This window comes from Campylobacter sp. 107 (assembly GCF_002383835.1).
GTDB lineage: Bacteria > Campylobacterota > Campylobacteria > Campylobacterales > Campylobacteraceae > Campylobacter_D > Campylobacter_D jejuni.
This window is the reverse complement of the sequence record NZ_NXBA01000029.1, coordinates 1-57,212: the sequence shown is the minus strand read 5'-3', so window position 1 is coordinate 57,212 and position 57,212 is coordinate 1. Positions and strand designations below refer to the sequence as shown.

Annotated in this window: 56 protein-coding genes, 3 tRNA genes and 5 pseudogenes (1 of these 64 running past the window's edge); 41 read left to right on the top strand and 23 right to left on the bottom strand. The window is 29.8% G+C overall.

Annotation, left to right across the window (positions count from 1 at the left end; all coding sequences use genetic code 11):
• Positions 1-1,170 carry the 3' portion of an AAA family ATPase gene (locus BGS40_RS05505; protein WP_096738479.1) on the top strand. The gene continues 447 nt to the left of window position 1, outside the view, so 1,170 of the gene's 1,617 nt are visible here — the last part of the coding sequence; its start codon lies off the left edge, out of view; the stop codon is at positions 1,168-1,170.
• 8 nt (positions 1,171-1,178) lie between these two features.
• On the opposite strand, the gene BGS40_RS05500 is transcribed toward BGS40_RS05505, so the two are convergent.
• Positions 1,179-1,595 (bottom strand): PepSY-like domain-containing protein, encoded by a 417-nt coding sequence (locus tag BGS40_RS05500; protein ID WP_002899792.1) that lies wholly within the window; start codon positions 1,593-1,595, stop codon positions 1,179-1,181.
• 97 nt (positions 1,596-1,692) lie between these two features.
• Between BGS40_RS05500 and BGS40_RS05495 the strand changes: the two genes are divergently transcribed.
• Positions 1,693-2,211, top strand: a complete 519-nt coding sequence (locus BGS40_RS05495) for a rhomboid family intramembrane serine protease (RefSeq protein ID WP_002853517.1) — start codon at positions 1,693-1,695, stop codon at positions 2,209-2,211.
• A complete protein-coding gene (locus BGS40_RS05490) occupies positions 2,208-2,720 on the top strand; it encodes a SixA phosphatase family protein (protein ID WP_002852934.1) in 513 nt (170 codons plus the stop codon). The genes BGS40_RS05495 and BGS40_RS05490 overlap by 4 nt, the downstream gene beginning before the upstream one ends.
• Positions 2,721-2,735: 15 nt before the next feature.
• Here BGS40_RS05490 and rpoD read toward each other — a convergent pair whose 3' ends face one another.
• The gene (gene rpoD / locus BGS40_RS05485) at positions 2,736-4,604 is read right to left on the bottom strand and encodes an RNA polymerase sigma factor RpoD (RefSeq protein WP_002853451.1); all 1,869 of its coding nucleotides are present in this window, start codon (positions 4,602-4,604) and stop codon (positions 2,736-2,738) included.
• A gap of 79 nt (positions 4,605-4,683) precedes the next feature.
• The gene (locus BGS40_RS05480) at positions 4,684-5,565 is read right to left on the bottom strand and encodes a LysR family transcriptional regulator (RefSeq protein WP_002893222.1); all 882 of its coding nucleotides are present in this window, start codon (positions 5,563-5,565) and stop codon (positions 4,684-4,686) included.
• Positions 5,566-5,677: 112 nt separating this feature from the next.
• Here BGS40_RS05480 and BGS40_RS05475 point away from each other — a divergent pair, with 112 nt between their 5' ends.
• Positions 5,678-6,775 (top strand): YeiH family protein, encoded by a 1,098-nt coding sequence (locus BGS40_RS05475; RefSeq protein WP_087692206.1) that lies wholly within the window; start codon positions 5,678-5,680, stop codon positions 6,773-6,775.
• Positions 6,776-6,864: 89 nt separating this feature from the next.
• Positions 6,865-7,437 (top strand): hypothetical protein, encoded by a 573-nt coding sequence (locus tag BGS40_RS05470; RefSeq protein WP_096738478.1) that lies wholly within the window; start codon positions 6,865-6,867, stop codon positions 7,435-7,437.
• Between the two features lie 15 nt (positions 7,438-7,452).
• Here BGS40_RS05470 and rsmG read toward each other — a convergent pair whose 3' ends face one another.
• Both rsmG and ribA read right to left on the bottom strand, forming a co-directional pair.
• Entirely contained in the window at positions 7,453-8,019 is a 567-nt protein-coding gene (gene rsmG / locus BGS40_RS05465) for a 16S rRNA (guanine(527)-N(7))-methyltransferase RsmG (protein WP_052774014.1), read from the bottom strand.
• Positions 8,020-8,580: a GTP cyclohydrolase II gene (gene ribA, locus BGS40_RS05460; protein ID WP_087704527.1), complete on the bottom strand. Its 561-nt coding sequence runs from the start codon at positions 8,578-8,580 to the stop codon at positions 8,020-8,022.
• 57 nt (positions 8,581-8,637) lie between these two features.
• Here ribA and hemB point away from each other — a divergent pair, with 57 nt between their 5' ends.
• Genes hemB through BGS40_RS05430 form a run of 6 tightly spaced genes read left to right on the top strand, consistent with a single transcriptional unit; the run spans position 8,638 to position 14,393 of the window.
• Positions 8,638-9,621 carry a porphobilinogen synthase gene (hemB, locus tag BGS40_RS05455; RefSeq protein WP_096738477.1) on the top strand — a complete coding sequence of 328 codons (984 nt, stop codon included), beginning with the start codon at positions 8,638-8,640 and terminating at the stop codon, positions 9,619-9,621.
• On the top strand, positions 9,618-10,538 hold the full coding sequence (gene argF, locus BGS40_RS05450; RefSeq protein WP_058000685.1) for an ornithine carbamoyltransferase: 921 nt from the start codon (positions 9,618-9,620) through the stop codon (positions 10,536-10,538). Before hemB ends, argF begins: the two co-directional genes overlap by 4 nt.
• Positions 10,535-11,026, top strand: a complete 492-nt coding sequence (locus BGS40_RS05445; RefSeq protein WP_002873198.1) for a DUF2603 domain-containing protein — start codon at positions 10,535-10,537, stop codon at positions 11,024-11,026. Before argF ends, BGS40_RS05445 begins: the two co-directional genes overlap by 4 nt.
• Positions 11,013-12,368 (top strand): oxygen-independent coproporphyrinogen III oxidase, encoded by a 1,356-nt coding sequence (hemN, locus tag BGS40_RS05440; RefSeq protein ID WP_057096235.1) that lies wholly within the window; start codon positions 11,013-11,015, stop codon positions 12,366-12,368. Before BGS40_RS05445 ends, hemN begins: the two co-directional genes overlap by 14 nt.
• A gap of 1 nt (position 12,369) precedes the next feature.
• Entirely contained in the window at positions 12,370-13,635 is a 1,266-nt protein-coding gene (locus BGS40_RS05435; RefSeq protein WP_087692205.1) for a (Fe-S)-binding protein, read from the top strand.
• Positions 13,632-14,393, top strand: coding sequence for a DUF5416 family protein (locus BGS40_RS05430; protein ID WP_079460553.1), 762 nt, complete (start codon positions 13,632-13,634; stop codon positions 14,391-14,393). The genes BGS40_RS05435 and BGS40_RS05430 overlap by 4 nt, the downstream gene beginning before the upstream one ends.
• A gap of 2 nt (positions 14,394-14,395) precedes the next feature.
• Here BGS40_RS05430 and BGS40_RS05425 read toward each other — a convergent pair whose 3' ends face one another.
• Positions 14,396-14,602: a membrane protein gene (locus BGS40_RS05425; protein WP_002853356.1), complete on the bottom strand. Its 207-nt coding sequence runs from the start codon at positions 14,600-14,602 to the stop codon at positions 14,396-14,398.
• Between the two features lie 233 nt (positions 14,603-14,835).
• Between BGS40_RS05425 and BGS40_RS05415 the strand changes: the two genes are divergently transcribed.
• Positions 14,836-16,056: an MFS transporter gene (locus tag BGS40_RS05415; protein WP_052775988.1), complete on the top strand. Its 1,221-nt coding sequence runs from the start codon at positions 14,836-14,838 to the stop codon at positions 16,054-16,056.
• Position 16,057: 1 nt separating this feature from the next.
• Positions 16,058-17,209, top strand: coding sequence for a M20 aminoacylase family protein (locus BGS40_RS05410; RefSeq protein ID WP_087692202.1), 1,152 nt, complete (start codon positions 16,058-16,060; stop codon positions 17,207-17,209).
• Between the two features lie 3 nt (positions 17,210-17,212).
• On the opposite strand, the gene BGS40_RS05405 is transcribed toward BGS40_RS05410, so the two are convergent.
• Complete coding sequence (locus BGS40_RS05405; RefSeq protein WP_096738476.1) at positions 17,213-17,953, bottom strand: YaaA family protein; 741 nt, start codon at positions 17,951-17,953, stop codon at positions 17,213-17,215.
• A gap of 91 nt (positions 17,954-18,044) precedes the next feature.
• Positions 18,045-19,163 (bottom strand): lipoprotein adhesin JlpA, encoded by a 1,119-nt coding sequence (jlpA, locus tag BGS40_RS05400; protein WP_096738475.1) that lies wholly within the window; start codon positions 19,161-19,163, stop codon positions 18,045-18,047.
• Between the two features lie 218 nt (positions 19,164-19,381).
• Here jlpA and BGS40_RS05395 point away from each other — a divergent pair, with 218 nt between their 5' ends.
• Together BGS40_RS05395 and BGS40_RS05390 are read left to right on the top strand one after the other, a co-directional pair.
• A complete protein-coding gene (locus BGS40_RS05395; protein ID WP_096738474.1) occupies positions 19,382-20,221 on the top strand; it encodes a cysteine ABC transporter substrate-binding protein in 840 nt (279 codons plus the stop codon).
• 39 nt (positions 20,222-20,260) lie between these two features.
• A complete protein-coding gene (locus tag BGS40_RS05390) occupies positions 20,261-21,508 on the top strand; it encodes an MFS transporter (protein WP_087692198.1) in 1,248 nt (415 codons plus the stop codon).
• On the opposite strand, the gene BGS40_RS05385 is transcribed toward BGS40_RS05390, so the two are convergent.
• Complete coding sequence (locus BGS40_RS05385) at positions 21,491-22,759, bottom strand: M20/M25/M40 family metallo-hydrolase (RefSeq protein ID WP_096738473.1); 1,269 nt, start codon at positions 22,757-22,759, stop codon at positions 21,491-21,493. The genes BGS40_RS05390 and BGS40_RS05385 overlap by 18 nt on opposite strands.
• 67 nt (positions 22,760-22,826) lie before the next feature.
• Here BGS40_RS05385 and BGS40_RS05380 point away from each other — a divergent pair, with 67 nt between their 5' ends.
• Together BGS40_RS05380 and BGS40_RS05375 are read left to right on the top strand one after the other, a co-directional pair.
• Positions 22,827-23,354, top strand: coding sequence for a thermonuclease family protein (locus BGS40_RS05380; protein ID WP_052801633.1), 528 nt, complete (start codon positions 22,827-22,829; stop codon positions 23,352-23,354).
• Positions 23,355-23,362: 8 nt separating this feature from the next.
• A complete protein-coding gene (locus tag BGS40_RS05375; protein ID WP_002853638.1) occupies positions 23,363-23,536 on the top strand; it encodes a hypothetical protein in 174 nt (57 codons plus the stop codon).
• On the opposite strand, the gene BGS40_RS05370 is transcribed toward BGS40_RS05375, so the two are convergent.
• The 9 genes and pseudogenes from BGS40_RS05370 to BGS40_RS05330 form a co-directional block, all read right to left on the bottom strand.
• On the bottom strand, positions 23,537-24,115 hold the full coding sequence (locus BGS40_RS05370) for a hypothetical protein (RefSeq protein WP_002866027.1): 579 nt from the start codon (positions 24,113-24,115) through the stop codon (positions 23,537-23,539).
• Positions 24,116-24,187: 72 nt separating this feature from the next.
• Complete coding sequence (cmoB, locus tag BGS40_RS05365) at positions 24,188-25,063, bottom strand: tRNA 5-methoxyuridine(34)/uridine 5-oxyacetic acid(34) synthase CmoB (protein WP_058000676.1); 876 nt, start codon at positions 25,061-25,063, stop codon at positions 24,188-24,190.
• A gap of 97 nt (positions 25,064-25,160) precedes the next feature.
• Positions 25,161-26,861 (bottom strand): annotated as a pseudogene (locus BGS40_RS05360) (ShlB/FhaC/HecB family hemolysin secretion/activation protein).
• Between the two features lie 58 nt (positions 26,862-26,919).
• Positions 26,920-27,060: pseudogene (locus BGS40_RS05355) on the bottom strand (hypothetical protein).
• Between the two features lie 262 nt (positions 27,061-27,322).
• A pseudogene (locus tag BGS40_RS09575) lies at positions 27,323-27,647 on the bottom strand (hypothetical protein).
• Position 27,648: 1 nt separating this feature from the next.
• The gene (locus BGS40_RS09570; protein WP_257841704.1) at positions 27,649-28,044 is read right to left on the bottom strand and encodes a hemagglutinin; all 396 of its coding nucleotides are present in this window, start codon (positions 28,042-28,044) and stop codon (positions 27,649-27,651) included.
• Positions 28,044-28,346 (bottom strand): hypothetical protein, encoded by a 303-nt coding sequence (locus tag BGS40_RS09565; protein WP_096738472.1) that lies wholly within the window; start codon positions 28,344-28,346, stop codon positions 28,044-28,046. Before BGS40_RS09565 ends, BGS40_RS09570 begins: the two co-directional genes overlap by 1 nt.
• A gap of 99 nt (positions 28,347-28,445) precedes the next feature.
• Complete coding sequence (locus BGS40_RS09560; protein ID WP_087692194.1) at positions 28,446-28,688, bottom strand: hemagglutination domain protein; 243 nt, start codon at positions 28,686-28,688, stop codon at positions 28,446-28,448.
• Positions 28,689-29,056: 368 nt separating this feature from the next.
• A pseudogene (locus tag BGS40_RS05330) lies at positions 29,057-31,283 on the bottom strand (hypothetical protein).
• A 140-nt stretch (positions 31,284-31,423) separates the two neighbouring features.
• On the opposite strand from BGS40_RS05330, the gene BGS40_RS05325 reads away from it, so the two are divergent.
• Complete coding sequence (locus BGS40_RS05325) at positions 31,424-31,798, top strand: YbgC/FadM family acyl-CoA thioesterase (protein ID WP_052793819.1); 375 nt, start codon at positions 31,424-31,426, stop codon at positions 31,796-31,798.
• On the opposite strand, the gene BGS40_RS05320 is transcribed toward BGS40_RS05325, so the two are convergent.
• The 3 genes from BGS40_RS05320 to BGS40_RS05310 are packed head-to-tail and all read right to left on the bottom strand — an operon-like array spanning position 31,790 to position 34,061.
• Positions 31,790-32,980: a hypothetical protein gene (locus BGS40_RS05320; protein ID WP_002865964.1), complete on the bottom strand. Its 1,191-nt coding sequence runs from the start codon at positions 32,978-32,980 to the stop codon at positions 31,790-31,792. The two genes, BGS40_RS05325 and BGS40_RS05320, sit on opposite strands and share 9 nt — an antisense overlap.
• Complete coding sequence (locus tag BGS40_RS05315; protein ID WP_096738471.1) at positions 32,977-33,585, bottom strand: uracil-DNA glycosylase family protein; 609 nt, start codon at positions 33,583-33,585, stop codon at positions 32,977-32,979. Before BGS40_RS05315 ends, BGS40_RS05320 begins: the two co-directional genes overlap by 4 nt.
• Positions 33,582-34,061 (bottom strand): GNAT family N-acetyltransferase, encoded by a 480-nt coding sequence (locus BGS40_RS05310; RefSeq protein WP_002853404.1) that lies wholly within the window; start codon positions 34,059-34,061, stop codon positions 33,582-33,584. The genes BGS40_RS05315 and BGS40_RS05310 overlap by 4 nt, the downstream gene beginning before the upstream one ends.
• Before the next feature lie 130 nt (positions 34,062-34,191).
• On the opposite strand from BGS40_RS05310, the gene rpmH reads away from it, so the two are divergent.
• From rpmH to BGS40_RS05235, 15 genes and pseudogenes are all read left to right on the top strand, one after another.
• Positions 34,192-34,326, top strand: coding sequence for a 50S ribosomal protein L34 (gene rpmH / locus BGS40_RS05305; RefSeq protein ID WP_002776864.1), 135 nt, complete (start codon positions 34,192-34,194; stop codon positions 34,324-34,326).
• A complete protein-coding gene (gene rnpA, locus BGS40_RS05300) occupies positions 34,323-34,649 on the top strand; it encodes a ribonuclease P protein component (protein WP_096738470.1) in 327 nt (108 codons plus the stop codon). Before rpmH ends, rnpA begins: the two co-directional genes overlap by 4 nt.
• Positions 34,646-34,987 carry a membrane protein insertion efficiency factor YidD gene (gene yidD, locus BGS40_RS05295; protein WP_002853395.1) on the top strand — a complete coding sequence of 114 codons (342 nt, stop codon included), beginning with the start codon at positions 34,646-34,648 and terminating at the stop codon, positions 34,985-34,987. The genes rnpA and yidD overlap by 4 nt, the downstream gene beginning before the upstream one ends.
• On the top strand, positions 34,984-36,576 hold the full coding sequence (gene yidC / locus BGS40_RS05290) for a membrane protein insertase YidC (protein WP_096738469.1): 1,593 nt from the start codon (positions 34,984-34,986) through the stop codon (positions 36,574-36,576). Before yidD ends, yidC begins: the two co-directional genes overlap by 4 nt.
• A complete protein-coding gene (locus BGS40_RS05285) occupies positions 36,573-37,391 on the top strand; it encodes a Jag N-terminal domain-containing protein (protein WP_052834361.1) in 819 nt (272 codons plus the stop codon). The genes yidC and BGS40_RS05285 overlap by 4 nt, the downstream gene beginning before the upstream one ends.
• A complete protein-coding gene (gene mnmE, locus BGS40_RS05280; RefSeq protein ID WP_096738468.1) occupies positions 37,384-38,712 on the top strand; it encodes a tRNA uridine-5-carboxymethylaminomethyl(34) synthesis GTPase MnmE in 1,329 nt (442 codons plus the stop codon). The genes BGS40_RS05285 and mnmE overlap by 8 nt, the downstream gene beginning before the upstream one ends.
• Before the next feature lie 10 nt (positions 38,713-38,722).
• On the top strand, positions 38,723-40,909 hold the full coding sequence (gene purL / locus BGS40_RS05275) for a phosphoribosylformylglycinamidine synthase subunit PurL (RefSeq protein WP_096738467.1): 2,187 nt from the start codon (positions 38,723-38,725) through the stop codon (positions 40,907-40,909).
• A complete protein-coding gene (locus tag BGS40_RS05270) occupies positions 40,906-41,676 on the top strand; it encodes a DnaJ domain-containing protein (RefSeq protein WP_060810083.1) in 771 nt (256 codons plus the stop codon). The genes purL and BGS40_RS05270 overlap by 4 nt, the downstream gene beginning before the upstream one ends.
• A 2-nt stretch (positions 41,677-41,678) precedes the next feature.
• Entirely contained in the window at positions 41,679-43,211 is a 1,533-nt protein-coding gene (gene purH, locus BGS40_RS05265; protein ID WP_087692191.1) for a bifunctional phosphoribosylaminoimidazolecarboxamide formyltransferase/IMP cyclohydrolase, read from the top strand.
• Between the two features lie 98 nt (positions 43,212-43,309).
• Positions 43,310-43,771, top strand: a complete 462-nt coding sequence (locus BGS40_RS09905) for a hypothetical protein (protein WP_096738466.1) — start codon at positions 43,310-43,312, stop codon at positions 43,769-43,771.
• Positions 43,772-44,281: 510 nt separating this feature from the next.
• A pseudogene (locus BGS40_RS09900) lies at positions 44,282-44,891 on the top strand (methyl-accepting chemotaxis protein).
• Between the two features lie 9 nt (positions 44,892-44,900).
• Positions 44,901-45,335 (top strand): META domain-containing protein, encoded by a 435-nt coding sequence (locus tag BGS40_RS05250; RefSeq protein ID WP_087692190.1) that lies wholly within the window; start codon positions 44,901-44,903, stop codon positions 45,333-45,335.
• Positions 45,336-45,433: 98 nt separating this feature from the next.
• Positions 45,434-46,411: an agmatine deiminase family protein gene (locus tag BGS40_RS05245; RefSeq protein WP_002859225.1), complete on the top strand. Its 978-nt coding sequence runs from the start codon at positions 45,434-45,436 to the stop codon at positions 46,409-46,411.
• Positions 46,408-47,295, top strand: coding sequence for a cation diffusion facilitator family transporter (locus BGS40_RS05240; RefSeq protein ID WP_096738465.1), 888 nt, complete (start codon positions 46,408-46,410; stop codon positions 47,293-47,295). Before BGS40_RS05245 ends, BGS40_RS05240 begins: the two co-directional genes overlap by 4 nt.
• The gene (locus BGS40_RS05235; protein WP_087704654.1) at positions 47,292-48,164 is read left to right on the top strand and encodes an N-carbamoylputrescine amidohydrolase; all 873 of its coding nucleotides are present in this window, start codon (positions 47,292-47,294) and stop codon (positions 48,162-48,164) included. Before BGS40_RS05240 ends, BGS40_RS05235 begins: the two co-directional genes overlap by 4 nt.
• A gap of 11 nt (positions 48,165-48,175) precedes the next feature.
• Here BGS40_RS05235 and BGS40_RS05230 read toward each other — a convergent pair whose 3' ends face one another.
• Positions 48,176-49,522, bottom strand: coding sequence for an SH3 domain-containing C40 family peptidase (locus tag BGS40_RS05230; RefSeq protein WP_096738464.1), 1,347 nt, complete (start codon positions 49,520-49,522; stop codon positions 48,176-48,178).
• Between the two features lie 48 nt (positions 49,523-49,570).
• On the opposite strand from BGS40_RS05230, the gene pif1 reads away from it, so the two are divergent.
• The gene (gene pif1 / locus BGS40_RS05225) at positions 49,571-50,914 is read left to right on the top strand and encodes an ATP-dependent DNA helicase Pif1 (protein ID WP_053871983.1); all 1,344 of its coding nucleotides are present in this window, start codon (positions 49,571-49,573) and stop codon (positions 50,912-50,914) included.
• Positions 50,915-50,923: 9 nt separating this feature from the next.
• Complete coding sequence (locus tag BGS40_RS05220; protein WP_044261870.1) at positions 50,924-51,658, top strand: hypothetical protein; 735 nt, start codon at positions 50,924-50,926, stop codon at positions 51,656-51,658.
• Here BGS40_RS05220 and lolA read toward each other — a convergent pair.
• The gene (lolA, locus tag BGS40_RS05215) at positions 51,655-52,164 is read right to left on the bottom strand and encodes a LolA-like outer membrane lipoprotein chaperone (protein WP_044261872.1); all 510 of its coding nucleotides are present in this window, start codon (positions 52,162-52,164) and stop codon (positions 51,655-51,657) included. The two genes, BGS40_RS05220 and lolA, sit on opposite strands and share 4 nt — an antisense overlap.
• 100 nt (positions 52,165-52,264) lie before the next feature.
• Between lolA and secA the strand changes: the two genes are divergently transcribed.
• The 6 genes from secA to BGS40_RS05185 all read left to right on the top strand — a co-directional run bounded on the left by secA (position 52,265) and on the right by BGS40_RS05185 (position 57,211).
• Complete coding sequence (gene secA, locus BGS40_RS05210; protein WP_096738463.1) at positions 52,265-54,853, top strand: preprotein translocase subunit SecA; 2,589 nt, start codon at positions 52,265-52,267, stop codon at positions 54,851-54,853.
• Positions 54,850-56,055, top strand: coding sequence for an ABC transporter permease (locus tag BGS40_RS05205; protein WP_096738462.1), 1,206 nt, complete (start codon positions 54,850-54,852; stop codon positions 56,053-56,055). Before secA ends, BGS40_RS05205 begins: the two co-directional genes overlap by 4 nt.
• A 22-nt stretch (positions 56,056-56,077) precedes the next feature.
• Positions 56,078-56,863, top strand: a complete 786-nt coding sequence (locus tag BGS40_RS05200) for an amino acid ABC transporter permease (RefSeq protein ID WP_087692185.1) — start codon at positions 56,078-56,080, stop codon at positions 56,861-56,863.
• A gap of 61 nt (positions 56,864-56,924) precedes the next feature.
• Positions 56,925-57,000: transfer RNA gene (locus tag BGS40_RS05195), tRNA-Lys, on the top strand.
• A gap of 7 nt (positions 57,001-57,007) precedes the next feature.
• Positions 57,008-57,083, top strand: a tRNA-Val gene (locus tag BGS40_RS05190).
• A 51-nt stretch (positions 57,084-57,134) separates the two neighbouring features.
• Positions 57,135-57,211 (top strand) — tRNA-Asp (locus tag BGS40_RS05185).
• Position 57,212: the final 1 nt, after the last annotated feature.

Below are 57,212 nucleotides of genomic sequence, written 5' to 3'. Positions count from 1 at the left end.
ACTTTTAATGATGTAGCAGGTGTTGATGAAGTTAAAATGGAGCTAAGCGAACTTGTGGATTTTTTACAAAATCCTAAAAAATATAAAGAATTTGGTGTAAAAATGCCAAAAGGTGTTTTAATGGTAGGCCCACCTGGTGTAGGAAAAACATTGATAGCAAAAGCAGTTGCAGGAGAAGCAGGGGTGCCATTTTTTTATCAAAGTGGTTCAAGTTTTGTTGAAATTTATGTAGGTATGGGTGCAAAAAGAGTTAGAGAGCTTTTTTCAAAAGCTAAAATGATGGCGCCTAGCATAGTTTTTATTGATGAAATAGATGCCGTAGGTAAGGCAAGAGGAGAAATGTCAAATGTTGAAAGAGATAGCACTTTAAATCAACTTTTAACTCAAATGGATGGTTTTGAGGACAATAGCGGGGTTATAGTTATAGCTGCGACAAATAAAATCGAACTTATGGATCCTGCTTTATTGCGTTCGGGGCGTTTTGATAGGAGAATTTTTTTATCTTTGCCTGATTTTAAGGATAGACTTAAAATTTTAGAAATTTATATGAAAGATAAAAACAATAATATCAATTTAAATAAAATCGCTAAAGCAAGCGTAGGTTTTAGTGGAGCAGGGCTTGAAACTTTGGTCAATGAAGCAGCAATTAATGCTTTAAGAAGAAATAGTGCTTTAGTCGAGGAAAGTGATTTTTATGCTGTATTAAATAAAGTTCTTTTAGGTAAGAAAAAGATTTTAAGTTTTAATAATGAAGAGAAGAAAATTCAAGCCACTTATCAAGCTGCAAAAGCTTTGAGTGCGTATTATCTTGACATAGGATTTGATAAAATAACTCTCATTGAAGATCGTTTTAAAGAATATGAGCATAATATAAGATCAAAATCGGAGCTTATCAATCGTATAAAAGTTTATTTGGCTGGTTCTAGAGCTATGAAATTAATTTACAATGAAAGTTATACTAACTCGCAAGATGATTTTTTAAAGATTAAAGAATTGCTTGATTATATGTTGAGTTTTGATATGTTGGAAGAGTCAAATTTAAGTGAACAAAAAAAAGAAATGGATGAATTTTTAAATTCTATGAAGGATAAAATTTTAAAATTATCAGAGCTTTTGCTTGAAAAAGAAAAGATAGAATATGACGATGTTAAAGATATAATGCAGGTTTGATGATATGTTTAATCATCAAATTCTTTATATAAGATAGTTCCATTAAAATCTATAAGAATTTTTATATCGTTATCAAGTTTAATCTTATAATGGTTGATTTTTCTTTCAATTTCTCTAGCTTTTGTATTTGGAAATTCGTTTTTAATGATATTGGCTAAATTTTGAGGTAAAAAATCTAGATCAAAAGGAAAGGCTTTATTTTCAATTTCCTTCCAAGCTCCATCTATGTCAAATTCAAGTTCTGTTCCATCGCTAAGATAGACTTCATAGGAATTCTTGTCTTTTTGAACGATCCCTATAGGTGCTTTGAAATTATGTTGTAAAAATTCTTTAGAAACACTTGGTAAATTATCAGCAGAAATTATTATATCAGCATTTAAGGATAAACTTAAAATAGTAATAATGCTTAAAAATTTAATTTTCAATATTCTTCCTAATTATTTTTTAGTAAAATTGTAAAGAATTTATGTGAATTTTATGTGAATTTTAAGACAATATTATAAAAAATAAAGGTTTTATATTTTGCTTACAATTTTTTTAATTTTTTTAAATATTTTATGTTATTTTTTGATTTCTTATGATTATTACAATATCCTTGGTTTGAATATTTTATTTTTTAATGGAGCTTATTGGCAGCTTTTAAGTTCAATGTTTTTACATGGAAATTTAACTCATCTTATATTAAATATGATAGTTTTGTTTCAATTTGGGCGTATATTAGAAACTTATTTGGGTGCTTTGCGTTTTATTTTTATTTATTTTATTGGCGGATTGTTGTGTTCACTTTTAAGTGTTTTTTATGTGTATTTTGATTTTAAATATTTTGGAGAAAATATAAATGTCATAGGTGCTAGTGGTGCAATTTGTGTTTTAATGGGCTTTTATGCTGTTCTTGATAAAAATAGCACAAAAGGACTTATAGTGGCAATTTTACTTATGAGTTTTGCACCATTGCTTATGGGGGTAAATGTTGCTTGGTATGGTCATATTTTCGGGTTTATGTGTGGTTATATTTTAGCTAAAATAAAAGAGGTAAAATGAAAAAAATTTATATTATAAGACATGCAAAAGCAAGTAAGAGTGAAGACATCGATGATTTTGAAAGAAAACTTACTAAGAGTGGAAAGGAAGATTTAAAAAAACTTTTTAAAAATCTTGCTTCGCATGAAATTCATCCTGATTTGGTGCTATCAAGTCCTGCTGTTAGAACCGCTAAAACAGCGAAAAAAATAGCCAAATTTTATAATTTTGATAAAAATAGAATTTGTTTTGATGAAAGATTGTATCTTTGCAATGTTGAAAATTTGCTAAAAATTCTGCAAGATATTGATGATGAGTTTAATGAAGTATTTTTAGTGGGTCATAATCCTAGTTTAATGGAGCTTGGAGAGTTATTAAGTTCGCTATGTTTAGCTTCTTTTCCAACTTCTTCTATCTTGTGTTTAGAATTTGATATTAAGGAATTTAAAAATTTAAAAAAACATAGCGGAAAATTAGTTTTTTTTGAACATGTACGCAAGTTAAAAGAAGAAAAAGATCTGGGTTTTTAGTAAGGAGATTGACTCTTACTTCCAACCTTCTATATAATTTTTTAGTTTTCTTCCTACTTTAGGGTGTTTGAGTTTTTTTATAGCTGAGCTTTCTATTTGTCTCACTCTTTCTCGAGTGACATTAAGTTCCTTTCCAATTTCCTCTAAAGTTCTATCACTTTCATCATCCATTAAACCAAAACGCATACGAATTACCGCTTTTTCTCTATCGTTTAATTGATCTAAAACTTCATCAATTTGTTCTTTTAAATCATCCTTTAAGATATGATCCATTGGAGAAAGTGAATTTCTATCTTCAACAAAATCTCCAAATTTACCATCATCTTCATTTCCTATTGGAGCTTCAAGAGAAATTGGTTCTTTTGTGATTTTAATAACTTGTTTAACCTTATCTACGCTTAAACCTACTTCTTTAGCTATAACACTGACATCAGGTTCTTTTCCATCTTTTTGTAGATGTTCGCGGATAATTTTGTTAATTTGATTGATGGTTTCTATCATATGGATTGGAATTCTTATGGTTCTTGCTTGATCAGCTATAGCCCTTGAAATAGCTTGCCTGATCCACCAAGTTGCATAAGTGGAAAATTTATAACCCCTTTTGTATTCAAATTTATCCACAGCTTTCATCAAACCTATATTTCCTTCTTGGATAAGGTCTAAGAAAGGCAGACCACGATTTGTGTAGCGTTTAGCTATGCTTACAACAAGGCGCAAGTTTGATTTTGCCATTCTTCCTTTTGCTTCATCAGAGATTTTTTTACCGCGTTTAATTTGCTCCAAAATTTCTTTTAAGCGTGATTTTTCAAGATCAAAGCTTTTTTCACTGGCTTCTTTAGTTTGAAATAGTTTTTTAATTTCCATATAAGTGCTTACCATGGTTGTTTCTAAAGCTCGCTCTGTGATTTCTTCTTTGCTCAATTTTGTAATATCTTTTAAAATATCTGCATGGCGTTTTTTAAGTTCATCAGAAAACATAGGTAAGCGGTATTCTAAACGCTTAAGTTCTTTGTCAAATTCTTCATCACTTTTTAGTGCAGTTTCCATTGATTTTACGATTTCGCTAATAAGTTTTGAAGTAGGGCCTAGATCCATTAATTTTTCTTTTAAAATATTTTTTTTGAACGCGATGCTTAATTTATCTAAAAGCTCATCTCCACTTTCTTTGTCTTTGGATGTTTTTAGCCAATCTTTTTTAGCTTTTTCTAGAGCTTTAAATTTTTCTATAACTTTTAAAGTTCTTTCATCTTCTTTTTTGCTGTTTTTTTTAGTATTTTCTTCGTCTGATTCTAATTCTGTTTCGTTTTCTTCGTCTTCATCTATATCAAGTTCATCAAGTTTATCATCACTTTTTTCTTCATCGTCAAAGCTTTTAAATAGTTCTTTTACCCTTCTTTCTCTGTTTATTAAAGGTTCTTTATAATCTAAAATAAAATCTATCAAATAAGGCACAGAACAAAAAGCATCAATGATAATATCTTCGCCAAGTTCTATTTTTTTGGAAATTTCAATTTCTTCATCTTTGTTTAATAAAGCAATTTGTCCCATTTCTCTTAAATACATACGAACAGGAGAGTCTGATCTACTCCATTCTAATAAATCGTTTTCATTGGCTAAATCAAATTCGTTCTCAAGGCTTGTATCTTGGAGTTTTTGTTTTTCTTCTTGAAGTCTTTTTGCATCTTCTATGTTTTTCATTTGTGCAATTTCAGCTGCTGAAAAAAGTTGCACTTTGTGTTTTTTCATTAATGCTTGCACTTTTTTAGCGGTTGATGCACTTGGTTGTTTTGTAAGATATTTTACCAATTTTTCATATGTGATATAATCTTTTGCATTTTCTTGAAATAATTCTTCTAATTCAGCTTCTTGAGTTTTGGCGTTCATTGATTATCCTTGAAATTTATATAAGCTTTGGATTTTATCTAAAAATTGCTTAACTTTCTATATAAATCGGTTATTATGTTTATGATTTGAATATTTTTTCAAATTTTTCTAAAGCTCTGTTAAAATTATAATTTTTTCTTTTTAAGGTGTAAAATTTACGCTTTAGGTCGATATTTTTTAATTTAATTTCATAAAGTGTTGAATTTTTTAATTCTTTTTCTATGCTTTTTTTGGAAAAAATAGAGATTGCTTTTTTTTGTAAAACAAGTTCTTTAATCGCAGCCATTCTATCAAGTTCAAGAAAAATATTAAGTTTTTTTGAGCTTGCACCAATTTCGTTTAAAAATTTATCCCTTAAGCCTGAGCCTGCTTCTCTTAAAATCCATTTTTGTTCCAAAAGTTCATCGATATAAAATTCTTTTTCATTGAGTTTTTTATCGCTTGTAGCTACTATAAGTTCATCATCTTGCCAAAAATTTATTTCTAAATTTTCATATTCCACTAAAGCTGGATCAAGTTCTGCTTCAATGATTGCAAATTCTATATTTCCGTTTTTTAGTAAATTTAAACATTCTTTTGAATTCTGTGTTTGAGATCGAATTTCTATGTTTTTAAATTCTGCCTTAAAATCAAATAAAATAGGAGCTAAAAAATGTTCAGAAATGCTTTGAGTTGAGGCTATTTTTATTTCCCCTAAGAGCATACTTTCATCGTTTAATTTTTCTAAGCTTTGGTAGTAGGCTTGTATAATTTTTAACCAATTTTTTCCTAGTTCTAAAGCTTTTGGTGTAGGTAAGAGTTTTTTTCCAAGTCTTTCAAATAAAATGCCATCAAATTTATTTTCTAAATTTTTAATTACTATTGAAACATTAGGTTGGGTTATGGAAAAATTGTTGGCTGTATGAGTTGGACTTTGAGTGTTTAAAAGATCTAAAAATATTTCCATATCTTTGATTTTCATGAGTGATTCCTTTATTTAATAAAAAAAATTTATTATAAAAATTAAAATAATATATTTTTATAATTTTAATAAAAAAAATATAATAACACAAAATTTACAAAAAGGAAAATAAATGAAAACAAGTTTTTTAGCACATAGCGTGGCTATAGTGCGTTCAAATTTTAAGGGTTTGCTTTTTACTGCTTGTATAGTGATTTTTGCTATGTATCTTTCTAGTGTTCAAAGTATCAAAGATACCACTCATTTAGCAGCGACTGCTTTTGCTATCATCATAGGAGTATTGCTTTCTCCTTGGTTTTTTAAATACCAACATCATTTTCAAGCTGGAGTGCATTTTAGTGCAAAAAAGCTTTTAAGACTCGGTATTGTTTTATATGGTTTTAATATCACTTTAACTGAGCTTTTAAGTGTAGGGTTGAAAGGGTTTTTACTTTCTGCTATAGTGATATTTTTTGTTTTTATTATTGCTTTATTTGTAGGAATGAAAATTTTTAAACTCGATAAAGAAACTTCTATGCTTGTTGGAGCCGGAAGTGCGATTTGCGGTGCGGCAGCGGTTTTAGCACTAGAGTCAAGTTTAAAAAGTGATCCTTTTAAGGGAATTTTAGCTGTAGGTACGGTGGTGATTTTTGGACTTGTGTTTATGTTTTTGTATCCCATAGCTTTTTCTTTAAATCTTTTTCCTTTTTTTGATCAAAATGCTATGGGTGTTTTTATGGGGGCTACCTTGCATGAAGTGGCAAATGTCGCAGGTGCTGCTGAAATGGCAAAGGATATGGCAGGATTTGAACAAGGTGCTTCTAATGTTGCAGTGATTATAAAAATGATGAGAGTGATTTTACTTGTGCCTTTTTTGCTTATAGTGACTTATTTTTTCGCTAAAAACCAGCATTCAAGCAGTGGAAAAACTGCAAAAAGTATCACTATACCTTATTTTGCTTTTGTATTTTTAGGCATGATAGTTTTAAATACTTATTTAGCAAGTAAAGAAAGTATTTTAGACATTGCTACGAGTGATATTATTTCTTTAGGTAAAACACTTTGTACCTTATGTATCGTTTTTGCTATGGCAGCTTTAGGTTTGCAAATTGACTTTAAAAAATTTTTAAAAAGTGGCTCTAGGGTATTTGGCTTGGCTTTTGTTTTAGGGCTTGTTTTGATTTTTGGAGGATATTTTTTAACCTTAGCTTTTAAAGGTATACTTTGGTAATAAAAATTATTTTTTAGAAAATTTTATTTTATTAATCAACTAAGAATATAATTTAATTCATTAATTAAATTTATTAAAAAGGAATAAAGGTGAAAAAAAATCTTGTAAGTGTTTTAAGTTCTTGCTTGTTAGTTTCGGCTTTAAGTGCTGTATCTTTTAAAGAAGATAGTTTAAAGGTTTCTTTTGAAGGATATAAAACTAAAGATATGATAGGAGCAAAAGGTGAATTTAAAAATGTAGAATATAAATTTTCTAAAAATACAAAGGATTTGGCAAGTTATCTTAAAGGCGCTAAAGCTACCATAAAGCCAAGCAATGCTTTTATGAGTGAAGGCAATGATATTATAACCAATAATATCACAAAAGTATTTTTCCCTGCTTTATTGGGAGATACGGATATTAAAGTTGTTTTTCAAGATGTGATTGCGGGTGAAAATAAAGGCGTTATTTCAGCAAAAATTACTATGGATAAAAAAAGTACTATTGTGCCTTTAACTTATACTATCAAAGATAATAAATTTGAAGCTAAAGGACAACTTGATTTGCATACTTTTAAAAATGGTTCTAAAGCATTAAAAGCATTAAGCGATGTTGCTGCAGGACATGGTGGAATTTCTTGGCCTTTGGTGGATATCAGTTTTAATGCTGATTTAGCAGAATAAAAAGTAGCCTTAAGGCTACTTTAAAATACAATATTTTCTTAAATTATTTTCAAAAATTTCATAATCTTTTATATTTTCAAGTTCTTGATAAACTTCACTGCCTTTCCATAAAATAAAAACCGTATTTTCATCTTTTAGATTTTTGCAAATTTCAAGCAAAGGCTTGACATCCATTAAGGCTCTTGAGGTGATGATATCGGCTTTAAAGGTATTTTGGCATTCTTGAACTTTTTCTTTGTAAATATGTAAATTTGAGAGTTCACATTCTATTTTTAGTGTCCGCAAAAAAGCAGCTTTTTTGGGATTAGGTTCGAAAAGATGAAAATTACTTTGTAATAAAAAGGCTAAAAATACAGCTGGAAATCCTGCGCCACTTCCTATATCGGCGATATTTTTTGCTTTAGAAAAATCACAAAAATCTAAAATTTTAATACTATCAAAGATATTTTCATCTATATTTTTTAAATGAGTAAGATTGTGAATGCGGTTAAATTTAGATAATAACTCTTTATAAATTTTTATTTTTTCTTCAAAGTTTTTTAAATCATAGTTTTGTAAAAAATCATAATCTTTAAAAATCATTTATTTAAGATGTCCCATTTGAGTTTGTTTTATGTTTAAATACTCTGCATTAAAACGATTAGGTTCTATTAAAATCGGTACGCGTGTGATGATTTTTTCTTTGATAGAATCTAATTTTTCAGGGTTATTTGTGAGTAAATTAACCTTAGAAATTCTATAGTGTTTGAGTATAAATTCTACAATTTCATAAGTTCTCTCATCGGCTTTAAAGCCAAGCTGATGATTGGCTTTAATCGTATCAAAACCTTTATCTTGTAAAGCATAAGCATTAACCTTGTTAAAAAGCCCTATACCCCTTCCTTCTTGTCTAAGATAAATCACCATTCCACCATTCTTTTCTATATATTTTAGCGAAAATTCAAGCTGTTCTCCGCAGTCGCATTTTAAACTTCCTAAAGCATCTCCTGTTAAGCACTCTGAATGAATTCTTAGATTGAGTGTATCTTTTGGAGTGTTTTTAAATATGCATAAATGTTCTTTATCGTTTTCTTTGAAACTTTGCATTTGGAAATTTCCCCATTTGCTAGGTAAATTCGCAATTTCTGAAATTTTTATTTCCATTTACTACTCTCTATAATCAAATTTATGTTAAGATTTTAGCAAAAAAAGGACAAAAAAATGTTTAAAAGATTTAGAAGATTAAGGCTTAATGAAAACTTAAGATCTATGGTAAGGGAAAATTCTTTAAGTGTAAATGACTTGATTTATCCGCTTTTTGTGGTTAATGGAACGGGGATAAAAAAAGAAATTTCTTCTATGCCTGATGTGTTTCAAATGAGTTTAGATGAAATTTTAAAAGAGTGTCAAAATGTAGTTAATTTAGGCATTAAAGTCATTATACTTTTTGGTGTTTTAGAAAATGAGAAAAAAGACAGTTGTGGAAGCGATGCTTTAGATGATGAAGGGCTTGTTGCAAGAAGTATAAGAGAGATTAAGAAAAATTTTCCAGATCTTTTTATAATCAGTGATCTTTGTTTTTGCGAATACACAGATCACGGGCATTGTGGGATTATCGATCCAAAAACAAAAAGCGTAGATAATGATGCAACTTTAGAAATTTCAGCCAAGCAAGCCTTAGTTCATGCAAGAGCAGGGGTAGATATGATAGCACCTAGTGGAATGATGGATGGTGTTATCACTACTTTGCGCAAAGCTTTAGATAAGGAAGGTTTTGAAAATTTGCCTATAATGGCGTATTCTACTAAATTTGCATCAAGTTATTATGGGCCATTTCGAGATGTAGCAGAGTCAGCTCCAAGTTATGGAGATAGAAAAAGCTATCAAATGGATTTTGCTAATGGTAAAGAAGCTTTAGAAGAAAGCTTGGAGGATGAAGCACAAGGAGCTGATATTTTAATGGTAAAACCTGCTCTTGCTTATCTTGATGTGGTTAAAGAAATATCTCTTCATTCTAACTTGCCTTTGTGTGTTTATAATGTAAGCGGAGAGTATGCTATGTTAAAGGCAGCTAAAAATGCAGGAGTGATTGATTATGAAAAAGTTTTGTATGAAACTATAATAGCTTTTAAAAGAGCAGGAGCAAAGCTTATCATCACTTATCATGCTAAAGAATTAGCTAAAATGTTAAAAGGAGAAAAATGAAACATTTTTTAACTTTAAGAGATTTTTCTAAGGAGGAAATTTTAAGCCTTGTAAATCATGCTAGCGAGCTTAAAAAAGAGCCTAAAAAACTTTTACAAGATAAAACTTTAGCAATGATTTTTGAGAAAAACTCTACAAGAACAAGAATGGCATTTGAATTAGCCATAACAGAGCTTGGCGGAAAGGCTTTGTTTTTAAGCAGCAATGATTTACAACTTAGTCGTGGTGAGCCTGTAAAGGATACAGCTAGGGTGATAGGGGCTATGGTTGATTTTGTGATGATGAGGGTCAATAAACATGAAACTTTACTCGAATTTGCAAGATATTCTAAAGCTCCTGTGATCAATGCTTTAAGTGAGCTTTATCATCCTACTCAGGTTTTAGGGGATTTGCTTACTATCAAAGAATGGAATAAAATGCAAAATGGTATAGCAAAAGTTGCTTTTATCGGAGATAGTAATAATATGTGCAATTCTTGGCTTATTGCGGCTGCGATTTTGGGCTTTGAAATTAGTATAGCTATGCCAAAAAACTATAAAATTAGCCCTGAAATTTGGGAATTTACTATGAAACAGGCTTTGATTTCAGGAGCTAAAATTTCCTTAAGCCATGATAAATTTGAAGCCTTAAAGGATAAAGATGTAGTCATCACCGATACTTGGGTTTCCATGGGTGAAGAGAATGAAAAAGAACGCAAGATTAAGCAATTTGAAGGATTTATGATCGATGAAAAGGCTATGAGCATTGCCAATAAAGACGCGATATTGCTTCATTGTTTGCCTGCTTATAGGGGTTATGAAGTGAGTGAAGAAATTTTTGAAAAACATGCAGATGTGATTTTTGAAGAAGCAAGAAATCGCCTTTATGTGGCAAAAGCCTTGCTTTGCTTTTTGGATAATCAGAGAGGAAGAGAATGAAAGAGCTAGAAAAGTATAGCACTTGCTTAAAGCGCATTGATGAATTTAGTCAAAATCTAGGAATAAAGAAAAAAGATAGAACGATTTTTAAAATGAAGCAAAGCGAGAGTGAAAACGAAAAATGTTTAGTTCTTGAAAATGGAAGTTTTGATTCTCCTGAGCCTTGGTTTGTGATAGATGAAAACGATGAAATTCACACTTTGCTTTCTTTACAAAGTCTTAAGAATATACTTGAAAGTTTAAAACAAAGTCAAAAAGAAAATTTTGAATTGCGTTTAGAAAAGGCGATTTATCAACAAATTCCTGTAGATTTTAACGATGTTTGGACGGTTGCCATGGATGAGATCAAGCAAAAGGCACAAAATGGTACTATGGAAGTTAGTATTGATCTTGAAAAATTAATTTCTAAAATCAAACAAGAGCATCCAAATTTATTTGTAGATATGCAAGCGATGATAGAAAGGGTAAACCAAAATGAGAGATTATAAAGCTTTTGTAAAATACTCTAAAGCAGGACCACGCTATACTTCTTATCCTACAGCAGTAGAGTTTAATACAAATTTCAAATACGAAGAATATATAGAAATTTTAAAAAAACAAGATAGATCTTTATCACTTTATTTTCATTTACCATTTTGTAGGAGTGCTTGTTATTTTTGTGGTTGCAATGTCATCTATACTGCAAAAGAAGAGAGTAAAGAAAGGTATTTAACTTATATTTTTAAAGAGCTTGATATTTTAAGTACCATTTTAGATACTAAAAGAGAAGTGGTGCAAATGCACTTTGGTGGCGGAACTCCAACTTTTTTTAGCGCTAAACAACTTCAAAGTTTGATTTTAAAAATCAGATCTATTTTTGGAAATTTTTCCAAAGATGCAGAGATTAGCTGTGAGATCGATCCGCGTTTTTTAAATGAGGAACAAGCCATAGTTTTAACGCAAAATGGCTTTAATCGTATCAGCTTTGGAGTGCAGGATTTTGATGAAAAAGTTCAAAAAGAAATTCATCGCATCCAGTCTTTTGAATTAACACAAAATGCTTTAAATCTTGTAAGAAGCAAAGGGATAAAGTCTGTAAATATGGATTTAATTTATGGTTTGCCTTATCAAAATTTACAAAGCTTTACACAAACTTTAGAAAAAGTTATGCTTTTAAATCCTGATCGTTTGGCGATTTTTAATTACGCTCATGTGCCTTGGCTTAAGAAAAATATGAGAAAATTTGATGAAAATACCTTGCCAAGTCCTGATGTTAAGCTTGAAATTTTAGAATTTTGTGAGAAATTTTTAAGCAAAAATGGCTATAAAATGATAGGAATGGATCATTTTGCAAAAGAAAATGATGAGCTTTTTAAAGCTTTAGAAAATGGAACTTTACATAGAAATTTCCAAGGTTATACTACTAAAGGTGGTGCTGATTTAGTCGGTGTTGGGCTTACAAGTATAGGCGAAGGACAAAGACATTATGCACAAAATTTTAAAGATATGTCAAGTTATGAGGCTGCATTAGATAGAGGAGTTTTGCCTTTTGAAAGAGGCGTAGCTTTAAGCAATGATGATGAGCTTAGAAAAGCAGTGATTATGGAGTTAATGGCAAATTTTAAGCTTGATATTAAGTCAATAGAAAAAGAATTTTCCATTGATTTTCAGGAGTATTTTAAAGAGGATTTAAAAGCTTTGGAAGAATACAAAGATTTTATTAATTTTGATGAAAATTTTATCAAAGTCAATGAAACAGGCGTTTTGCTTATAAGAAATATTGCTATGTGTTTTGATGCTTATATGAAAAACATTAGTGAAGATAAAAAAGTATTCTCAAAAACGGTGTAAGATGAAATTTAGTCAAATAAGTGATGCTTGTGTTAAATGCGGCAAATGTATACCTGTTTGTACTATACATGAAGAAAATCGCGATGAAATTACTAGTCCAAGAGGGTTTTTAGATCTTTTAACTGCTTATAAAGAGGGAAGTCTAGAACTTGATAAAGAGGCTAAGAAAGTTTTTGAATCTTGTTTTTTATGCACCAATTGTGTTGAAGTATGTCCAAGTAAATTAAGAGTAGATAATGCCATAGAAGAAGTTCGTTATGATATAGCTAAAAAATTTGGCATAGCTTGGTATAAAAAACTTATTTTTTTCTTTTTAAGAAGACGCAAAATTTTAGATTTGGTAGCTAAGCTTGGCTATGTGTTTCAAAGTTGTGCGTTTAAAATTCAAAATGAGAATGAAAATGCAGGTATGAAGGCAAGATTTTCCATGCCTTTTGTCAAAAAGGGAAGATTACTTACAAGTTTTAATAAAAAAAGTTTCTTAAATTCTAATCCAAAATTTATTAATAACGATAGAGAAAAAACAATAGGTTTTTTTGTAGGTTGTTTGGCGAATTATTTTTATATAGATACGGCTAATGCAGTGCTTAAAATCGCTAAGGAATTAAAAATCAACGTGGATTTGATGAAAGAACAAGTGTGTTGTGGAGCGCCGCAATTTTTTACAGGGGATTTTAAAAGTGTTGAAGTTTTGGCTAAAAAAAATATTGAGTATTTTGAAAAAAAATTAGAAAAATTAGATGCTATTATAGTTCCTGAGGCCACTTGTTCGGCTATGTTAAAGATAGATTATGAACATTTTTTTATAATGCAAAATGATTTAGATTGGGCAAAACGCGCAAAATGTGTGTCATCTAAGATATATATGGCTAGCGAGTATTTTTATAAATTTACTTCTTTGGAAGAAATTTTAAAAACAAAAAATAAATTTAATTATAGCATTACTTATCACGATCCTTGCCATGCAAGAAAAATGCAAGGGGTTTTTAAAGAGCCAAGAGAACTTTTAAAAACAAATTATCATTTTGTAGAAATGAGTAATTCTAATACTTGTTGCGGTTTTGGCGGGGTGAGTATGCAAACGGATTATTATGATAGAGCTTTAAGTGTAGGGCTTAAAAAAGCACAAATGATCGATGAAAGTAAGGCTAGTGTGGTAAGTGCCGAGTGTTCAGCTTGTAGAATGCAAATTTCAAATGCATTAGAACAAAATTCAAGCAAGGTTGTTTTTGCTAGTCCTTTAGAACTTATAGCAAAAGCTTTGTGATGATGAAGATAGTATTTAAAGGCAAAAGTTCTGAATATGAAATTCAAAGATCGTGTTTTTGTGTTGATGCTTTTGTGATTAAAGATAAGATTGAAGAACGAGATGGTGTTGATTTTATCACTTCAAATGTAGATCTTTTGGAATTTGATGATGACAGTTTTACTTTTGAAGAAATTGTAAAACATTTTAATATTTGTGATAGTGAAGATATGATTATCGTTGAAGATTTTGACATGAAATCAAACAAAAATAATCAAAACCAAGAAGATGATATAGAACATGACATCTTAAAATCTGAAAAAATAATACATGAAAACACAAAACAAACAAGTATGCAATTTAAAAATTTAAAATTTTTTTCAAGAATTTTTAAAAATGAAAATTTTCTTTCTGATTTTAAAGAAAGTAAACAAGAAGTTGTTGCTATCAAAAAACACGAAAAACTTGAAATTTTTAAAAATTTATCTCAAGAAGATCAAGAAATTAGCTTTGTTAAAATTGAAATTTTAAATTATGATAGCAATGAAGATAGTTTAAGTTTTAATCTTGATATATTTCCAAGCGGTATGAGCTATAAGTATGGAATTTTAAAAGGTTCTATGCATATTATTTTACAAGGTAAAACTTCTAGTACGATGCTTTTTCCGTTTTTAAAAAGTATGATTTATAAAAATAAAAGCGAAAATTCAAGTGAAAAAATTTTTACTTTAATGATAAATCAGAAAAAACACTATAAGCTTATCGCAAATCTTTCTTAGTTTTATTTTATTATATTTTCTATATTAGAGCGATTTTTTTCAATTAAAGAGCGATTTTTTTGAGTTGTTTCTTTAAGATCGGCTATATCTTCTTTCATATTTTGTATGTTTTGGTTGAGTAATTTTATCTTTTTTTCATAGCGAGTAACGATGATAAAGACTACAAATAAAAATATAATAATCAAAAAAATAAATGCTAAAAATTCCATATTTTTCCTTTTTAAAACTAGATTTTGAAATATATCATTTAAATACTTCAAAAAACTTTTACGGGTTTTTTATTTTGTATTTTAGTTTTTTTATCTTTAAACTTATATATAAATTGTCAAAAAGTAACAAAAAAATATATAAAAAAATAATTAAATTAAAAAAATAATTAAAGATAATAAATATCTTATTTTTTTATGTTATATTTTAATAGATATCTAAAAAGGATTTTAATATGGAAAAATCACTTTTATTTCATTTTAGACGCATTGGAGTTGAATTTATCATTTTTAGTGTTTATGCTGTTTTTAGTATCTCTTGGGCAGCGACAGGGTCTTTGATGCCTTTGATTTCAAATGATCTTGCCCTAAATACTCAGCAAGCTACTTTAATCACTACCATGATAGTAGTCGCGAAAATTTTTGGTGCTTCATTTACTGCTTTTTTGGTTTATAAATTCGGATTAAAAAAGGGATATTTTTTAGGCTGTATTTTAATGAGTTCAGGTATATTTTTAAGTTTTGTAGATAGTTATAGCGGTATTTTGATTATAAGATTTTTAACAGGGCTTGGTTCAGCTTGTGCTTTAGTTTGCTTAGTGCCTATTGCACAGCAATGGTTTGAAAAAAAAGCTTTGCACTTTGTAATTAGTTTTAATATAACTTCAAATTTGGTAGGCATTACCCTAGGACTTATTTTAGCTGAAAGCATCTCAAATTATTTTGGAAATTGGAGAGATTCTTTATCATTTTATGCTTGGATTAATTTGATTTTATTGATTTTGTGGCTTTTTGTAGGTAAAGATGAGAATAAAAAAGAAGAAAAAAAGAATAATGCAAAAGATTTTATTTATGCTCTAAAATCTCGTGTTACTTGGGGTATGATTATTTTTTACATAGGGCCTATTTTATTTTTAAATTCTCTTTTTACTTTTTTGCCAACTTTTTATGCACAATATGCAGGTTTTAGTAAAGAATTAGCTGATTTTGCTAAAAAAGAAATTCCAGCCTTGGCTAATTTTGCTATTATTTTTGGTCCTTATCTTGGATTATTTTTTAAAAGAAAAAATATCTCTTTTAAAATAATGCTATTGTCTGGAGGAGCGTGTATTTTTATATGCGGATTTTGTATGTTGTTTTTACAAAATTTAGTATTGATACAGATTTTTGCTGTGTTATCAGGCATTTTTTATTCTATGTGGTTTCCATTTTTCTTTAATCTACCTTCAGAATTAAAAATTTCCAATCCAAATCAAACTGCTTATATTATGAGTGCTTTTTGGAGTATTACCTTTGTTATACTATCATTTAACCTATGGGTAGTATCTTGGAGTGTTGATAAAACCCATAGTTTTACTTTGGGTTTTGTTTATATTTTTGCTTTGATTTTTATTTCAGCGATCTTAGCACAATTTGTTTTGCCTAGAAGAGAAAATTTTATACAAGGAGAAAAATAGAATGAATTTAATTCCAGAAATACTAGACTTACAAGGCGAATTTGAAAAAATTCGTCATCAAATTCATGAAAATCCTGAGCTTGGTTTTGATGAATTATATACTGCAAAATTAGTGGCACAAAAATTAAAAGAATTTGGTTATGAGGTTTATGAAGAAATAGGAAAAACAGGCGTTGTGGGGGTTTTAAAAAAGGGAAATAGCAATAAAAAAATAGGACTTCGTGCAGATATGGATGCTTTGCCTTTGCAAGAATGCACAAATTTGCCTTATAAAAGCAAAAAAGAAAATGTAATGCATGCTTGCGGTCATGATGGACATACTACTTCTTTATTGCTTGCTGCAAAGTATTTAGCAAGTCAGAATTTTAATGGTACTCTAAATCTTTATTTTCAACCTGCTGAAGAGGGCTTGGGTGGTGCTAAGGCAATGATAGAAGATGGATTGTTTGAAAAATTTGATAGTGATTATGTTTTTGGATGGCACAATATGCCTTTTGGTAGCGATAAGAAATTTTATCTTAAAAAAGGTGCGATGATGGCTTCTTCGGATAGTTATAGCATTGAAGTTATTGGAAGGGGTGGTCATGGAAGTGCTCCAGAAAAGGCAAAAGATCCTATTTATGCTGCTTCTTTGCTTGTTGTGGCTTTGCAAAGTATAGTATCTCGCAATGTTGATCCCCAAAATTCAGCAGTTGTAAGCATAGGAGCTTTTAATGCAGGACATGCTTTTAATATCATTCCAGATATTGCAATGATTAAAATGAGTGTTAGAGCATTAGATAATGAAACTAGAAAGCTAACTGAAGAAAAAATTTATAAAATTTGTAAAGGTCTTGCACAGGCTAATGATATAGAGATTAAAATCAATAAAAATGTTGTTGCACCAGTGACTATGAATAACGATGAAGCTGTGGATTTTGCTAGTGAGGTTGCAAAAGAATTATTTGGCGAAAAAAATTGTGAATTTAATCATCGTCCTTTAATGGCAAGTGAGGATTTTGGATTTTTTTGCGAAATGAAAAAATGTGCCTATGCTTTTTTAGAAAATGAAAACGACATTTATTTACATAATTCTAGTTATGTTTTTAATGATAAACTTTTAGCTAGGGCTGCAAGTTATTATGCGAAGCTAGCTTTAAAATACTTAAAATAAAAACTAATCTAGAATTTCAAGCGCAATTTCTTCCTTTAAACCTTTGATTTGAATTTCTTTGAGTTTTAGATTTGAAGGAAGGTTTGCTAAAAGCTCTTTATTGTTTTTTACTTGGTTTTTTGCACTTATGGAGAGTAAAATTCCCCTGTAAGCTTTAGCAAAATGACTGATGACTTTACCATTTTTTACAAATTTATAGGTATAAAATTTCTTTTTTGGGGTATAGAATTTATCATAAAATCCTGCTCTAAGATCAAGTATTTCCTCATTTTTTAAGTACTCATCTAAGGCTTTACTAAAATGTTCTTTATAAAATTTCTCTATGGTAAAATTTCCTATTTTAGCCCCTTGTTTGAATTTATAAAAGGGTAGGGTATCATTAGCTCTTACAACGCCAAAAAGATTAGAAAATATAAGAGTATTTTCTAAAATATAAGCTTGACTTTTTTTATCTAGGATTTTAAAATTAAGATATTCATAACTTACCCCAGTGTAAAGCATTATAGCTTCTTGAGTGGGAGCTTGTTTTAAGTCGTGTTTAAATTTATCAATTTCATTTTCGTTTTTAATGCCAAAAAGTTCTTGTAAATTCTGTAAACTTGCGTTTTTGATAAATTCTTCATAATGCTTTAAAGCTTCCATTCTATAAGGAAATAATTCTTTAAATATAAATGAGTTTTCATTGATAGGATTTTTTACGCAATTTTCATTTTTGCTTTCACTAGGGGAGAATAAAATTTTCATTTTAGCCTTTTTTGTTAATGTTATGAAAACATTAAGAGCAAAGAATTTAATCTTGCTTTTAATGTTTTTGAAGTTTTTATCATTTTAAAATTTAAAACGACGCTCCGCCCATTAACATAGAAAACATGATAAATGGAAGTATAATTTTTAACGCTTCTGTGGCATCTTGATTGTTGATGCTTAGTTTTTCTATGCTGTCGATTCCCTGTGTGCTATAGTCACTAACAGGGATGTTTTTAAATTTTAAATCAAGATCGAGTTTATAATCATCGTTTTGAGTGATATTATTTAAAATGGCTAAAGCTTTATCAAAGATTAATGCTTGTTCTTCATTTTGACTTTGAGTTTTTAAGGTTTGTAAATTTTCCTTAGCAGTTGTTATATAGCTACTAAATACGCCTTCGGTTTTAAGAGTTGAATCAATTTTAAAATTGTTTAAGATGATGTATTTTTGGATTGTATTGCTAAAATCTGAAGCTTGTTCGTAGTTTGCTATATTAAGAAGTTCATTGATAGCTTGTTCATCCATAGCTAAAGTTTGAGTGTTAAATTTTATACCCTTAGAATCAAGGTAATTAAGCAAATCTTCTTTTAGATTTATATTTAAATTTGTATTGAAATTTAATTTTGCGTTATAAAATTTTATATCAAGATTATCTATATAATTGTTTTCCTGTTTGTTGATAGAGTTGTTAAATGATAAAGTATAAGAATCTGAGCTTAATTTATTGATCAAAGAGCTGATTTTTGGATCTTGTTGAAATAAGCTTGCATTGATGTCGCTAACAACTTTTTCGCCAAGTTTAAAATCTTCAAAAATCAAATTTGATTGTATGCTTTTTTGGTTTTTAAAAAGATCGTTGTAATATTCTTTAATGCTAATTGATGCATTTGCTTCGCCTTTGTAAATTTCATTTGAGCGAATTTTGATATTTTTTGCTTGAAATAGTTCTTGATACTCATCGTTATTATCTTTTGCAAGAGTTTTGAAATTTGGACTTAAACACGCTATAAAATCACTATCTGCATTGCATTTAAAATCAGAAAATTCAATCTTTATTCCAGAATCCTGAGAAAGGCTTGCAATTTCTTGTTTAACTGTTTGATTTAGTTGATTTTCATATTTTTTAACTGTTTTTTCATCTATGGAATTTCCGCAAGCTGAAAACAAAACAGCTATTCCAATAGAGAGAAAAATACCTTTTTTCATAGTTTTCTCCTTAAAAATTTAAAAAAAGATTATATCTTTTTTTACTTAAAATTTAAACAATACTAAAAGAGAGTGTGTGATTAATTACATTTTTACACATAGGAAAATCTTTTTAGTTTGTTTCAAATGCATTATTTATAATTTTAAGTATAATTAACTTTGCAATTATTATATATTTTTGCAACAGCTTTAAGCTTATTTTTAAAGAAAGGAAATGTATGAAAAAAATACTTCTAAGTGTTTTAACGACCTTTGTTGCAGTAGTATTGGCTGCTTGTGGAGGAAATTCTGACTCTAAAACTTTAAATTCTCTTGATAAGATCAAGCAAAATGGAGTTGTTAGGATTGGGGTATTTGGCGATAAACCACCTTTTGGTTATGTAGATGAAAAAGGAAGCAATCAAGGCTATGATGTAACTTTAGCTAAATGCATAGCAAAAGAACTTTTTGGAGATGAAAACAAGGTGCAATTTGTTCTTGTTGAAGCTGCAAATAGGGTTGAGTTTTTAAAATCAAATAAAGTAGATATTATTTTGGCTAATTTTACTCAAACTCCGCAAAGGGCAGAGCAGGTTGATTTTTGCTTGCCTTATATGAAGGTAGCTCTAGGTGTAGCTGTACCAAAGGATAGTAATATAACTAGCCTAGAAGATTTAAAAGATAAAACCTTGCTTTTAAACAAAGGCACAACAGCAGATGCGTATTTTACGCAAAATTATCCTGATATTAAAACTTTAAAATACGATCAAAATACCGAAACTTTTGCCGCTTTGATAGATAAAAGAGGCGATGCTTTAAGTCATGATAATACCTTGCTTTTTGCTTGGGTGAAAGATCATCCTGATTTTAAAATGGGTATTAAAGAGCTGGGTAACAAAGATGTTATCGCACCAGCGGTTAAAAAAGGCGATAAAGAACTTAAAGAATTTATCGATAATTTGATTATCAAACTAGGTCAAGAGCAGTTTTTTCATAAGGCTTATGATGAAACTTTAAAAGCTCATTTTGGAGATGATGTTAAGGCTGATGATGTAGTGATTGAAGGTGGAAAAATTTAATAAAGGGCTTTTTGCCCTTTAGTTGATTTAGGATAAAATATGCAAAAAAAATACAAAAATATTATTTATGCTTCTTTGGGCGGAATTTTAGAATTTTATGATTTTGTGCTTTTTGCCTTTTTTTTGGATATTTTTACTAAGGTATTCTTTCCGCAAAATGATGCTTTTTGGATGCAGATAAATGCTTATATAGCCTTTGGTGCTGCTTATTTAGCGCGTCCTTTTGGTTCTATTATGATGGCACATTTTGCTGATAGATATGGAAGAAAGAATATTTTTTATATTTCTATGCTTTTGATGGTTTTGCCTAGTTTTGCTTTAGCTTTTTTGCCAAGTTATGAAAGTATAGGTATATTGGCTACTTTGATTTTATTTACTATTCGTATTTTGCAAGGTTTAGCCGTTGGAACTGAGGTGAGTGGAGCTTGGATTTATGTGAGCGAATTTGTCAAAGGGCGTCAAATTCCTTTAGCTCTTGGTTTTATTTCAGCGACTTTAACCATAGGTTTATTACTAGGAAATATTGCCACTTTAGGCATAAGATCTTATTTTACCCCAGAAGAAGTTCAAAGCTATGCTTGGAGAATTCCTTTTATCATAGGAGGATTTTTTGGAATTTTAGCTTTGTTTTTAAGAAATAAACTCAGCGAAACTCCAGAATTTATAAAAGTTCAAAATGAAAAGAAAATTTTAAATTTTCCATTGTTTGAAGCTTTAAAAACTCATAAAATGAGTATGCTTGTTTGTTTTTTAATGACTATGGTTTTAACAAGTGGTGTAGCAACTTTGATGATTTTGCCTAAGTATTTTGAAAGTCTTTTAGCTATGAGTAAAACTTCTGCTTTATGGGTTCAAAATTTTGCTATTTTAGCGGTGATTTTTGGAGCTTTATTTCAAGGTTTTTTAGCAAGCAAATGGGGAAGCTATAGGATTTGTTCTATTTTTAGTATAGCTTTTATTATTTTTGGTATGCTTTTTAGTTTTTATGATGAGAATTTTTTATTTTATTTTTTACTGGCTTGTTTTGCACAAGGTATTATTACTTTTGCGCCTGTTTTTATGACGCAAATTTTTAAAAGCGAATTTAAATTTAGTGGGATTAGCTTTGCTTATAATATTTCTTATGCGATTTTAGGTTTTTTAACCCCTTTTATAGTTAATGCTTTTTATAAAGAGTATTTAGGTATTTATCTTACTATAGTGGGATCTTGCTCCTTGCTTTGCGTATTTTTGTTAAAACGCGTTTTTGCAAGAAGTAAGATTAAAGAATTAAGCATTGTCTTTTAAAACCTCAAAAACAACCTTAGATATTTTTTCAACTGAAGCGATTTCACAATGCTCATCAGTTGAATGAGGATTATGGATATTTGGGCCTATAGAAGCGCATAAAAGCTCTTGTTTTTTCTCTATAATGCCACACTCAAGCCCTGCATGTATAGCTGAAACTTTGGCATTAGGCGATACTTTTTTAAGTGCTTTAAAAACCATGTCGCTAAGTGCGTTTGGTTTACCTTCCCAAGGTGGATAGAAATTAAAACTTCTTACTTTAAAATCAAAAGCCTTGAAAAATTCTAAAGTTTCAAATTCTACTTGCTTAAGTCCATCAAGTATATTAGATCTTGCAAAAAGTGCGACTTTGATTTGTTTATCTTGCATTCTTAAAGTAGCTAGGTTAATGCTTGTTTGAACTATACCTAGATTTTCATCATAAGCTCTAACTCCATGAGTAAAAGAATTTATAAGGCTTAAAAGTTTTTTACTTTGATCGCAAATTTCAAATTCATTTTCTTCTTTAAATTCGCATTTTATCCAGTCGTTGCTCTTTACTTCATTTTTAAAATGCACTAAAGCTTTGGCGTGTTTAGGTATAGAATTGATTCTTTCTCCGCCTTCAAAAGAAATGATTTCTCCTTCATTTTCTTGTATGAATTTAGCCATTTCTTTGATGGAACTTTTTTCATTGCGTATGATATTTATGCCTGAGTGTCCACCTTTAAAATTTTGTGCGCAAAGCTCATAAATTTTACCTTTTTTTCTAAGGGTATTAAAAGACAAACTTGCTTCTATATCTACTCCACCTGCACAGCCTATCATGATCTCATCATCGCTTTCATGATCTAAATTTAAAAGCATTTTAGATTCTAAAGTGTGCTCGAGTGAATTTACTCCCATTAGTCCTACTTCTTCATCATTTGTAAAAAGACACTCTAAATTTTCAAATTCAGCCATAGCGCTCATCATGATGGCTATACCTATACCATTATCCGCGCCAAGACTTGAATTTTTTGCTCTTAAAAAGCCATTTTCTTCATAAATTTTTAAGTTTGGTGCATCACCCATACAGACCATATCATAATGGCTTTGTAGACAAATTTTTGGTTTGCCTTTTATGGCATGGATATTTCCTGCTTTATCTACACTCACTTTAAAGCCTTTATCTTTAGCATAAGAGCTTAAAAATTCTTTCATTTGTTCTGTTTCATAACTGCAATGAGGAATTTTGCATAATTGTTTAAAATTTTCTATAACATTTTGCATTTTATCTCCTTTGTTTTGATAAAATTATGGCATATTTTTTAAAATTTAAAGGCAAAATGATTAAAAAATGAGAATAAATTATAAAAAATTATTTAATTTAAGAAAATTACTAAGTGATCCAAAAAAACTTTTTTCTGTATTAATCTTTACTCTTGTAGTTGTTTTTATCCAGAACTATATTGCCCAAAATTCTAGTTTTGAAGGAAAAGTAGTTAGAATTATTGATGGAGATACTATAGAAGTTAATCATGAAAACAAACTCACTAGAATAAGATTTTTTGGTATAGATGCACCAGAACTTAAACAAAGTTTTGGAAAGCAGTCAAAAGAAGCTTTAAGTAGAATTTTAAGTGGCAAACAAGTTGAAATTATTTATAAAAATAAAGATACTTATGGTAGAATTGTTGCTATTGTAAAGCTTAATGATGTTGATATTAATCGATTTTTGGTAAGCAAAGGTTATGCTTGGGCTGATACTTACTATAGTAACGCTTATACCAAAGAACAAGAAAATGCTAAGAAAAATCATTTAGGTCTTTGGAAAGAGAGTAATCCTATAGAGCCTTATAAATGGAGAAAACACAATAAATTCTAAGGAAAAACATGAAAAAATATACTTTAATGGTGCTATTAGCTTTAGGAATTTCTGGATGTTTTGTAAATGAAAGAGGGATTTCAAATCGTTTTTATGATGATTGTAAAGAGTATTATGATGGAAGCGGAACTTATCATAAGGATTGCCCAAAAAATTGGGTAGATATTAAAATGACTCCTTGATTATTTTCCACCCACAGAGGCCATTAATGCAGCTGCTACGGCTTCTGGATTGTTGATTTTGGCACCTTGTTCTTGATTTTCTGTAGGTTTAACAGTGTTAAGTGGCGGACGCTTGAGTTTAAATATATGCTCATCGGTGCTAACAACTTGTATCGTTCCTTCAAACATTTTAATTTCTTTAACATGTCCAACCACTTTTACATCTCTTTTTTTGGAGGTTTCGTCAAAAAGTGCATGAGCTTCAAGTTCTAAAACATCGCCTAATTTAAGCGGAGCATAAAAAAAACACTTTGATCCAATAATCACTGAAAATTCTTTATTGATAGAGGCTTGTGCTACATAGTTTGCCGCAGCGAAAATAAAGGCATCAAAAATCAATCCTTGATCATCTGCTACCATTTCGCTTGTGGTTATTAAAATTGATTTGGCATAGTTTTTATCAATTTCGATAATGGTTCCAGTAAGCGAGGTGTTTAATTCAGGACAAGTGAGTAATTCTGCTCTAACACGAGATATATCTTCTGCAGATGCGTATTCTTCAAGTTGTGCATATTCTTCAAAATTATCTTTTTTTGCCATATCTAACCTTTAAATTCTACTTATCTACTTCAAAATATCTAATTTTCAATATCGGTAAAAAATAAAAAGAATTTATATTTTAATGCGTATATAAACTCTTTTGGGTGCTTCATAACCTTCAATGGTAAGATTTTTATCCTTTGGATCTAAGAAATTTTTCAGCGAAAAAGAGTCTATCCATTCTGTTTTTCTTTGTTCGTTTTCATCGGTTTTTTTTGTAGCCAAAACTTCAAATTCTTTAAATCCTGCTCTTTCACACCAGTTTTTTAATGCACTAATGCTTGGTATAAAATAAATATTTGGAATTTTAGAATAAGTTTTATTAGGCACAAGAGCGATTTCTCTCTCATCTTTTATATACATGGTATCTAAAAAAACAACTCCATTTTTATTAAGTCCTGCTTTTAAATCTTTTAGCATTTTTATAGGATCACTTCTATGATAAATCACCCCAAGACAGAAAATCACATCAAATTTCAAGCCATAGCTTGGAAGATCTTCTACGCCTAAAAGTTCGTATTTTATAGGAGTTTTAGCTAAAGCGTTAATGAGTTCAAATTGTAAGCGGTATTTGATAGAAGGATCAAAACCTATGAGTTTTGCAGGATTAAATTCAAGCATTTTAAACATATAATAACCATTGTTACAGCCTATATCAGCAACGCATTTTTGAGAAATTTCGTTCATGAAAGGCTTTAGAATGTTGAATTTAATAAAACTTTGCCATTCTGTATCGATAAAAAGATCGTCTATTTTAAAAGGACCTTTTCTCCATGGCTTGAGTTCTTTTGTTATAGCTAAGATTTCATCTTTGGCTTGAGAATTTGTAGATAAATTTACACTATCATCTAAAGAAAAATTACAAGCAAGATTGAGAGCTTTAAGTTCTTGAATTTTAGCGTATAAAGGGTGATTTAGAAATTGTTTTTCGAGTAAATTTTCTTGCATTTTTATCCTTGACGTTTGCTTTTAATGCTAAATTATAACATTAAAAGCTTTTATGGCAATATAAATTATATGCATTAAATATTTGATCAAAAATAACTCAAAAATACTTTCTAAAGATTACATAAGCTTTAGAACTATAATCATCATCTAGCTTATACTTCTTTAAAGCTCTAGCTAAATCAAGCTTGACATAAAAATTCCCTGTTTTATTATAAAGCAGTTGTAAATCATAAGCATCCATATAGTTTGTATAAGAATCATTCTCATACCAAGAATAACTTATATCATAAAAAGGAGTAATATAAAAATCTTTTAAAGGAGTAGCCATTCTAAGTCCAAAGCTGGCTACTACAGCATTATCTCCTTCTCCATCTCCATTATATGCCCTTACTCCATAAGGACCTCCTAAAGATATGGTTTCACTACTATCTAATGTAGATCCATTGATAACTTGTTGATAATTTAAACTAAAAAGATGAGTAAAGGTATCATTAAAGAAATAAGCATTGTTAAGATTGACATTGAGTTTAGCAAATTTTCCAAATTTTACTCCACCTACTTTGCTTGTTCCTATACCTACTATAGTCATACCTTCATCTTTAACATTACCATAGCTTATTAGCACTATAAGAAAAACTATCATTACTAATACCATTATAAACTCCTTCTATACCAAAGCTTATTGTATCAGAGCTTTTATCAAAGGTTAAAATATCAAATTTAGAATCACGAAGTTTTTTATGATAATAACTTGAAGTTAAATAAAAAGAATTATAAGTCGTAATCCCCAAAGGATATTTTAAATCTATATCTAGATTTTCAGAAGTTCCTATAAAGTCAAATTCTCTCCAAATTCCCCTAAAGTATAGTTTCCTTTAGAATAGCTTCAAGTGATTTTTAAATTCCCTAAGAAAGTAGTATAATTTATACCATAGTTAGTTTGTGCTTCATCGCTTCTTTGCAAGTAAGCATTAAGACTATCTCCTTGATGAGCTATGTTATTAAAACTCATGCTAGCACCACCCTTATATCTGCTTGATTCTTTTATACCGTAATTATCCCCATAAAACAATACAGAAACGAAGCTATCTAGGGGTAGTTTCTATCACTATATCTGTTTCACCTAGATTATCTCCTGCTTTTAAAGAAACAAGAGTTTGTATCCCATACATTTCATTGACTTTATAAACTGCATCTTCTACTAATTTAGTAGTAATGATTTTACCTTCATGATTAGGTAATTTACTTTCTATAGTATAATCTCTTACACTAGAATTGTTTTGAACCACATATTTACCTAAAACACCTAAGGTGATATTGATTTGAATTTGATCTTTTAGTTCTTGTTGTGGGATATAAGCTGTAGCAGCAGGATAACCATTAATTTAAACATAATAAGAAATAATATTGGCTATATCTTGTAAGTCTTGAACTGAAATACTTTCTTTTTTGTAATCGTTTAAGGCTTCTTGTAAAACTTGCTCATCTAAACCTAGATCTTTAAAGTTTATGTTTTTATTGGTAATATGAAAGTTAAAGCTAACTTTATGAATTGATTCTTCTTTAGAAGTATTTTTTAAAGAAGGAGTGTTTGAATTTGGGGTTTTAGTTTTTAAAGTATTATCATTAGACAAATTAGGTTGATTTTTTTGAGTGTTTTTCTTTGTGTTGATGGTTTTTGAATTATCATCATCACTAGTATTAGAATGATCTATGATAATCACTCCATCTTTTACTTTTAAAGTGTTATTGTAGTTTTAAAGTTAGCATCTTCTTTATAAGGAGATTGTTCTAACATTTGTATGGTTTTTTTATTATCTTTAGTATCACTAGCATAAAGGCTTAAGATAGCTAAACTAGATAGTAAGATAATGCGTTTTATTTAAATTTATTTAGTGTTTGTTTGATTTTTAATCTTTAAACTTTGTTTGTTTTATTAATTTTTTAACAAGATCCAAAAGGCTTTTAACCTTTTGGATTTTAATCATCTTGAGCAAGGATTTCCTGCTTTAAAATTATCCGATACTATACAACATTACCACTTTCTTGAGTACTGGCTTCATCTATACTTGCTTGTTTATCATCTTCATTGATATTTGGATCTTCATCTGTAGTTTGCATAAAAATCTGTAGCAATGCCAGGTTCTTGTTGTCCTATGGTATCATTTGGGTTATTATTAGAACCGTTGTTGTTGCTATTGTTAATATCACCTGAATCGGTTCCATCGTTTCCGTTGTTGGAGTTGTTAGATCCTAAATTTATAATGGATACTGGCTTATAGTTTGCACTATATTTTCCATTGACTGTAAGATGACTAGTTCCATTTATGCTCGCACTTGCTAAAGTTTTATTAGAATTTTCTAAACTAGAATTAGTACTCGCTGTAGCGATTTGAAGAGCTATTGTAGCTTGTTGTAAATCACTAGAAACTTTATCTACGGCTTGTTTTAAACCTGCAATAACTTTATCGCCATTATTACCTGTTATACCACTTAGAGTTGTATTGTAAGCTTTAACTGCTTCATTATAAGCATTTGCAGCAGTATCGTAAGTTTTTTGAGCGTTTTCTTGCCCTTCGGTCATTTTAGGAATTTTGAGAAAGAATTTCCTTTGTTTTAATAATGGCTTGATTAGCTTTTCCTAGATCACCATAAGAATTTCCCAATACTTCCTTTAAAGCGTTTGCAAATGTTGCATTATTGCTATCTTGCGTTTGTTCATATAAAGCAGTAATAAAATCCATACTTTGATTAATGCTTGTTAGTTCACCAGCTGTTAATATTTTTCCATCTTTATAAAATTTACTTAAGTCGCTAATATCAACACTAGAATTAAATTTCAAGTCATTAAATATAGAATTTAAAACTTCATTTGAGATGTTATCTTTAGCAATAAGATCGCTAGTTTCTTTATAACCTATTGTGTCTGTTGGATCTCCTCCTGGTCCAGTTAAGCCTTTATTAGATCTTATACTCAACATTACAGAGTCTTCTTTTTTATTGTATTTGATGCAGGACCACGAATGACAAATGTATCATTACTATAGACATTAAGATAGACGGTATTGGATTGTTCTTTTTTATTTGTAAAAATGAATTTACCATAATCAGTGCTACCATATTTCATATTTGAAACTTGATTGCCTGCCATAGCAACTCTTTCTCCTACCGTTATAGTTTCTAAATTTATAACATTTCCTGCATTGGATTTAATTACAGGTGATATTGTTTTAGGATTTCCTTTAAATGCTGAAAGTTTTCCATCTTTTGCAAACTCCTTCATCTCCTTATCACCTATTGATGAAGCAGACAGAACAATTTTTTTCCACCTTTATCCACTACTATGCCATTAGGATTGATTAAAAAGATATTATTGCTTCCACTATTGAGTGTTCCATCTATAATGAGAGCTTTTAGAACCATAGACAATATTTAAATAATTTTGGTTAGTTTTTCCTTGTCCAAAATTTACAGTTTCATCACTTGCTATATTAAAACCACCACTAACACTTATACTTCCACTTGTTCCATGGGTGAACTTACCCTCACTTGGTAAAGCATAGCTTTGTGTAAAAAGTAAAGAACCTACAACTAAAGACAAAGAAAGTTTATTTAACTTTTTCATGACTTGCTCCTTTTTGTAAGATTAAGATTTAAGAATCTTTTGTTTATATTTATAAAAATACAAATAAATCATTCCTATCTTTAAGATAGGAATGATTTATTTTATCCTTGCATAAATGTTTTTGTCATCTTGAGATATTCTTACTTCATAAGAAAGCTTTTGTAGGTTCATCTTTTTTAATCTATCTATAGAACTTAGTTTAAAATCTTCTTTGTTTTTTACATTTTTTCAATAAAGCTTTGAAGTTCTTCTTGATTTAAAATATTAGAGTTTTCATCTATAAAACCTTGCTCACTTTATAAGATTAAGATTTCTTTATTTTTAATATAGGGGTATTACTCTTTGAGGGTGTAAAGAGCTAATACTCCTTAGCTAGAAATATTAATAGGAGCATTGTATGCCTTCAAAAAGGGGAGTTGTGTTGATTTTATTGGATGCAATAAGATAATAATGCTCAAAGTTATTAATAATTCTAGCTTCAACTTTAGTATTTAAAATCAGTCTATTGTTTTTACTTAAACTGATATCTGAAGGAGCTATAGCATTAGAAGTACTATAATTATCTTCATAATGTACTAAGGCTCCTGCTAATATATCTATGAAAGTGTTTTTAAATATATTTAAATTCCCGCCTATATTAAGGTATTATTATAAGATTTAGCTTCACTTAAACCTGTAATGGCCGAAGGAGCTATAAAAACAGAATTGTTATTTTTATACTCATCAAGATTGAGATTGTTTATGATTAAGGTATTATCATGGCCATTGTTTGAAAGTTCAGCTATAATACTTAAAATCCCTTCTCTTTTATCTGAAGCTACACCAAATAAAGTATCATTGATAATGATTTTATTATAAGCAGCTGCATTAGAAGAATAGTTTTTTATATCTATGATATTATGATTGGCTTTATCTAAAGCTCTTATGATGATTTTAGAACCTTTATCTGTATTACTTACATCAGTAATGCTTTGAACATTGTTATAATTTATAGTATTATAAGAAGCTTCTTTGGCTTCTGTTAATACAGTTAGATTTCTAAAAGAAGCAAAATCTTTAATCGATACTTTATTGTTATTAGCACTACTAGGATAAAAGTCTTGATTATTAAGAAGGTTTTTCTTAGCTGTATAAATGTATACAGGTAAGGTTGACATAGAATTATTAATATAAACTTTATTATAATCCGCACTGCCTTCTAAGGTTCTAGCAGCTATAATATTTAAAGCATCTTTATAGCTTTGAGAAAGATCGGTTGTGGTAAGATCGTTTTTAATGTTAATGGTATTATGATTAACTCCTTTAGTTGCAAAGTCACCATAAAAAGAATGTTGGTTATAACCTAAGAAGTTATTAGCGATTTCTAAAGGATGTTTTAATTCTATGTTTAAGGTATTATAATTTACTTCTCCATTATTATAAGCTCCTGCGTAGAAGTTAAACAAAGCTTGAGCAAAAATGTTCTCATTGTTTTTATTTTTTTAGGTTTTTAATATCTTTTAATATTGATAGTATTATCTAAGGCTTGTCCTTGTTCGGTTTTTCCACCCAAAAAATCAGCAAATAAAACAGAATTATAAGCTAAGGGTTGTTTATCATGGTTCATATACATATCAAGATTAAAACTATCTATGTCTAAAAGGTTTTTACTGGCTTGATTCGCTATCTATATAACCTGCGTTAATATGAGCAGCAGCTAAACTAGCATAAGCTTTGCTTGGACCATGGATAATCATACTAGCATCTTTGATAAAGATTTTATTGTTTTTTACATTACCTTGATAAGCTAAACCACCTACAAGGTGAGTGATTCTTTCATCAAAGGTATTATTACCATTTTTATCTTTTTTAGGCAAGGAAGTAAAAAACTCTACACTGCTACCTGCTTTTATATTTAAACTATTATTTGTAGAATCTCCATAAGTGGCTATAGCTCCGATTAAATAAGGAGAACCATTTAAGGCTAAATCATAAGTGTTCTCAACTCCCATACTAATATGAGCATCTTTTTGAAGTATGGTTTGGTTATAGCTTACATTACTATAATGAGTAAAGGTAGAACTCATTAAGAAATTCATGCGTTGATTGCTTTTAGAATTACTAGGATTTTTATATGAGTATCTTTAGGTTTAAGATAAAAAACCGAACTAAGTTCTCCTTGTTCTAATATAAGTTTGTTATAACTTGCATCAGCATGATCGGTTTTTGCTGTGATTAAACAAGGAAGCACTCTAACTGTTTTTTATACTACGATCGGCTGTATTAACACCATGCCTTGCTTTAAAAGAAAGAACTTCATCTTCTCTCATATCAGGAGTAAGTAAATAATGTTTAAAATTTAAATCGTTTATATTTGTAATATTTGGTTTATGATTGTTAAATATTGTTAATATATTGTTTAGAACTCTTAGCATAATAATTTATACCTTGGAGTTTTTTATAAGTAGAATTGGTTTTATCATAAAGTTCGTTATCATTAAAATAATGCTTTGGAATATTGAAATTTCGATTGTCTGTAGTATTTGCTTGAGTGGCTGCAAAAGCGTTGATGCTTAAGAAGGTAACAATGGAAAGTTTAAAACAAAATTTCTCTATACTCTCCCAGTGAAGTTAAAAAGCTTTATTAAATTAAGATTGGACGGAATTTTTTAATATAAACTAAAAAGCGATATCAAAGAATTTCCGTTGTATAATCTAATGTTTTTTAAATGTGAAATATTTTTTAAGGTAAAGCGATGAAAATGCGTGTGTATTATGAAGATACTGATGCGGGTGGAGTGGTGTATCATAGTAATTATTTAAAATTTTGCGAGAGAGCAAGAAGTGAAATTTTTTTCAATAAAAAAGTAGATATTTTTGATGCGTCTAAGGGACATTTTTTACTTACAAAAGCAAATTGCAATTTCTTAAAACCTGCAAAACTTGGAGATATGATAGAGATTAAAACAAAAATTTTAGAAGTCAAAAATGCTTCTGTGGAAATTTTACAAGAAATTTATAAAGATGAAATTTTGTTTTTTAAAATGGAATTAACTTTGGCTTTTATTAAAAACGAAAAACCAGCTAGAATGGATATGCAGTTAAAAAAGCTCTTTGAAGAATTATTTTAATTCTTCAAAGCTTGCTTGTTTACCTTGCATAAGACGCACTTTGTAATCAACTTGAGAATTTTTGATTTTCTCATCAAATAAACTTTCGCTTTTTTTATTTAGGAATTCGGTATAAAAGTAATCAACTCCTATGCTAGTAGCATAAGCAATCCAGTTATAATCTATACTTTGATTAAAAATTTCATTAAGATAGACTAAGTTATCATCGTGGTTATTGATAGAATTAGCAATGATAAAATTTTCTCTATCTCCTTGTTGTGTTAAACTTAAAAATGTTGGATTATAGTTGATTTGAGTGGATAAAAGCACATAAGGATGAATGTTATAAATTCTTAGCTGAGAACTTGCTAGAGCTGTTTTGATCAATGGAGTGTTAAAAAATATCGAGGCATTATTAACTCCACCTTGTGATCTTAAAAGCCTGCTAAAATCAAGCTTCTCGCCTTCTATGGTATATATTCTAGCATTATTATTTTGAGCAAGAATTCTTGAATTTAGATTGCTTGATAAGGCAGAGCCATCGCTAAATATTGCGATATTAGCATTTGATTTGCTTAAAAGTGTGGCAATTTGAGCATCATAGTCAATACTTCCAAAAATAATATTTTGATTTGAAATTTGTATGTTGTTTTTATGGATAGTCGGTATGAAAATTTTCATATTTCCTGAGTAATTTTTCAACTCATTAGCACCTTTTAAGGTAAATCCAGCTATGGCATACTGATATCCTTGAGCTTGTGCTGCATCAAGCGCGGCTCGAATTTTATCACTATCTTCTGTGCCGGTTAAAAAAACTTTTACTTTGATTTCAGCTCTTTGTCTTAAAAGATAGGCTATGCTTGAATTTATTATAGTATTTGAGTAGCTTTTTATGGTTTTTTCTGGGATAATTATCGCAAGTTTAACAGAAGTAATTTTTTGAACATTTTTTTCAAAATCAGTAATGGAATTTAATAATTTTGCATAAACATTAGATAAAAATTGATCGTTTTGATCTGCAAATTCACTTAAAAAACTAAGATACAATCTTGATTCTAAAAGATCAAAAAGACAATTTGTGTTGCATTCTTGAACGCTTAATTTAGGATAAAAATTTTCAACGGGTTTTACATCGACTAATTTTTGCTCTTTTGCATTAAGCAAAAAGCAAGATAAGAAAAATATTAAAAATATTTTTTTCATAAAAATCCTTTAATTTTTTTTAAATCTTGTATAAAATTTTTTTCATAACTTGGATTTTTTTCTATAAAATCTAAATCATAACTTGGCATTATGAAAAAATTTTTATAAGCAAAAACTTCACCTTTTAAAATGTGATAATCTTTAAATCCCAAGCTTTTAAATGTATATTCTCCTAGACAAAGCAAAAAAGCAGGTTGAATCAGTTTTAGTTCGTTCCAGAAAAATGGTAAGCAAGATTGTAGCGAAAAATCATCAAATTTTCCATTACAAAAACATTTAAATAAATAAGAAAAATAAAAATCTTCATCGCAAAGCCCTAAAATTTGATAAATATAGTGTTTTAATTTTTCACCTTTTTTTGAATTAAGTAAAATTCCACTTTCATTTTCACTTTTTTGCCCAAAAACATCAAGAATTAGTAATTTGGCATTTTTTATCTTAGGTTCCATAAGACTAAATTTTCTTGTTTTGGAAAATTGGCATAAGGTGCAAGATGAAACAAGTTGTTTTAATTCTTGAAAATTTTGTATTTGTTCAAAGTGGTTTATATGTGTATCAACAAAGTTAAATCCCATAGCTTTTAAATAATAAAGACTTCTTATCATAAATCACATAATTTTTCTAAATTTTCTCCACTTAGACGATAATTTCTCCATTGTTTAAGATGTTTAGCGTTTAAACTTTCATAAAAATTAATACCTAAAATATTATCATTCAAGCAAACCCAGTCGAGTCTTTTTAAATTTTCTTTTTTGCAAATTTCTCCTAAAAATTTAAAAACAGCTTTTCCATAACCTTTTTTACGAAAATCTTCTCGTATATAAATATCTTCAAGATAAATTCCACCGCTGCCCCAAAAAGACGAAAAAGTATAAAAATAAATCATATAGCCTATAGTTTTTTCATTTTCTTTTAACAAAAAAGCACGAGCAAATTTATTTTTTAGTAAAGAATGTTCCAGTTTTTCTTTCGTGCATTGAAGAAAATCTAACATATCTTCGTATTTTGCAAATTCTATGATCATTTCTTGTAAAATATCTAAATCTTCTTGTCTTAAATCAATAATTTTAAATTCTGACATTTTTAACCTTTTAAAAATAATTTCAAAATTTATCAAAAGAATTTAAAAATTACTCTTAATCAAAAGCAATTTATAAGTAAGATTAAGATAAAATACAAGTTTATTTTATAATTTTTTAAGGAAAAATCAAATGAAAAGAACTTATCAGCCGCATGGCACTCCAAGAAAACGCACTCATGGTTTCCGTGTTCGTATGAAAACTAAAAATGGTCGCAAAGTGATCAATGCAAGACGCGCTAAAGGTAGAAAAAGACTTGCTGTGTGAAAAATTTTGATAAATTTAGCACAAACGAGGAATTTTCATCTGTATATAAAGTAGGTAAAAAATGGCATTGCGAAGGTGTGATCATTTTTTATCTGAATAGTTATGAAAAAAAAATAGCAGTTGTTGCTAGTAAAAAAGTTGGAAAAGCAGTGGTTAGAAATCGTTCAAAACGAATTTTAAGAGCTTTGTTTGTTAAGTTTGAAAGATATCTTCAAGATGGCAAATATATTTTTGTAGCTAAAAATGAAATCACTGAACTTTCTTTTTCTAGGTTAGAAAAAAATCTAAAATGGGGATTGAAAAAACTAGAATGTTTCAAATGATATGCCTAAAAATACTCCGTTTTTATCAGAAATTCTTAAGCCCTTTAAAACCCGCTGCTTGTAGGTATTATCCTAGTTGTTCTGAGTATGCGCTTTGGCAGTTTCAAAAAAAGAATTTTTTTCTAGCTTTTTTTTCTACTTTTTTTAGAATTTTAAGATGCAACCCTTTTTTTAAAGGGGGTTTTGATTATCCTAGGGTTTCTAAAAATTTTTATCCTATAAATTTATGTTTTAAGCCTATATTTTTAGCAGAAAAACAACTTTGTTTTTTATATATACCTTATAAAAATAAAAGTTTTTATCTTATAAAAATCATCTTTAAAAGGACAAATCAGTGAATAATTCAAATAATATTTTTCAGCAAAAGCGTATACTTTTAGCTGTTGTGATTTCTTTTTTATTTTTTGTTATTTATGATTATTTTTTCATTCCAAAGCAACCTTTAAAAATAGAACAAAACATTACACAAAAAAATCAACAAAACACAAGCATAAATAACACTCCTAATATACAAAATACCACCACAAATACTCCAAGTGCGGCTTTAGTTTCGCAAGATAGTGTGATATCTAAGGTTCAAAGCAAGCATTTTGAAGCACAAATTGACTCTTTTGGTAGAATTTCTGCTTTTTATTTAAAAGATAGAAAATACCAAAATGAGAAAGGGGAATTTATAAATCTTATTAGCAAGGAAAATAGTCCTTATCCTTTAGAAATGCGTTTTAGTGATCCAAGTATTAACTCAGAGGCTTTTAAAATTCCTTATGTCGCTAACGCTAGCAATCTTTTTGTTGATGAAAATGGAAGTCAAGTTTTAAAACTCACTCAAAATCTTTCCGGATTGAAAATCGAAAAAGATATTACTTTTTATCCAAAAGGGAATTATGAGATAGAAGTTAAACTCAGCAAGAATGCAAATTATTTTATAAGTCCAGGATATCGTCCAAATATTGCCGTAGATAGTTATACGGTTCATGGTGCTTTGGTAATGGATAATAAAGAAACCATCGAAACTTATAAAGATGGAGATGTAGAAAAGGATGAAAGTGCTAATAATGTCGTAATGACTTCGGCTTTTGATAGATACTATGCAACTTTCTTTTATAATTTTGATAAACCTTTAAATGTGGCAATCAGCAAGGATGCTAATAAAAACCCTATAGTTTTTGCTTATAGTGATAATGAATTTAAAGCAGGAGGCTATATAGGTTCTAAAGAACATGTGATTTTAAGAAGTATAGATCCACGCCTTGAAGCAGTTGTTGAATATGGTTGGTTTACTTTTATTGCTAAGCCTATGTTTGAGTTTTTGAATTTCTTGCATCAGTATATAGGAAATTGGGGTTGGGCTATCGTTGTGATGACTTTAATTGTGCGTATTATTTTATTCCCACTAACTTATAAGTCTATGATTTCTATGAATAAACTTAAAGATCTTGCTCCTAAAATGAAAGATATTAGAGAGCGTTATAAAGGCGATCCGCAAAAAATGAATATGTACATGATGGAGCTTTATAAAAAACATGGTGCAAATCCTATGAGTGGTTGTTTGCCTATACTTTTACAAATTCCTATTTTCTTTGCTATTTATCGCGTTTTGCTTAATGCTATTGAGCTGAAAGCAGCTCCTTGGGCGTTTTGGATACATGATTTATCGGTAATGGATCCTTATTTTATTTTACCTATTTTAATGGGTGTAACGATGTTTTTACAACAACTTATTACGCCTATGACTATACAAGATCCTATGCAAGCTAAGATTATGAAATTTTTACCAGTGATTTTTACTTTTTTCTTTATCACTTTCCCAGCAGGACTTACGCTTTATTGGTTTGTAAATAACCTTTGTTCTTTGGTTCAACAATGGGTTATCAATAAAATATTTGCTAAAGAACATCACAAAAAACAAGCGGAGCATGAAAAATGAAAATCGAAGCCATTGATCTTCAAAGTGCCTTAACAGAAGCTTCAAGAAGTTTAGAATGTTCTGTAATAGACTTAGAATATGAGATTATTCAGCATCCAAGAAAAGGTTTTTTTGGATTTGGAAGAAAAAAGGCAATTATAGAGGCTAAAGCAAAAAAAAGGATTTTGAAAAAAAATCCTAAAAAAGAATTTGCAAGTTCAAAAAATCACAAACCAGAAACACATGAGCCAAAGCAAGAAAACAAGATTGAAATAAAAAATGAAAAAAATAAAAGCCAAAAAGAAAAATATACAGTAAAAAGTGATGAAATTTTTGATAGTTTTCATCGAGAAAGCAAAGGAGTGCGTAATACTCAGGATATTTTAGATGAGATTCGTATTCAGCTTGTAAAACTTTTAGAAAGCTCCCAGTTTAAAATAGAGCTTAGTGAACTTAGAATGTATGATGAAGATTGCGTTTTGATTCGATTGGATGGGGAAGATGCTGCTTTGATGATAGGTAAAGAAGCACATCGTTACAAGGCTATTTCTTATCTTTTACATAATTGGATCAATTTAAAATATAATCTTTTAGTGCGCCTTGAGATCGCTCAATTTTTAGAAAATCAAATTCAAGGTATGCAGCTTTATTTACAAAGCGTGATTGAAAAAATTAAAATTCATGGACGCGGACAAACCAAACCTTTAGATGGGGTTTTGATAAAAATCGCTTTAGAGCAGTTAAGAGTTGAATTTCCAGATAAGTATGTAGGAATTAAGCAAAACAATGATCAAAGATTTGTTGTAATAAACGACTTTTTCAAAAAAGATGAGTGATACTATAGCGGCTATTGCCACAGCTCATGGTGTGGGTTCGATTTCTATTGTAAGATTAAGCGGTGAAAGGGCTTTAGAATTTGCCTTAAAGCTTAGCCACAAAACCAAACTCATCCCCCGCCATGCTACTTTTACAAAACTTTTTAATCAAAATAATGAAATTATCGATGAAGCTATAATGATATATTTTAAAACCCCTTATAGTTTTACAGGGGAAGATATAGTAGAGTTTCAAACTCATGGGGGATTTAGTGTGAGTGAAGTTTTACTCGAAGAACTTGTGAGTTTAGGGGCGAGACTTGCTTTAGCAGGGGAATTTAGCAAAAGAGCGTGTTTAAATGGCAAAATGACTCCTTTAAAAGCCTTAAATATACAAGATCTCATACTTTCAAAATCTGCACTTGCAGCTAAAATTATAGCACGCAACATGCAAGGAAACTTAGGAGAACTTTTAGAAAAAATTCGCACAGATTTGGTTAAAACCTTAGCTTTTGTAGAAACTAGCATTGATTATGCTGATGATGATTTACCTTCTGATTTATTAGAACAAATTTCTACTATGTGTGAAGAAAATTCTAAAATTTTAAAAGAAATTTATACACTTTCTCAAAGTAAAAAAGGACTTATAGAAGGTTTTAAAATCGCTATTGTAGGTAAGCCAAATGTAGGCAAATCTTCGCTTTTAAATGCCTTGCTTTCTTATGAAAGAGCTATTGTTTCAGATATAGCAGGCACCACTCGTGATACTATAGAAGAGAGCTTTAAATTAGGAACGCATTTATTGCGCATTATAGATACAGCGGGTATTAGAGAAAGTAAAGATACTATAGAACAAATCGGCGTAGCTTTAAGTAAAAAAAGTTTAGAAGATGCAGATATTATTTTAGCAGTCTTTGATGCTTCAAGAGTGCAAGATAAAGAAGATGGGAAAATTTTTGAATTGCTAGCAAATACTGATAAAAAAATCTTTTGGATTTTAAATAAAAGTGATTTAGAAAATGTTTTCAAAAATACTCAAAATAAAAATTTTATCAAGCTTAGTGCTCAAAAAGACATCACTTTGTTAAAAGAAGAATTGCAAAATTATCTTAATTCTTTTGATAGTGAAGGTATTATGGTAAGTTCTTTAGATCTTATTAATGCTTGTAAAATTTCAAGTGAAGCGATTTTTAGAGCTAAGGAGCTTTTAGAGGAAAGTTCTTTAGAACTTTTTGCTTTTGAACTTAATTTAGCTATTAATGAACTTGCAAGATTTACCAAAGATTTTCAAAGAGATGAAATTTTAGACGAAATGTTTGGTAATTTTTGTTTAGGAAAATGAAAGGATAGAAATGGATAAAGAAACCATAAAAGCACACAAAATTAGCGATGAAGAATATGCACAAATTTTAGAAATTTTAGGACGTGAGCCAAATTTATTAGAGCTTGGGGTTATTTCTGCGATGTGGAGTGAGCATTGCTCTTATAAATCTAGTAAAAAATATCTTAATGGTTTTCCAACTAAAGCACCTTGGGTGATTCAAGGCCCAGGTGAAAACGCAGGGGTTATTGATATCGGGCAAGGTATGGCAGCAGTTTTTAAAGTAGAAAGTCACAATCACCCTAGCTTTATTGAACCTTTTGCAGGTGCGGCTACAGGAGTAGGGGGAATTTTACGTGATGTTTTTACTATGGGTGCAAGAGTGGTTGCTGGACTAAATTCTTTAAAATTTGGCGATATTCATGATGAAAAATGCGGTAAACATCAAAAATACCTTGTTAAAGGCGTGGTAAATGGAATTTCTCATTATGGAAATTGCATGGGTGTACCAACTATAGGCGGAGAATGTGCTTTTGATGAGTGTTTTAATGGAAATATCTTAGTTAATGCCTTTGCTTTAGGGATTTGTAAAAGTGAAGATATCTTTTATGCTAAGGCTGAAGGTGTAGGAAATCCTGTGATTTATGTGGGTTCAAAAACAGGGCGTGATGGACTAGGTGGGGCGGTTATGGCAAGTGATAGCTTTAATGAAAAAAGCAAATCCTTGCGTCCTACGGTGCAAATTGGCGATCCTTTCAGTGAAAAACTTCTTATGGAAGCTTGTTTAGAGCTTTTTAAAACTGATTATATTGTGGGTATTCAAGATATGGGTGCTGCAGGGCTTACTTCAAGTTCTTTTGAAATGGCAGGAAGAAGTGGCAGTGGCATGAAACTTTACTTAGATAAAACTCCTATGCGTGAAAGCGGTATGACTCCTTATGAGTTAATGCTTAGCGAGTCTCAAGAAAGAATGCTTATTTGTGCGAAAAAAGGCTATGAAGATAAGGTTATAGAAATTTTCAAAAAATGGGATTTAGATGCTGTGGTTATGGGTGAAGTTACCAATACAGGAAAAATGGAGCTTTTTTGGCATGATGAGCTTGTAGGGCTTATTCCTATCGAGCCTCTAAGTGAAAAAGCGCCGATTTTAAGTCGTCCTATAAGTGAGCCAAAATATTTAAGTGAAATTAAAGATTATAAATTTGAGCTAAAATTAAGCATTCAAGAGCTTTTTATACAAATGCTTCAAAATGAAAATATTAACAACAAAGCTTTTATTTATGATCAATTTGATTCAAGTGTGCAAACCAATACTATAAAAGCTGATGGAAGATTAGGTGCTAGTGCCATTCGTATCAAAGAAAATGGTGCAAGTGTGGCTATGGCTATAGAATGTAACTCACGCTTAAATTATGTAAATCCTAAAATAGGAGCAGCTTTAGCAGTAGCTTCAGCAGGAAGAAAAGTTGCTTGCACGGGGGCTAAGCCTTTGGCAATAAGTGATTGTTTAAATTATGGAAATCCGCAAAATCCTGAAGTGATGTGGCAATTTGCACAAGGTTGCGAAGGCATTAAAGAAGCTTGTAAAGAGTTAAATACCCCAGTAGTAAGCGGCAATGTTTCACTTTATAATGAAACTGAAGGCGTAAGTATTTATCCAAGTCCTACTATAGTAAGCGTAGGGGTTTTAGAAGATGCAAATAAAACCTTAAAAGCTAGTTTTGAAAAAGAAAATTTAAGTGTTTATCTTTTGGGTGAAAGTTTAGGGGAATTTGGTGGATCTATGGTAATGAAAATCCAAGATAAAAAAGTATCAGGAAGTCTTAAAGAGCTTGATTATAAAGCTGAAATTGCGCTTTGGGATTTGCTTTATAAAGCCAATCAAAATTCTTTACTTGAGTGTGCCAATAGCGTAGGAATAGGGGGTATTGCTATGACTTTGGCAAAAATGTTTGCTATTTCTAGTGTGGGTGTAAATTTAACAAGTGGTTTTGATGATGAAAAAATGATTTTTGATGAGAGTGCAAGTCGTGCTATAGTAGGGCTTAGCAAAGAAAATGAAGAAGCTTTTTTAAATTTAGCCAAAGAATTTGGAGTAAAAGCTTATAAATTAGGTGTGAGTACAAGCCAAAAACATTTTAAACTTGATAGCATTGAGTTAAGCAAGGCTGAACTTGACAAGCTTTATTTTGAAAGTTTTAAAGAGCAAATCCAATGACTTTAGTTTTAATTATACTCGTTATTTTGGTGTTTTACTGGTATTATAAAACTTGGGGAAAACAGGATTTTTTAAACTCAGCTACAAGAGGAGTCAAAGGCTTTGCTAAGGGTTTTGCTCGTGGGGTTATAGAAGAAAGAATGGATGAGTTTAAAAGGCGTATGAATTACTATGTTATCGCACTTTTAGCAAAAATTGCAAAAAGCGATGGTAGAGTAAGTGAAAACGAAGCTGAAATGATCAAAGATCTTTTAGATGCAAATGCCAAAGATGAAAAAGAAAGAGCTTTTTTAAAAGCAAGTTTTAACGAACATAAAGAAAATTTAAGCGATGCTTTTTATGTGGCAAAAGATTTTTTAAAAGAAGTGCCTTTACCTAAAAATGAGCGTTTTAATGTTTTGCGTGTGCTTGTTTTTATGGCTTTAATCGATGCAGATTTTAATGCTAAAAAGCGTGAAATTTTAGAGCAAATCGCTAAAGCCTTTGATATAGCAAAAAGCGAATTAGATGCTTTTATAGCAAGTCTTTCAAATTTAAAAAGTTCTAAAAAAGAATTAAGTCTTGATGAAGCTTTTACTATTTTAGAACTTCCAAATAATGCAGATTTAAATGCGGTAAAAAAACAATACCGCAATTTAGCAAAAAAATATCATCCTGATATTTTAAATGCAAACAATGTTAGTGAAGAAGAGCTTAAAATCGGTGTAGAGAAATTTCAAAAAATCAACGAAGCTTACGAAAAAGTTAAAAAACATTTAGAAAGGTAAAAATGAGAGCATTGCTTAGCGTGAGTGATAAAGAAGGTATAGTAGAATTTGGCAAAGAGCTTGAAAATTTAGGCTTTGAGATTCTTTCAACAGGTGGGACTTTTAAGTTTTTAAAAGAAAATGGAATAAAAGTTATGGAAGTGAGTGATTTTACAAAAAGTCCTGAGCTTTTTGAAGGGCGTGTAAAGACTTTACACCCTAAGATTCATGGTGGAATTTTACACAAAAGAAGCAATGAAAATCATATCAAACAAGCAAAAGAAAATGAAATTTTAGGAATTGATCTAGTTTGTGTGAATTTATATCCTTTTAAAAAAACCACTATCATGAGTGATGATTTTGATGAAATTATAGAAAATATCGATATAGGTGGGCCTGCGATGATAAGAAGTGCAGCAAAGAACTATAAAGATGTGATGGTACTTTGCGATCCGCTTGATTATGAAAAAGTCATCGAGACTTTAAAAAAAGGTCAAATTGATGAGAATTTTCGTTTAAATTTGATGATAAAAGCTTATGAGCATACGGCAAATTATGATGCTTATATTGCAAATTATATGAATGAACGCTTTAACGGAGGTTTTGGAGCGAGTAAATTTATAGTAGGACAAAAAGTATTTGATACAAAATATGGAGAAAATCCACATCAAAAAGGGGCTTTATACGAGTTTGATGCCTTTTTTAGTGCAAATTTCAAAGCCCTTAAAGGCGAAGCAAGTTTTAATAATCTAACCGATATTAACGCAGCTTTAAATTTAGCTAGTAGTTTCGATAAAGCTCCAGCTATTGCTATAGTAAAACATGGAAATCCTTGCGGTTTTGCTATAAAAGAAAATTTAGTACAAAGCTATATACATGCTTTAAAATGCGATAGCGTTAGTGCTTATGGAGGAGTGGTTGCAATCAATGGAACTCTTGATGAGGCTTTAGCAAATAAAATCAATGAAATTTATGTAGAAGTAGTCATCGCAGCCAATGTAGATGAAAAAGCTTTAGCTGTGTTTGAAGGTAAAAAACGCATTAAAATTTTCACTCAAGAAAGTCCATTTTTAATCCGCAGTTTTGATAAATATGATTTTAAACATATTGATGGGGGTTTTGTATATCAAAACAGCGATGAAGTTGGCGAAGATGAGTTTAAAAATGCAAAGCTTATGAGTCAAAGAGAGGCAAGTAAGGAAGAATTAAAAGATCTTGAAATCGCTATGAAAATAGCAGCATTTACCAAATCAAACAATGTTGTTTATGTAAAAAATGGCGCTATGGTGGCTATAGGCATGGGTATGACAAGCAGAATCGATGCAGCAAAGGTAGCAATCGCTAAAGCTAAAGAAATGGGGCTTGATTTGCAAGGTTGCGTTTTAGCAAGTGAAGCCTTTTTTCCTTTTAGAGATAGCATAGATGAAGCAAGTAAAGTAGGGGTTAAAGCTATAGTAGAACCAGGCGGAAGTATAAGGGATGATGAAGTGGTAAAAGCAGCTGATGAGTATGGTATGGCGCTTTATTTCACAGGAGTAAGACATTTCTTACATTAAGTTTAATAGAATGTTATGTTTTTTACACATAATTCAATAAAAATTAAATAAATTATGTGTAAAATATTTCCGAAAAATTTTATTTTTAGAAAACTATGATGTTTAAAACTATAGGATTTAAGGTTTCTGCTGCAATTTTTGCGGTGTTGCTTATAAGTTTTATCGTAATGCAAGTGATTTTAAATTTGGACTTTAAAAATACTGCTAATAAAATGAGCAGGGCAAATTTAAATACCGTAAGTACTTCTGTTTTTCAAACAATGAGAATGGCTATGAATTTAGGAGATCCTGAAAAAATTAAAGAAGCCATTGAAGATGTAAAAAGTATAGAGGGTATTAGTGATATTAAAATTTATCCTTCAAAAGATACCATAGATCTTTTTGAGATGAAAGCCCCTCAAATTTCAAATGATAAGCGTATTATAGAACAATTTTCAAATCCTAAAATTCAAGCTTTGGAAGAAAATATAAATGGTGTTGTGTATTTAAGATTGATACGCCCTTTGATTGCAGATGAAAGTTGTGTTGCTTGTCATGAAATGCTAATGCAGGAAGTGTGATTGGGGTTATGGATATATCACATTCTTTAGAAGGTGTTTAAAAAGATATAAGCAAAACCGGTCAATCTTATATTATAATATTTACTATTGCTTTGATTTTTACCCTTTGTGGTGGTTCTTTTAATGCTTAAAGTTGTTGTTGGAAAGCCCGTTTTAGAGCTTTTAAATCATGCTAAAGAATTAGCTCAAGGAAGCGGCAATTTTAAAAGCTCGTATTTCAGTTAAAGGTCAAGATGAAATTGCTTTAGCTTGTGGATATATCAATCAATTTATCGAAAAAACTCACAAGGCAGTTAGCAGTGCAAGTCATAATTCAAAAAATGTAGAAAAACAAAGCAATCTTTTAAATTCAAATGCTATTTTTTAAGTGATATCAGTTCACAAAGTCATAAGCAAATAGATCAAAGTTTTAAACTTGGTGCAAATGTTGGCAATGAACTTAGAGAACTTGCTAGTTTGTCAAATAAGGCAAATAGTGCCAATGAAAAATCCTTTTTATTATTAGAGTAAATGCTTAAATCTTTGTTTAATGTTGTTAATAAAGTATCAATAGTATCCCAAAGTGAAAATGAATTGGCTAAAAAAGTTGAAAACATGGTCAATCAAGCAGGTAATATACAAAAAGTAACTCAAATGATGGATAAGATCGCAGATAAAACAAAATTACTATCCCTAAATGCTGGCATAGAAGTAGCTAGGGCTGGTGCATTTGGACTAGGTTTTTCTGTAATTGCTGAGGATGATAGGCAGTTGGCTCAGAACAGTGACGAATTTTTGGGAAATGTAGCTCAAATTACAAAGGAGCTTTTGTAAAGTATTAATGAGGTTAACGCAGAATTAAAGAAAAATACTCAAAGTATACAAGCTTTAAATGATGACACCGCTTTATTGGTTGATGATGCTAATGAGGTTAAATTATGTAACGAAGATGCTAGGGCTTTGGTGACTCAATGTACTGAAAAAATAAAAATTTCCCAAGAGAATATACAAAATTTACTTTCTCGTATGCAAGAAAATGTTGAAGTAAGAAGAAATTTCTAAAATTCTACTTCAAGTTGTAGATGAGTTAAAAATAGTGTGTCATAATCTCGAAAGCGAACTTAACCAATTTCAAACTTAAAGGAATAAAATGAAAAAAACGCTTCAAATTGCTTTAGCTGCAACTTTTTTTGCAGGTTGTGCTAGTACTTCTGTTACTTCATCTACTTCTAAAGGTAATAATGAACTTGTACAAAATCAGCTTTTCAAAATAGAAAAAATTATACTCAATGGTAAAACTTTTGATCCAAAAAACGCAGAGGAAAGTCCAAATATTAGTTTTGAAAATAATAAATTTTATGGTTATTCAGGGTGTAATCGTTTTTTTGGTTCTTACCAAACTAAGGCGGATACTTTGCAAATCGAAGGTGATCGCGTAGCTTCAACTCAAATGCTTTGTCATCCAATGGATGTAATGGATTTTGAAAATTCTTTCCTTTCAAATTTCAAAGGAATTTTTAAAATTTCAAATGAAAATGGAAAACTTGTTTTAAGTAATGATGAAATGAAGATCTTTTTTAAATAATATCCTAAAGCCTCGAAATATCGAGGTAATCTTCTTAAATTTGACAAAAGTCTAAAAAATGATACAATTATAATTTTATTATCAAAAAAGGTAGTTAAATGATAAAATCAATTCCTGAATGGAGTGAGCAAGAATACCTCATGCTTTCTTTACCCCATGAAAAAAGCGATTGGAATCCCTATTTAGAGGAAATTTTGCAAAGTTATAAAGAATTTGTAAAAGCAGTGAGTGAATTTCAAAAAGTTTTACTTATAGCTCCTAAACAGAGTGATTTTGAAAATTTTAAAGATATAAAAAATGTAGAGTATTTTAAATGTGATACCAATGATACTTGGATACGTGATTTTGGAGCTATAGATATAATAGAAAATGGTCGTTTAAAGGCTCTTGATTTTACTTTTAATGCTTGGGGAAATAAATTTCAAAGTGAGCTTGATAATGCTGTAAATTCTAAGCTTTTTAAAGAAAAATTTAAAGAGGAACTTAAAAAGGTTGATTTTATTTTAGAAGGAGGAAGTATTGACTTTAATGGAGAGGGTGTAATGCTTACAAGCTCTCATTGTCTTTTAAATGAAAATAGAAATTCTCATCTAAACAAAACCCAAATTGATATAAAATTAAAAGAAATTTTTGGTTTAAAGCAAATTATTTGGCTAGAAAATGGTTTCATAAAAGGTGATGATACAGATCATCATATCGATACCTTAGCAAGATTTATAGATAAAAATACCATAGCACATTGTATTTGTGAAGATGAAGAGGATGAACATTATTTGCCTTTGCAAAAAATGAAAGAAGAGCTTAAAAAAACAGGCTTTGATTTAGTAGAACTTCCTATACCTAATCCTTTATACTATGAAGGAAGAAGATTGGGCGCAACTTATGCGAATTTTGTTTTTATAAATAATGCTTTAATTGTGCCTTTTTATAAGGATAAAAATGATGAAATCATAGCTAAAAGACTTTCTAAAGCTTTACCTAGTCATAAAATTATAGGAGTAGATGCAAGAGTGTTTTTACGACAAAACGGTTCTTTGCATTGTTCTTGTCAAAATCGTTTCAAAGGTTTAAGATGAGTTTACAAAAAAAAGCAACTCTTGTGGCAAGTTTATGTGCTATTGTTTTAGCCTTGGTTAAATTTATAGTAGGCTTAACAAGTGGTTCTGTTGCAGTGCTTTCAAGTGCGATTGATTCTTTGATGGATTTTGCTATTTCTGCTTTTAATTTTTTAGCTCTTAAAAAAAGTTCACAAAAGGCGAATGAAAATTATAATTTTGGTTTTTCTAAAATTGAAGCTTTAATGGGTTTGTTAGAAGGTGTTTTTATAGTTGGCGTGGGGATTTTTATTTTTTATGAGAGTATTTTAAAGATTTATTATAAAGAAGAAATTAAAGATTTAAATTCAAGCATCTATGTGATGATTTTTGCTTTAAATATTACTTTTTTTCTTGTACTTTTTTTAAATTATGTAGCTAAAAAAACCAAAAGTTTGATTATAGAAAGTGATGCTTTGCATTACAAAACAGATTGCTTAACCAATGCCTGCACTTTTGGGGCTTTGGTTTTAATTTATTTTACAAATTTACATATTATTGATGCTATTTTTGGGATAGTGATCAGTCTTTATACGGCTTTTTCTGCTTTTAAAATCATTAAAAAAGCTTTGGCTTTTTTAATGGATGAAGCTTTACCTAAGGAACAAGTAGATAAAATTTGCACTTTGATTTCTAATAATCCTGAAATAATTTCTTATCATGAATTAAAGACGCGTAAAACCCCAAGTTGTAATTATTTAAGCGTGCATTTGGTTTTTTGTCCTATAATTTCGCTTTTAAATGCGCATAAAATTTCAGATGAAATAGAAGAAGGTGTGCGCAAGATGTTTGAAAATGAAAAATGGGATATACAAATTCATTTAGATCCTTATGATGATGCAGAACAAGAAAGGCAAAGACAATGAAAATCGCTTTAATACAACAAAAATTTCATTTAAATAAAGAACAAACTATAAAAAAAACTTGCGAATTTATAGAAGAAGCCTCTAAACAAGGAGCTGAGCTTGTTTGTTTAGGAGAACTTCATCAAAGTGAGTATTTTTGTCAAAGTGAAAATGTGGATTTTTTTGACTATGCTAATGATTATGAAAAAGATGTGAAATTTTGGGCAAATATAGCTAGAAAAAATCAAATAGTGCTTATTACTTCATTATTTGAAAAACGAAGTGCCGGACTTTATCATAATACTGCAGTGGTTTTTGAAAAAGATGGTTCTATAGCAGGCAAATATCGCAAAATGCACATACCCGATGATCCTTGTTTTTATGAAAAATTTTATTTTACTCCTGGAGATTTGGGTTTTGAACCTATAAATACAAGTTTAGGCAAGCTTGGAGTGCTTATTTGTTGGGATCAGTGGTATCCTGAAGCAGCAAGAATTATGGCTTTAAAAGGAGCTGAGATTCTTATTTATCCTACGGCAATTGGTTGGTTTGACAAAGATGAACATGAAGAAAAGCAAAGACAACTCAATGCTTGGCTTGGCGTACAAAAAGGACATGCTATAGCTAATGGTTTATATGTAGTAGCTGTCAATAGGGTAGGTTTTGAAAAAGATGTAAGTGGGGTAGAAGAGGGCATTAGATTTTGGGGAAATTCTTTTGTTTTTGGCCCTCAAGGTGAAGAGTTTTGTCTTTTAGATTCTCAAAACGAATGTGTAAAAATCATAGAAATAGATAAAAAAAGAAGTGAAAATGTGCGTCGTTGGTGGCCTTTTTTGCGAGATAGACGTATAGAATATTTTGCAGATTTAACTAAAAGATTTATTGATTAAATCAATAAATCTTATTTGTTTTGTATATTTTCAAGATAGCTTTTTATTTGTTCTTTTTCTTGTTCGTTTAAATTTATAAAACTTATTTCCTTAAGTCTTGATAAAAGCAAATTATCTTCTAAAATTTCATTTTTTCCTATTTCTAAAGAAGTGATGACACTAGAACTTATGAGAAGTCTTTGGGTTGAATCTTTTCTTAAGCCCCATATATTATGTATAGCAATATTATTATCTGTAATTTGTCCTGCATAAAGCATAATATGTCCAGGTAAATAAAGTAAGCTTAAATAAGCTTTTCCAAAGCGATTTAAAAAATCTTTTTTTTGAGAATTGCTAAGAGTGCTTATATCAAAATGATTAAAAGAATTTTTTTGTGCAGCCGAATTTCTCGGTAGATAAAGTCCAAAAGCTGAAAAGATATCACGAGTTAGTAAAGAACAATCTCTTTCAAAATTATAACCGCCCCAGCCATAAGGCAAATTTAAAACTTGTGAAAGTTGATTTTTTAAATTTTTATCATTGAATTGTAAAGGAAATTTAGATACATCCTTTTTAGAAATTTTATATTTTTTAGAGCCTATTTTTCCATAAAAATAGTTTTTATCTTCTTTGTAGTAAGGATAGATAGCACCAATTCTACTTTCAAAGAAAAATTTACCATCCTCGCTATAGATAGCAAATTTTTCTTTTAGTGGTGTGATAAAGTTGAGATTTTCATAGATTTTCGCTCTATCGTTTGAGAAAAATTCCAAATTTTTACTTTCAACAAATCCAAATCCAGCTTCACCTAAAACAAAAGCATAACGCTTATCTTTACTAAAATGTGAAATTAAGACAGGGGTTCCAGCATTTAAAATGCCATCGCTTGCATAGTCAAAAGGAATTCCTTCATTTTCAAAAAAAGGATTTTTTAAGATAGCTCTTTGGGTTGGAAGATTTTTAATGATTGTATTTTGGATAATTAAAGCTTTTTGATTAAGTTTGCCAAATTCTTGGATATTTGCGTTATTTATGGCGTTTTTAAACCATGAAAGCGGAATAGTTTGTTTATTGAAAAAATAATAAGTATTTTTTGAATTTAAATATAAAGGAAAGGACCAAAAAATATTTTGTCCTTTGTAATTTTTAAATGAATCATGCCAAGGGTTAAAGAAATATTTTTTATATCGTTTTGCATCAAAATTAATATCGTAAGCAAATTGTGGCAAAATGCTTACATTTTGTTCGTATTCAAGTTTTGCATAATGTTGATTTTCATTTTTTTGTTCTAAATTTTCATGATGAAGTGAAGTTAAATTTTTTGTTGAACAAGCTGTTAAAAATAGCACTATGAAAGTAAAATATAAACAAGATTTCATAATCAACCTTTTAGAAAAAATAGTTATAATTAAAGCCAAGGAAATATAATGCTTGATAAACTAGAAAAAATTTTAGCTTATGATAATGTTTTTTTAAGTGGTGGTGCTGGAGTTGGTAAAAGTTTTTTGACAAATGAGCTTATCAAATCTTATAGAAAACAAAAAAAATTAGCCATAGCTCTTGGTTCTAGCGCTCTATCGGCGTTTAATATAGGCGGTGTTACTTTACACAGCTTTTTTTGTTTAGGGCATTGCGATGACATGATGAAATTAAGTGCATTGGATCGCAATCAAAAACAAAAAGAAAAATTAACAAAACTTAAAGAGCTTTTAAAAACGATTGAGCTTATTATTATCGATGAAATTTCCATGGTTAGTGCAAGTGTTTTTGAAATGATAGGCTTTAGACTTAAAAATTCTCAATTTAATGGAAAAATTTTAGTTGTAGGAGATTTTTTTCAATTACCTCCTGTAATTAAAGAAAAAAAAGAAACTTTATTTAATCATTCTTATTATGCTTTTTCTTCATTTTTTTGGCAAGATTTAAATTTTAAGAATATTAAACTTTCTCAACCTAAAAGAACGCAAAATATGGAATTTTATAACCATTTATCTTTGATTAGACAAGGTTTTTTAGATGAAAAAATTTTAAGCTTTTTTGAATCTTTGCGAATTGATTATAAAGAATTAGAAAATTTAGAAGATGATTATACTTTACTTTGTGGTATCAATAAAAAAGTAAACAATATTAATCAAGAAAAATTAAGCAAACTTGAGACCCCACTTGTATGCTTTAAGGCTCAGGTTAAAAAAGAAGATAAGAGAATAAAAGATGAAGAACTTGATTCTTGGATTAGAAGCTTAAATATATTAGAAGAATTAAATATTAAAATAGGCGCTCGTATTATTTTTTGTGTAAATAATTGGGATAAGAATTATTATAATGGAGAGCAAGGCATTATAGAAGATATTCTTTATGAAGAGGAGAAAATTTATATTAGCATTATTAAAAATAATGGGATGAAAATTTTACTTGAACCTTATACTTTTTTCATGGAAGAACTTGAGCAATCAGGTAAAGATTTTGTTGTTAATATTCTCGCAAGTGTTACACAGTTTCCTATTAAATTAGCTTATGCTATTACCATACACAAATCACAAGGTATGAGTATTGAAAAATTAGTGTGTGATATTGATCATATTTTTGAAAATGGACAGCTTTATGTCGCTCTTTCTCGCGCTACAAACCCAAATACTTTAAAAATTTATTCTACAAAAAAGATAAATTTTGGATTTTATTTTGCTAATATTTTAAAAATAGATTCTAATGTGATCGAATTTTATAAAAAACATAATTTTTTAGATCTCGAAATACAAGAACAAATCATTTAAAGGCATTAAATGAAAAAAATATTTTTAAGTGTTTTTTTGATTATGAGTTTAAATGCTCAAAATCTTGAAATAGATAAAATAAGAACAGATTTATATTCTAAAAGTGGGGCAAATGTTCTTAAAAAAGTTGAAATTTCTTTAGAATTTGATGGAAATAATTTAAAAGAAAATGAAAATAAGTTAATTGATGCTGTAAATACAGTAATTTCAGGGTTTTTTTATGAAGATATTTTTACAGAAATTGGAAAAAATAATTTTAAAAAAACTTTAGAAAAATTTTTAGATAAGAAATATAAGATTAAACTAGATGATATATATATCATATCTTTAAGTGGAGTGGAAAAATTTGATTTAGAGGAGTTTAAACGCTTTTTAGAAAGCACTGAGGCTAAAGAGAAAGGTATGGGTAGCGAGGTAAAAAAAGCACTTGAAAACTTAGAAGTTCCTAAAACTCAAGTTCCTAGTGTTGAAAAGATCCCAACTCCTAGTGTTCCAAATTTAGAAGCCAAGCAAGTTGAACAGCTTTTCAAAGATCCAGATGAAGAAAATAGAAATGACAATGGAGAAATCAATATAGATAATTTAAATACACCTAAAATGACTCCAGATATAGAAGAAAAAATTAAAAGAGATTTAATCGCCAATCCTCCACAAATATTCAAAGAAAATAACGCAAGCAAGCCCTATCATTTGCCACAAACAGGCTATGATATAAAGCTTGACGAGAATTCAACGCAAAATTAGCGAACTATATCATAATTTTGCGGAATTTTTGCCTTGAAAATATCGGAATTAATTTTTGGATTTTTAATTTGATTGTTTAGATTGATTATAACATCATTTTCAAATTCATCTTTATAGGATATGCTTTGAATTTGCTCTTGATCAAGTTTAATTGTATAATTTATATTATCATATTTTGTTACAAGTTTATCTTTATCTATAAGACTTGCTTTTTTGAAAATTTCATTAAGATTTGGAATGTTATCAAGATGAGAGAAAATGACTTGCTCTAGATCGTGCTCTACTATGGTTACTTGATTTTTGTTAATATAAATCTCTTTTTTACTAGGAGTATCATAACTCCAATATGCTTGATCTTTATCCAGTATAAAATGTCCAGAATAAGAAAGTGTAGAGTTTTTGGATTTTACTATTTGGATAAAATCGCTTGAAAAGGTATTAAAATTAAGATCAAGGGCAAAAAGTTGTCCTATAAAAATAAAAAATATCAAGAATGTTTTTTTCATTTATTTTCCTTAAAAAAATTATATTTTTTATATCATTCTAGCTAATTTTAATTAAATAATCGTTATAATGATAGTTTGAAAAATTTATAAAGGTTTAAAAATGTTTTTAAATACCTTAAAAGCCATTTTTGGAACAAAAAATGATCGTGAAGTTAAAAAATACTTCAAGCGTGTAGCACAAATCAATGCTTTAGAAGGCAAATATCAAAATTTAAGTGATGATGAATTAAAAGCCGAATTTGCAAAATTTAAAGAGCAAATTTTAAGCGGAGAAAAAAACGAAAATGATATCTTAAATGATGTTTTTGCTATAGTCAGAGAGACAGGTAAGAGAACTTTAAATATGCGTCATTTTGATGTGCAGTTAATCGGTGGTATGGTTTTGCACGATGGAAAAATCGCAGAAATGAAAACAGGGGAGGGTAAAACCCTTGTAGCGACCTTGCCTGTTGTTTTAAATGCCATGAGTGGAAAAGGCGTACATGTCGTTACAGTAAATGATTATCTAGCCAAAAGAGACGCTGAGCAAATGAGTGCGATTTATAATTTTTTAGGTTTTAGCGTAGGCGTGGTGCTTTCTTCTCAAAACAGTGACATAGAGCACAAGCAAGCTTATGATTGCGATATTACTTATGGAACCAATAATGAGTTTGGTTTTGATTATTTGCGTGATAATATGAAATTTTCAAAAGTTGAAAAAGTTCAAAGAGAGCATAATTTTGTTATTGTAGACGAGGTAGATAGTATTTTAATTGATGAGGCAAGAACTCCGCTTATCATCAGCGGTCCTACAAATCGCACTTTAGATGGTTATATTAAAGCTAATGAAGTAGCTAAGCAAATGCAAAAAGGTGAAGCAGTTTTACCCCCTGCAAAACCTGAGGGTGATTTTGTAGTAGATGAGAAAAATCGTAATATTTTAATCACAGAAGCAGGTATTGCTAAAGCTGAAAAACTTTTTGGTGTAGAAAATTTATACAGTCTTGATAATGCTATCTTAGCACATCAGCTTGATCAAGCTTTAAAGGCGCATAATCTTTTTGAAAAAGATGTGCATTATGTTTTAAGAAATAATGAAGTTATCATCGTTGATGAATTTACAGGGCGTTTAAGTGAAGGGCGTCGTTTTAGCGAAGGATTGCATCAAGCTTTAGAAGCTAAAGAAAATGTAAAAATTCAAGAAGAAAGCCAAACTCTAGCAGATATTACTTTTCAAAATTATTTTAGAATGTACAATAAACTTGCAGGTATGACAGGAACTGCACAAACAGAAGCGACTGAATTTTCTCAAATTTATAGTTTAGATGTTATTTCTATACCGACAAATATTCCTATTAAAAGACAAGACAAAGATGATCTTATCTATAAAACTCAAAATGAAAAATTTAAAGCCGTAATTGAAGAGATTAAAAAAGCTAATGCTAAAGGTCAGCCTGTGCTTGTAGGAACCGCAAGTATAGAGCGCAGTGAAGTTTTTCACAATATGCTTGTAAAAGAGAAAATCCCTCATCATGTTTTAAATGCTAAAAATCACGAGCAAGAAGCTTTGATTATCCAAGATGCAGGTAAAAAAGGTGCTGTAACTATCGCTACAAATATGGCAGGTCGTGGTGTGGATATAAAAATCGATGATGAGATTAGGGCTTTGGGTGGGCTTTATATCATCGGTACAGAAAGACATGAAAGCCGCCGTATTGATAATCAGCTTCGTGGTCGTGCAGGAAGACAAGGCGATCCTGGAATAAGTCGTTTTTATCTAAGTTTAGAAGATAATCTTTTAAGAATTTTTGGCGGAGATCGTATCAAAAGCATCATGGATCGCTTAGGTATAGAAGAGGGTGAAAGCATAGAGTCAAGAATCGTTACAAGAGCGGTTGAAAATGCGCAAAAAAAAGTAGAAAGCTTGCATTTTGAAAGCAGAAAGCATTTGTTAGAATACGATGATGTAGCAAATGAACAAAGAAAAACTATTTATCGTTATCGCAATGAGCTTTTAGATGAAAACTATGATATTAGAGCTAAAATTTCTCAAAATATCGCTGAATATAGTGCAAATGTAATGAATGATTATATGCTTGATGAAAGCGGTTCTAATGTAAATTTTGAAAATTTGAAAGCAAAAATTTTATATGAATGTTCAACTCAGATTAGTGAAAAAGATTTTGAGAATTTAAGCGTCATTGAAATGCAAGATAAGCTAAGCCAAATTCTTGAAAATTCTTATAACGAAAAGATGTCAAGACTTGAGATTAAAGAATTGCGTAATATAGAGCGTATTTTATATTTGCAAGTTTTGGATAATGCTTGGAGAGAGCATTTGTATCAAATGGATATTTTAAAAACAGGAATAGGACTTCGTGGATACAATCAAAAAGATCCTCTTGTGGAATATAAGAAAGAAAGTTATAATCTTTTCTTGGAGCTTGTTAATCGTATTAAATTTGATAGTATTAAACTACTTTTTAGCGTGCAATTTAATCAAGAAGGGGCGCAAAATTTAGAAAATAAAGCCAATGAAGAAAATGAAAAGCTACTTCAAAACTCAGTAGAAATGGGCGCAAGCGAAGATAATCTTGGTGAAGCTGAATTTAAAAAAGTTCCACGCAATACTCCTTGTCCTTGCGGAAGTGGAAAAAAATTTAAAGAATGCCATGGAAAAAGTGGTCCTAAGCAAGGAATTTTAGCTTGAATAAAAGCATTTTAAAATATTTACTTTTTAAATATTTAAGATTTGATAAAGAGCAACCCTTTATCAATCTTTCTATGCTTTTGGCCTTTTTAGGAGTTTGTGTAGGACTTTGCGTTTTGCTTGTAGCTATGGCAATTATGAATGGTTTTGATAAAGAATTTGAAAAACGCTTTTTTGTGATGAATTATCCTATTACCATTTTGCCTAAATTCTATGCTCCTGTAAATGATGAATTTATAGATGAGTTAAGAAAAACATTTCCAAATTTGTTATTTAGCCCTTATTTAAGCACTCAAGTTGTTATAAAGGGAGATAATCGTTTTGAGGGTGGTGTGCTTTTTGGTGTTAAATTTAATGATGAAAAAAAAATAAACGAAGTCGTTGCTAAAGCTTTAAAGGATGAGAATTTAAGTGGTTTTGATATACTTGTAGGATCAGCACTTACTGATGAATTTGGTTTGCATAAAAATGACAAACTTTCACTTATTTTTTCAAATCTTAATCCTAGTGGATTTTCTTTAGTACCGCAAACTAAACGTTTTGATGTTAAAGCGCGTTTTACTTCAGGGCTTGCATTTTATGATAAGGCTTATATGTATACAGATGTTGATGCATTGAAAAAAGTACTTGGAATGCCTAAAAATCCAAATTATGATGGAATTCATGTATATAGTGATAATGCTTTCAAGGATGTTGAAAAAATTAAATCTTATTTAAAAGATGATTATGCTGTGGTAGGTTGGTGGGAACAAAATAAAAATTTCTTTTCAGCCTTAGAACTTGAAAAAAGAGCGCTTTTTATAGTGTTGATGCTTATTATTTTGGTTGCAAGTTTAAATATAGTAAGTTCTTTATTGATGATAGTAATGAATCGTCGCAGTGAAATAGCACTTTTACTTGCTCTAGGTGCAAGCAAAAATGAGGTAAAAAAGAGTTTTTTTGCCTTAGGTATGCTTATTGGTGGTGGCGGTATGATAGTGGGTGTGGTACTTGCATTTTTTGTTTTATGGCTTTTAGGAAATTTTGATATTGTAACTTTACCTGCTGATGTTTATGGAACCAGTAAATTACCGCTTGATTTGTCTTTAATGGATTTTTCTTTAACCATTGTGGGTGCTTTAATAATCATAGCTTTATCATCTTTTTATCCTGCAAAAAAAGCAACTCAAATTAATATTTTAGATACTTTAAGAAATGAATAAATTGTAATTTTGGAGATTTTTATTGTCTTTGTTTATTCAAAAAAATAAGAATTTTAAACCTTTAAAACCTCTATCAAAGTCAAAAATAATCACTAATTTAATTCTTTTGATTTTATTTTTAATATTGTTTTGTTATTGTAGTTTTAGTATAAGTGCTTATCATTTTGATTTTAGTGCAATTGCGACCTATAAAGAAAAATTTCTTCAAGGTTTTTTAAATACTTTAATAATCAGCTTTTTTTCTTTATTGTTGAGTATAATTTTGGGTGGAGTTTTTTGTGCTTTTTCTTTAAGTTCGATTGTTTTTTTAAGATTTTTATCTACATTTTACATAGAGCTTGTCAGAGGAACCCCTTTACTAGTGCAGGTATTATTGATATATTATATCATTGCAAATAATTTAGGACTTGATAATCGATATGTGGCTGGAGTTATTATTTTATCATGTTTTTCTGCTGCTTACTTAGCTGAAATATTTAGAGCTGGAATTTTAAGTATTTCTATATCTCAGCTTGAGAGCGCTAGGGCTTTAGGGTTAAAAGAGATGCAGGTTTTTGCGTATGTAATTTTTCCTCAAGCTTTAAAAAATATTTTAGCACCGCTGAGTGGACAATTTGCAAATTTAATTAAAGATAGTTCCTTATTAAGTGTTATTGCTGTAAATGAATTAACCCAAAGTGCGCAAGAGATAAATTCTTATACTTTTGCTACTCTTGAAGCTTATGTAATTTTGGCTATTACGTATCTTGTTTTGACTTTACCTATAAGTATATTTTCTCGTTATTTGGAGAGAAAATGCCAAAAATGATTTAAAAAAGCTTGACAAATAGAGCTAATTTTGGCATAATCACATTTTTATTTCAGAAAATGTCTCGTTAGCTCAGCCGGTAGAGCATCTCCCTTTTAAGGAGGGGGCCGTTGGTTCAAATCCAACACGGGACACCATTATAAAGGTCGCTTAGCTCAGTTGGTAGAGCGCCACCCTTACAAGGTGGATGTCATAAGTTCGAGTCTTATAGTGACCACCATTTTATAAAATCATAAATAGGTTTTATAATCTCTACTTCTTTACTTTGGATGCAGCGGTAGTTCAGCTGGTTAGAATGCCGCCCTGTCACGGCGGAGGTCGCGGGTTCGAGCCCCGTCCGCTGCGCCAT

What these genes read in the sequence shown, in the direction of transcription:
- BGS40_RS05320 (WP_002865964.1), bottom strand. Translation starts at nt 32,980, where the DNA reads ATGAAAAAAATATTTTTAATATTTTTCTTATCTTGCTTTTTGCTTAAT.
- BGS40_RS05445 (WP_002873198.1), top strand. Translation starts at nt 10,535, where the DNA reads ATGAAAGAGCTAGAAAAGTATAGCACTTGCTTAAAGCGCATTGATGAA.
- ribA (WP_087704527.1), bottom strand. Translation starts at nt 8,580, where the DNA reads ATGGAAATAAAAATTTCAGAAATTGCGAATTTACCTAGCAAATGGGGA.
- pif1 (WP_053871983.1), top strand. Translation starts at nt 49,571, where the DNA reads ATGCTTGATAAACTAGAAAAAATTTTAGCTTATGATAATGTTTTTTTA.
- BGS40_RS09570 (WP_257841704.1), bottom strand. Translation starts at nt 28,044, where the DNA reads ATGTTGAGTATAAGATCTAATAAAGGCTTAACTGGACCAGGAGGAGAT.
- BGS40_RS05285 (WP_052834361.1), top strand. Translation starts at nt 36,573, where the DNA reads ATGAAAATCGAAGCCATTGATCTTCAAAGTGCCTTAACAGAAGCTTCA.
- yidD (WP_002853395.1), top strand. Translation starts at nt 34,646, where the DNA reads ATGATATGCCTAAAAATACTCCGTTTTTATCAGAAATTCTTAAGCCCT.
- BGS40_RS05375 (WP_002853638.1), top strand. Translation starts at nt 23,363, where the DNA reads ATGAAAAAATATACTTTAATGGTGCTATTAGCTTTAGGAATTTCTGGA.
- BGS40_RS05425 (WP_002853356.1), bottom strand. Translation starts at nt 14,602, where the DNA reads ATGGAATTTTTAGCATTTATTTTTTTGATTATTATATTTTTATTTGTA.
- rpoD (WP_002853451.1), bottom strand. Translation starts at nt 4,604, where the DNA reads ATGAACGCCAAAACTCAAGAAGCTGAATTAGAAGAATTATTTCAAGAA.
- rpmH (WP_002776864.1), top strand. Translation starts at nt 34,192, where the DNA reads ATGAAAAGAACTTATCAGCCGCATGGCACTCCAAGAAAACGCACTCAT.
- BGS40_RS05370 (WP_002866027.1), bottom strand. Translation starts at nt 24,115, where the DNA reads ATGGCAAAAAAAGATAATTTTGAAGAATATGCACAACTTGAAGAATAC.
- BGS40_RS09905 (WP_096738466.1), top strand. Translation starts at nt 43,310, where the DNA reads ATGTTTAAAACTATAGGATTTAAGGTTTCTGCTGCAATTTTTGCGGTG.
- BGS40_RS05235 (WP_087704654.1), top strand. Translation starts at nt 47,292, where the DNA reads ATGAAAATCGCTTTAATACAACAAAAATTTCATTTAAATAAAGAACAA.
- mnmE (WP_096738468.1), top strand. Translation starts at nt 37,384, where the DNA reads ATGAGTGATACTATAGCGGCTATTGCCACAGCTCATGGTGTGGGTTCG.
- BGS40_RS05250 (WP_087692190.1), top strand. Translation starts at nt 44,901, where the DNA reads ATGAAAAAAACGCTTCAAATTGCTTTAGCTGCAACTTTTTTTGCAGGT.
- BGS40_RS09560 (WP_087692194.1), bottom strand. Translation starts at nt 28,688, where the DNA reads ATGAAAAAGTTAAATAAACTTTCTTTGTCTTTAGTTGTAGGTTCTTTA.
- hemN (WP_057096235.1), top strand. Translation starts at nt 11,013, where the DNA reads ATGAGAGATTATAAAGCTTTTGTAAAATACTCTAAAGCAGGACCACGC.
- BGS40_RS05230 (WP_096738464.1), bottom strand. Translation starts at nt 49,522, where the DNA reads ATGAAATCTTGTTTATATTTTACTTTCATAGTGCTATTTTTAACAGCT.
- BGS40_RS05390 (WP_087692198.1), top strand. Translation starts at nt 20,261, where the DNA reads ATGCAAAAAAAATACAAAAATATTATTTATGCTTCTTTGGGCGGAATT.
- BGS40_RS05315 (WP_096738471.1), bottom strand. Translation starts at nt 33,585, where the DNA reads ATGATAAGAAGTCTTTATTATTTAAAAGCTATGGGATTTAACTTTGTT.
- cmoB (WP_058000676.1), bottom strand. Translation starts at nt 25,063, where the DNA reads ATGCAAGAAAATTTACTCGAAAAACAATTTCTAAATCACCCTTTATAC.
- BGS40_RS05415 (WP_052775988.1), top strand. Translation starts at nt 14,836, where the DNA reads ATGGAAAAATCACTTTTATTTCATTTTAGACGCATTGGAGTTGAATTT.
- jlpA (WP_096738475.1), bottom strand. Translation starts at nt 19,163, where the DNA reads ATGAAAAAAGGTATTTTTCTCTCTATTGGAATAGCTGTTTTGTTTTCA.
- BGS40_RS05240 (WP_096738465.1), top strand. Translation starts at nt 46,408, where the DNA reads ATGAGTTTACAAAAAAAAGCAACTCTTGTGGCAAGTTTATGTGCTATT.
- BGS40_RS05220 (WP_044261870.1), top strand. Translation starts at nt 50,924, where the DNA reads ATGAAAAAAATATTTTTAAGTGTTTTTTTGATTATGAGTTTAAATGCT.
- purH (WP_087692191.1), top strand. Translation starts at nt 41,679, where the DNA reads ATGAGAGCATTGCTTAGCGTGAGTGATAAAGAAGGTATAGTAGAATTT.
- BGS40_RS05395 (WP_096738474.1), top strand. Translation starts at nt 19,382, where the DNA reads ATGAAAAAAATACTTCTAAGTGTTTTAACGACCTTTGTTGCAGTAGTA.
- rsmG (WP_052774014.1), bottom strand. Translation starts at nt 8,019, where the DNA reads ATGATTTTTAAAGATTATGATTTTTTACAAAACTATGATTTAAAAAAC.
- BGS40_RS05245 (WP_002859225.1), top strand. Translation starts at nt 45,434, where the DNA reads ATGATAAAATCAATTCCTGAATGGAGTGAGCAAGAATACCTCATGCTT.
- BGS40_RS05480 (WP_002893222.1), bottom strand. Translation starts at nt 5,565, where the DNA reads ATGAAAATCAAAGATATGGAAATATTTTTAGATCTTTTAAACACTCAA.
- BGS40_RS05410 (WP_087692202.1), top strand. Translation starts at nt 16,058, where the DNA reads ATGAATTTAATTCCAGAAATACTAGACTTACAAGGCGAATTTGAAAAA.
- BGS40_RS05380 (WP_052801633.1), top strand. Translation starts at nt 22,827, where the DNA reads ATGAGAATAAATTATAAAAAATTATTTAATTTAAGAAAATTACTAAGT.
- lolA (WP_044261872.1), bottom strand. Translation starts at nt 52,164, where the DNA reads ATGAAAAAAACATTCTTGATATTTTTTATTTTTATAGGACAACTTTTT.
- BGS40_RS05490 (WP_002852934.1), top strand. Translation starts at nt 2,208, where the DNA reads ATGAAAAAAATTTATATTATAAGACATGCAAAAGCAAGTAAGAGTGAA.
- BGS40_RS05310 (WP_002853404.1), bottom strand. Translation starts at nt 34,061, where the DNA reads ATGTCAGAATTTAAAATTATTGATTTAAGACAAGAAGATTTAGATATT.
- BGS40_RS09565 (WP_096738472.1), bottom strand. Translation starts at nt 28,346, where the DNA reads ATGAAGGAGTTTGCAAAAGATGGAAAACTTTCAGCATTTAAAGGAAAT.
- purL (WP_096738467.1), top strand. Translation starts at nt 38,723, where the DNA reads ATGGATAAAGAAACCATAAAAGCACACAAAATTAGCGATGAAGAATAT.
- secA (WP_096738463.1), top strand. Translation starts at nt 52,265, where the DNA reads ATGTTTTTAAATACCTTAAAAGCCATTTTTGGAACAAAAAATGATCGT.
- BGS40_RS05325 (WP_052793819.1), top strand. Translation starts at nt 31,424, where the DNA reads ATGAAAATGCGTGTGTATTATGAAGATACTGATGCGGGTGGAGTGGTG.
- BGS40_RS05385 (WP_096738473.1), bottom strand. Translation starts at nt 22,759, where the DNA reads ATGCAAAATGTTATAGAAAATTTTAAACAATTATGCAAAATTCCTCAT.
- argF (WP_058000685.1), top strand. Translation starts at nt 9,618, where the DNA reads ATGAAACATTTTTTAACTTTAAGAGATTTTTCTAAGGAGGAAATTTTA.
- BGS40_RS05475 (WP_087692206.1), top strand. Translation starts at nt 5,678, where the DNA reads ATGAAAACAAGTTTTTTAGCACATAGCGTGGCTATAGTGCGTTCAAAT.
- hemB (WP_096738477.1), top strand. Translation starts at nt 8,638, where the DNA reads ATGTTTAAAAGATTTAGAAGATTAAGGCTTAATGAAAACTTAAGATCT.
- BGS40_RS05405 (WP_096738476.1), bottom strand. Translation starts at nt 17,953, where the DNA reads ATGAAAATTTTATTCTCCCCTAGTGAAAGCAAAAATGAAAATTGCGTA.
- BGS40_RS05270 (WP_060810083.1), top strand. Translation starts at nt 40,906, where the DNA reads ATGACTTTAGTTTTAATTATACTCGTTATTTTGGTGTTTTACTGGTAT.
- BGS40_RS05435 (WP_087692205.1), top strand. Translation starts at nt 12,370, where the DNA reads ATGAAATTTAGTCAAATAAGTGATGCTTGTGTTAAATGCGGCAAATGT.